The organism is Porphyrobacter sp. AAP60, from assembly GCF_001296025.1.
Taxonomy (GTDB): Bacteria; Pseudomonadota; Alphaproteobacteria; order Sphingomonadales; family Sphingomonadaceae; genus Erythrobacter.
This window is the reverse complement of the sequence record NZ_LJHV01000002.1, coordinates 504930-561712: the sequence shown is the minus strand read 5'-3', so window position 1 is coordinate 561712 and position 56783 is coordinate 504930. Positions and strand designations below refer to the sequence as shown.

The following is a 56783-nucleotide window of genomic DNA, read 5'->3' as shown; positions in this document are numbered from 1 at the left end:
CAGATGCGCTCTCCGGCTTGTCGCTCGACGCTGCGGCCTTCGGCGGGGTGAAGTTCTCCACGTCTTCCTTGACGATCCGGCCATTGGGGCCGCTGCCCTTCACTTGCGCCAGATCGATGCCCTTGTCCGCCGCGATCCGCTTGGCCAGCGGCGAGGCAATAATGCGTTCGCCCGACGCTGTAGGGGCGGGCGCTGGAGTCGGAGTAGGCGCAGGTGCCGCAGCGGGCGAACCGCCGCTCTTGGCAATAGCCGCCTCGACATCTTCCTTGGTGATTTTTCCCTTGGGGCCGGTGCCGGTGAGGCTTGCGAGATCGACGCCGGACTGTTCAGCCAGCTTGCGCGCGGTCGGGGTTGCGGCAGGCCCATCGGTCGCAGGCGCTGCGGCAGGTGCGCTCTTTGAAGGGGCAGTGTCCGCTTCCTTGGCCGCAGCCGGAGTTGGCGCAGGCGCCGCTTCCTCGCCTTCAACCGTCAGCCGCGCAATCACTGCGCCTACCTTGACGTTTTCAGCCCCCGCTTCGACGAGGATTTCGCTGATCACGCCTTCGTCAACCGCTTCGAATTCCATTGTCGCCTTGTCAGTCTCGATCTCGGCCATGATGTCGCCGGAAGAAACCGTATCTCCCACCTTCACCAGCCAGCGCGCCAGCGTGCCTTCTTCCATGGTCGGTGAAAGGGCGGGCATCTTGATGTCCAAGGCCATGATCCGCTGAAACTCCTGTAATCGATCCTTGCGGCGTTCTCTGGCCAATTCCCTAGCGTCGGGCAAGTGCCAGAATGGGGTGGATTGGCGGGGGACTTGCCAATCCATACGAATGCATTGATACCCGCGCACGCAACGGGGCCGTGAAACATGCGCACATTTCTTGTCATTATCGACGAAAGTGAAGAGGCCACAGCCGCCCTGCGTTACGCCGCGCGCCGGGCCGTTGCTGTTGGCGGTGCAGTGCATCTGCTTGCACTGGTTCCACAGCAGAACTTCAGCGCATTCGGTGCGGTGCAGGCGACGATCGAGGCCGAGGCGCATGACAGGGCCGAAATGCTCGCTCACGGAGTCGCCGGCAATCTGCTCGCGGAAAGCGGGATCATGCCGACCATTTCTGTTGCCATTGGCCAAGGGCAGAAAATCGTCGGCGAATTTCTTGCCGAGCATCCGGAAGTTGCCGCACTGGTGCTGGGAGCAGCGAAAGGCACAGCGCCCGGCCCGCTGGTGACACATTTCTCGGCAGCAGCCGGATCCCTCCCCTGCCCGCTCTACATCATCCCCGGCGATTACGACGAGGCCAAGAGCGACCACCAAGTCTGAAATGCGGCCGGGCCGCTATTTCTTGCGGCCCTGATGGCGGATGTTGCCCGGCCGCCCGCGCTTGCCCACGACAAATTTGCCCGCCTTTTTCGGAGGACCGCCTGCGCTGCGGCGCCGATCATCCTGCCTTGTGCCGCGTGGTTCGATTGCGCCCGCGTCCGCTTCGGGCAGCACAAACTTGAGAGCGCCGGTCAACGGATTGGCCTCGCCCAGTTTCAGCTTCAGCCGGTCACCGCTGGCATAGCTTGTGCCGCTATCCACTCCGACCAGTGCCTGTGCTGCTTCGTCATGCCGGAAATATTCGTTACCAAGCGTGGAAATCGGCACCAGCCCATCCCCGCCCAGCCCTACGATAGTGGCAAAAAATCCGAAGCTCTGCACACCCGTGATGCGGGTATCGAACACCTCGCCCACGCGGGCCGAAAGCCATGCGGCAACGTAACGATCTATGGTGTCGCGTTCAGCCTCCATTGCACGGCGTTCAGTCTGGCTGATGGCGTCACTAACCTGCTGGAGGGAGGCGCGGTCGCGATCTGACAGGCCGCTTGTCGGGGGCAAGGATCCCGGCGGGGCGGGCTGTTCCAGCTTGTAGGCATCGACCAGGGCGCGATGCACCAGAAGATCGGAATAACGGCGGATCGGCGAGGTGAAGTGAGCGTAGGAGCCGAGGCTCAGGCCGAAATGCCCCGCATTGGCCGGGCCGTAATAGGCCTGCGTCTGGCTGCGTAGGACTGCCTCCATCACCAGCGCCTTTTCCGCCTCGTCTGTGACATCCTTCAGCATCCGGTTGAACAGGCCCGGCGTCACCACCTGACCCAGCGCCAGCTTCTTGCCCATGGTCGCAAGGTAATCGCGCAAGGCGATCAGCTTCTCGCGGCTTGGCGGTTCGTGGATGCGATAGACAACGGGGGCGGTCTTGGCCTCCAGCGCTTTGGCCGCCGCGACATTGGCCGCAATCATGAAATCCTCCACCACGCGGTGTGCATCCAACCGTTCGCGGATCGCGATCTCCGCGATTTCGCCCTTTTCGTTGAGCACCACACGGCGTTCCGGCAGTTCGAGCGCCAGCGGATCACGCGCATCTCGGGCGGTGGAGAGCGCCTTCCATGCATCCCAGAGATGCGCCAGATATTCTGGCGGGCTGCCACTATCGACCGCTTTTTGCGCATCTTCGTAGGCGATGTTGTGCGCGATCCGTACCAGTGCACGGGTAAATCGGAAGCTCGACACCTTGCCATCTGCGTTGATGTGCATGTGGCAGGCCATCGCCGCGCGGTCTTCGCCTTCTTTCAGCGAGCAGACATCGGCTGACAGGATTTCGGGCAGCATCGGCACCACGCGGTCGGGGAAATAGACCGAATTGCCGCGCTTCCTCGCTTCGCGGTCGAGCGCGCTGCCGGGGCGGACGTAGAAGCTGACGTCGGCGATTGCCACCAGGGCGTTGAACCCGCCCTGCCCGTCCGGCTCGGCCCAGATTGCATCATCGTGATCGCGCGCATCGGCAGGATCAATGGCAACAATCGGCAGATGCCGCAGGTCTTCGCGGGTCTTTTCGGAGAGCTTGAGTTTGGCAGCGCGGGGCGCTTCTTCCAACACCTCTTCGGGGAAGACATCGGGGATGCCGTGTTTGGCGATGGCAATCAGGCTGAAACTTCGCGGAGCGAGCGGGTCGCCGATCACTTCGATGACCTTCACGCCGGCACGCTCTGAGCGACCAACGCGTTCCGCGATCACCAGCTGGCCTGCTTCGGCCTCGCCGCGGTCAGCGATGGGTGTCGACTGACGCACGCGCTTGTCCACCGGGGCGAGCCAGGCCTTGCCGGCCTTGTCGATCTCGACCACGCCCATCAGTCCTTCGGTCCGCGAAGGGAGTTTCTTCATGACGTGCGCACGCCAGCCCTCTTCGTGTTCTTCGGTTCGCGCCAGCACACGGTCGCCCCGTTTCAAGGCAGGCGGGCGCTTCATGCCAGGCTTGGGACGCGGTTCGCGGATGGTGAGGCGCGGCGCGTTGCCGGGGGCTTCCGGATCCCAATTGTCAGGTTCGGCGATCAGGTCGCCATCCTCGATGGCGACGATCTTGAGGGTCGTTACCTTGGGCACGCCGCCCATGCGGTGAAACGCGGATTTCTTGCCGTCGATCAGGCCATCTTCAGCCATGTCCTTGAGCAGGGCCTTGAGCTTGATCTTCTCCTGCCCTTTCAGTCCGAAGGCCTTGGCGATCTCGCGCTTGCCAGCAGGTGTGTCGGAGGACTGGATGAAGTCGAGTACCTGTTTGGCAGTCGGCATCCCTTGCGGGAGTTTGGGGGGCTTGGGCATTTCTACCCCTTAACCGTTCGCCCTGAGCTTGTCGAAGGGCTGCACTTCACTTTTTGCTTGGGCCGAAAAAAGGACGGTGCTTAGACACGCTCAGCACGAACGGGATGAGAGCTATTCCTTTTCCACCGGCTCGAACGCGCCGCCGGGGACAGCGCTGGAAACGGGTGAGCAGTAATCGCCTGCGCAGGCCGCCGCACCAAACATCCAATCATCTCCGCGAACTGGCAGAGTTGTCGTCAGAACCTCGTCTTCCGATATTTCGAGGTCTGGCTCGGTGCTACCCAGAACTCGCCCTGGTTCTTCGCGACTGGCCCATTCGGTTGCATCGGTGCGGCGCATAGCAATATCGATCAGGTCTGCACCGGCCGGTACACTTGCGCTCAGCACGGTATCCACCCGCACCGCCGCATTCACCGTGACCTCGGGTGGCATCGGCGCACGCGCAAGCGCATCGAGCGCGCGCACGTTCAGCTTTGTCACACCTGCTAGGTAAGCGAAGTCCATCTCCTCGATGGTGTCGCCGTAAAACACGCCGTTTTCGGTGCGCAGGTCCTGATGCTGGTGGTCATAATCCTCAACCCCCACGGAGAACCGGATCGCTGGATAGCCCTTCTGGAGGAACGGCACCTGATCCCCGCCGCGCCCCATACGGTCGGTGCGCCAGATTTGGCGGACCTGCATTTCGTCCGGATGCTTCACCGCCAGCCCCGCGACCCAGCGCGAAAGATTGCGCCCCGGGGAATCGTTTTCGCCGCCGAACCGCGTGGCGGCGGCGCGCAGCCGCTCGGTCAGGTCGGCGCGCGGGCCTTCGGAGAACACGCGCACCACCTTGGGCTCGCAATACCCATCTTTGCCGCAGGAATTGCCGACGATGTCGTTATTGAGCACGGCCTTGACGGTGAAGCCCTGCGCTGCGGCCCAATCAGCAAGGATGCGCCCGCCGTGGAGCCCCTGCTCCTCGCCGGATAGCAGGGCATAGATGATGGTGGTGGGGTATTGTGTTCCTGACAGCGCGCGCGCCGCTTCGATCACCAGTGCGGTGCCGCTGCCATCATCGTTAGCCCCGGGCGCGTCGCTGGTAAAATCGAGAGCGTCGGACACGCGGCTGTCGATATGGCCTTGCACGATCACGACCTCGTTGGGTCGTTCAGTGCCGCGCTGGATCGCGACCGCATTGCGCACCAGCGTAGGCGTGGGAATGCGGGGCGCAGCGGTTACCGTGTCGCTGACAGGCAGCACCTCAAGGCAGTGGCCGCATTTGGCGCCGATGCGCTTGAACTCCGCCAGCCCCCAATCGACCGCCGCGCCGATGCCACGCTCGGGATCATCCTGCGCCGAAAGCGTATGGCGGGTGCCGAAGCTGACCAGCTTTTCCACATCGCTGCGCAAGCGCTCTTCGGAAACGCTTTCGGCGGGATGGGTTTGCGCTGCGAGCGGGGCGGTGATGAAAGCGGCGAGCAGTAAGGTGCGTTTGATCATGCGCCCTGTCTGCCCGCCCCCCGCCGATCAGGCAAGCCTAGTAGGCGCGCGCCACCAGAATACGCTCGGTCGCAGGCGCGCCGGTGAAAATGCAAGCGCCCGTGGCAGGCTCTACGCCGCGCGGCACGTTACGGATGGTGAGCTTAAGCGCTTTCAGCTTTTCCACTACGGCATCAAGCGCCGCTCCGGTTGGTTTGGCCCACTCCACCTCGACCCAGCCGGGGTACTTCCCGCCCTTTTCAAAGTGATCGGCCACAGCGGGCCATTCGGTCACGCCGCGGGTGATATTGGCATCGCGGCGATTGCGGGCTTCTTCGTACAGAGCGCTCTGGATCGCTTCGACCAGGGCGCCAGCCTCGGGGACGAAGTCAGTCTGCGCGGGATAGGTAAAGGCGGGTTTGCCGTTTGCAGTGTTCCACAACTGGTCACGCCGCAAAAGAGCGATCTTGCCTTCGGCCATGTCTCGCGGACCGACTTCGATGATGATGGGCGCGCCCTTGCGCACCCAGTCCCAGCGCTTTGCCGCAGCCTTGCCCGGCTTGGTATCGAGCAGCACGCGCACCTTCTCACCCAGCGCAATCTGGCCCGCCAGCGCGACGCGCAGTTCCGCGCAATAGGCAATAAGCTCGCCGTCCTCTGGTGCTTCACGCAGCATCGGGATGATGACGATCTGCTGCGGTGCGATCGCAGGCGGCACGCGCAGCCCGTCGTCATCGCCATGGGTCATGATCACCCCGCCAATGAGCCGCGTCGAAACGCCCCAACTGGTGGTGTGGCAGAACTGCTGCGCGCCTTCACGATCCTGGAACTGGATGCCCGCCGCATGGGCGAAATTGGTGCCGAGATAATGCGAAGTGCCCGCCTGCAGCGCCTTGCCATCCTGCATCATCGCCTCGATCGACCACGTCTCGACCGCTCCAGGGAAGCGCTCGTTTTCAGGCTTTTCGCCCGCAATCACCGGAAGCGCCAGATCATCCTCGGCACAGGCGCGATACATTTCGAGCGCGCGGTGCGTTTCCTCCAGTGCCTGTTCGCGATTTTCGTGCGCGGTGTGCCCTTCCTGCCAAAGGAATTCACTGGTGCGCAGGAACATTCGCGTGCGCATTTCCCAGCGCACGACATTGGCCCACTGGTTGGTCAACATCGGCAGATCGCGCCACGACTGGATCCAGCGCGCCATGGCATCACCGATGATCGTTTCCGACGTAGGGCGCACCACCAGCGGTTCTTCGAGTTTGGCGGCAGGATCGGGGATCAGCCCGCCCTTTCCGTCCGAAATCAGGCGGTGGTGGGTGACGACCGCCATTTCCTTGGCAAAGCCTTCAACGTGCTCTGCCTCGCGAGTGAAGTTGGCGAGCGGGATGAACAGCGGGAAATAGCAGTTCTGCACGCCCGCCGCCTTGATCCGGTCGTCCATCAATCGCTGGATGCGCTCCCAGATGCCATAGCCCCATGGCTTGATGACCATGCATCCGCGCACTCCCGATTCCTCGGCGAGGTCGGCGGCACTGATGACTTCCTGATACCATTTGGCAAAGTCGTCTTCGCGCTTGACGGTGAGCGCATGGCGGATCTGGGACACGGGGATTGCTTCCTGCTCGATACGGCGCGGCCAAATTGCCGCAATGGCCGCCGCGCTTCGCCTTATTTGCTGAGATCGTCCAGCTTCTTTTGCATCGCGGCCATCTGCTCGCGCAGCAAAGCGATCTCGTCACGCGTTTCGCTGACGGGCGCGGAGGGCCTTTCCTTGGGCTTCGCGACGCCGGGCATGAAGGCTTCTGCCGCAGCGCGCATCATCGCCATATTGGTTTCATGCAGCGCTGACAGCGGATTGGCTGTCATGCCCTTTTCAAAGGCTTCGCGGATCTTCGACTGGTTCTGACGGAAATTGTCCATGCTGGCTTCAAGATAGGAAGGCATGAGCGATTGCATCGAATTGCCGTACATCCCGATCAACTGGCGCAAGAAACTGACCGGCAGCATCTGCCCGCCATTGGATTCTTCATCCATGATGATCTGCGTCAGGATCGAATGGGTGATGTCATCCCCGCTCTTGGCATCGAGCACCTGGAACTCGACGTTGTCGCGGACCATTTTCGCCAGATCTTCCAAGGTGATATAACTGGACGAGGCAGTGTTATAAAGACGCCGGTTGGCGTATTTCTTGATGGTGATAGCATCGCCTGCTTCACCCGTCGCTGCTTTCGCCCTGCCGACCATTGTTTTTTGATCCCGATATAGTGTCCCAGAACATGGCCTTAGCACCTGCACAAGCTGCGGTGCAATATGGCGGGGCAGAAAGGTCAGTTGCAGCGCAGTCGTTTGCCGATGGAAGTCAGCATTTCGTAGGCTGACAGGCCATTTTGCGGTGCAGCAGCATTGATGTCCCACGGCACGGTCAGCCAGTCGCCTGCGGCAAGATCGGGTGCCGCTGCCAGATCGACGACCACCATATCCATCGACACTTTGCCGAGGATCGGCAATCTGCGGCCATTGTGAAAACAGGCATTGCCGGGGCCGCGCATGCGCAGGAAGCCATCGGCATAACCTACCGAAACCGTGCCAACCTTCATCGAAGTGGACGCGGTGAAGGTGCCGTTGTAGCCGACGCTTTCGCCTGCTTCGAGTGTCCGGGTCTGGAGTATCGCCGCCTCGACCTGCGCCACGGGGCGGATCATATCGGATAGTTCGCCGCGCGGCACTCCGCCGTAAAGCGCGATGCCGGGACGTGTAAGATCAAAGGCGTAATCCTTGCCCAAGGCAATTCCGGCGCTGTTGGCGAGGCTCGCGCGGCGATGGGCGATAGTGCCGCGTGCCGCCCGAAATGCGTCCAGCTGGCGCGGGTTCATCGGGCTATCTTCATCAGCGCTGGCAAGGTGACTCATCAGAATGTCGATATCGAGCGATGAAATTATTTCCTGATTTGCGTCACTCGGCGCAATGCCCAGACGGTTGATCCCGGTGTCGATCATCAGGTGACACGGCCCGCCCCCGCCGGCTTGCCACAGCGCAGCTTGTTCGAGCGAATTGATCACCGGCACCGCTCCGGTGGCGCGGGCATAGGCACATTCGGCTTCGTTCAAAACGCCATGCAAGACAGCAACTTGTGCAGGTGGGACGTGAGCGCTGACCGCCGCAACCTCGCTCCAATGCGCGACGAAGAACGTCTCGCATCCCGCATCCCGCAGCACCGGCACGCAAGCGTCGATACCGAGGCCATAGCAATCAGCCTTGACCGCTGCGCCCGCTTTGGCACCACCCGAAACGGCATCAAGCGCCACCCAATTAGCAGCAAGGGCACCCCTGTCGGCAGTCAAGCGAAGGCTGGAGGGGGGCAAGACCAGGCTGGAATCAGCCATCTGCGAAATCTTTCGGCGGCCCGCCCGGAATGCCCCACCAGGCCACCAGCAGGCCGAAGGCCACCACGGCCCATGTGTACCACAGCCCGGCATAGATATCGCCGGTGCGCGCCACGATCACCCCTGCGATCAGCGGCAGGAAGCCACCCAGATAACCGGCGCCGATGTGGTAGGGAATGGACATCGAGGAATAGCGGATACGTGGCGGGAACATTTCGCTGAGCAGAGCCGCGACCGATCCATAGGTCAGCGCAGACAGCACGCCCAACGCCAGAAGTACTGCGACAATCCCGATGACGTTCGCCAGCGGCGGTTGCTGCTTGGCGAAATCGAACCCGTACTGCCCCAAGGCCGCGCGAATGCCGTCCCGCCGCGCCGCACCATCTCCAAACCACGCCGGGTCGATCGTGATTGCATTGCCGCCCGCGCTCAGTGCCAACGCATCACCCGGGGTCAGCGTGTATGGCACGCCGGAGGCGGTCAGCGTTTCCAGCACTTTGCCGCAAGGGGTCTGATCGCGCTGGAACAGTTCGGCGAAGGGATCGGTGCGGCATTCCGGCCCGCTGACCACAATCGGCGTACGTTCTGCCGCCTCGGCCAGTTGCGGGTTGGCAAAACTGCCCATCAGCCAGAACAGCGGGAACAGCAGCGCGAGTGTCAGCGCAGCGCCGATGATGATCGGCAGCTTGCGCCCGACCCTGTCAGACCATTTGCCGACAAAGATATAGAAACTCATCACGATCAAGCCAGACACAAGCAGGATCAGCTCCACCGTCAGATCATCGACATGCATCGGCCCGCGCAGGAAGCTCATCCCGGAAAAGAACGCCGTGTACCAGATCGTGGTCAGGATGCCGGTGATGCCGAACAGCGCCACGAACAGCCGCTTGGGATTGCCGGGGTAGGTCATGCTTTCGACAAAGGGATTGCCCGAGGTTTCCCCTGCCGCCTTCATCGCCTGGAACACCGGACTTTCCGACAGTTTCAGCCGCATCCAAAGCGAAATGCCGAGCAGGATGATCGACAGCAGAAACGGCACCCGCCAGCCCCACGCCTCGAACGCGTCTTGCGGGATCAGGAAACGGCAAGCCAGCACCACGATGATCGACAGCACAAATCCGCCCGCCACGCTCGCCTGAATGAAGCTGGTGTAGAACCCCCGCTTTTCGGGCGGTGCATGTTCGGCAACATAGATTGCCGCGCCGCCATATTCGCCGCCGAGCGCCAGCCCTTGCAGCACACGCAGCGCGATCACGATAATCGGCGCGGCCATGCCGATGCTGTCCACCGTGGGGATCAGGCCGACGCCTGCCGTGGCGATCCCCATCAGGGTTACCGTGACAAGGAAGGTGTATTTGCGCCCCAGCCTGTCCCCCAAAAAACCGAACAGCACTGCGCCCAGCGGGCGAAAGGCAAAGCCGACCGCAAAGGTTGACCACACCAGGAGCAGCCCCAGCGTTTCATTGTCGGTGGCGTAAAAGGCATCTTTGAGGATGTAGGCGAGCGTGCCGTAGATGAAGAAATCATACCATTCGAAGATGGTGCCAGCGCTGGATGCACCGATCACCAGCCGGATTTCCTTATCGCTCGGCTCGCGATCCGCGAGCGCCTGCGCTTCAGCCATGTCCCGTTTATCCCCTATGCCCCAGCGGGCGACCTCTTGGCTTTGTCCCTAGCGTCAGGCCGCGCCGGTTGAAAGCGCCTCGCACGCGGCATTCCACGGCAACATCAGTGCGCCGTGGCGGCCGGGGTGATCGCGCGCCGGGGCGAGTGCCTCGATCCCGGGCCAGTGCGGCAGTTCGCCCTCCCCCGCCAGCCACGCCGAAAGTCCGCTGGCGGTCTGCCGCACCTGCCCCGGTGCGGTGCCCGTGACCCCCTGCGCCAACAAGGCCGCAGAAGCCTGCCCGATGGCGCAGGCGCTCACCCGCATTCCGGTGCGCGCGATCAACCCGTGTTCGTCCAACGCAAGGCCCAGCGTGATCACGCTGCCGCAGGTTCTTGACCGCGCTTCGGCCCGCAGCGGCAAATCTTCGGCAAAGGGAAATCGCGACAGATCCGCCGCCAGCGCCAGCAAGGCGGACGAATAAAGTTTGGTTGAAGCTGGCGCTGCCACGGGCAATCAGCCCCCGGCTCTGGCCGCAGCGGCCTCCTGCGCTTCGGAATCGCGGCGCAATTGTTCACGCCGCACGGCAATCTTTGGCACCAGTTGGCGCGAAGCAGCATCGGCGGCCGTATAGGTGCGCGCGGTTGTGATCCACGTCGGCCGGCCCTTGTAGCCCCAGCTGTCATCAAAGCCCATCACCAGCACAGTGAATCCGAATGCCGCGATCAGCGCGCCCTTGATGGCGCCGAATCCGAAGCCGAGCACCCGGTCGATCGGGCCAAGGATTGCGCCATCAGATGCAGCGCTGGCATTGCCTGTGATAACCTTCATCGCCGCATAGGGGATCAAAAGCAGCATCGCGAAGGCCAGTAGCGATGAGGTTGGCTCTGCGGTGTAGACCCCGTTCAGTCCTTCAAGCAGCAACGGATGGAGGAAATGCACGCTGAACGCAGCGAGCACCCAGGATGCAAGCGAGAGCACCTCCTGCACAAGCCCGCGCATGAAGCCGCCAATCGCCGCAACGGCGACGATGATGAGAATGAGGACATCGAGGATTGCCATGGGAGCGGTGATTATGCGTTGCCAATCACCTGGTCAACGAGGTTCGCAAGTGCAGCAAGCCCGCGATAATCCGCATCGGGCGATCCGGCGGCGGCACCTGCCGGGCCATAGCAGCGCGTAAAGCCCAGTTTGGCCGCTTCGCGCAGGCGCAACGGGGCGTGGGCGACGGGGCGAATCTCCCCGGCCAGACTGATTTCGCCGAACCACGCCGCCTTGTCCGGCAAGGGTTTGTCAGCCAGCGCGGATACCAGCGCGGCGGCCACCGCTAGGTCTGCTGCCGGATCGGTCAGCCGATAACCGCCGGCGATATTCAGATACACCTCGGCCGAGGAAAAGTTCAGTCCGCAGCGCGATTCGAGCACGGCGAGCAGCATTGCCAGCCGCCCGCTATCCCACCCCACCACCGCGCGGCGCGGGGTTGCGCCCGATTGCAGCCGCACGATCAGCGCCTGAATCTCGACCAGCACCGGGCGCGTGCCTTCCAGTGCGGGGAAGACCGCGCTGCCAGCCAGCGGCATATCGCGGCCCGAAAGGAACAGCAGCGACGGGTTGGCAACTTCCTCAAGCCCCTCTGTCGCCATGGCGAATACACCAATTTCATCCACCGCGCCAAAGCGGTTCTTGAGAGCGCGCAGGATGCGGTACTGGTGGCTGCGTTCACCTTCGAAGCTCATCACCACGTCGACCATGTGTTCCAGCACACGCGGGCCGGCGATCGTGCCGTCTTTGGTGACATGGCCAACCAGCACCACCGCGCAACCTGTTTCCTTGGCATAACGGATCAGTTCCAGCGCGCAGCCGCGTACCTGACTGACCGTGCCGGGCGCGCCTTCGATTGTATCGGAATGCATCGTCTGGATCGAATCGATCACCAGCAGCGCGGGCGGATCTCCGTCGCCCAGCGTCGTAAGGATATCGCGCACCGACGTTTCCGAAGCGAGCCGGATCGGCGCATCGGCCACCCCCATGCGGCTTGCGCGCAGGCGCACCTGCCCCGCTGCCTCTTCTCCGCTGACATAGACGACATCATTGCCGCCCCGCGCGATGGTGGCGGCGCATTGCAGCAGCAGAGTGGATTTGCCGATGCCGGGATCGCCGCCCAGCAGCACCGCGCTGCCGGGAACCAGCCCGCCGCCAAGTGCGCGGTCAAATTCTGCCATGCCGGTCGATTTCCTGACCGGCAGTTTGGTCGGCGCATTCAGCGGCTCGAACGCCACCGCCCTGCCCCCGCGCGAAAGATCATGCTTTTGGGAAAATACCGTGGCAGGCACATCCTCCACCAGCGTGTTCCATTGCCCGCAATCGGCGCATTGCCCCTGCCAGCGCGGCGAGACCGAGCCGCATTCCTGACACACATATCGCCGCTTCGTTTTCGCCATGGCGCGATTCTGTAACGAGAACAGAAGTCGAACGCAATTGCATTCCCCGATGATTGCGGGCTAGGGTCCGGTCATGCGCCAAAAGGAATTGCGCCTTGCTCTGGTATGTTACGGCGGGGTCAGCCTTGCGGTCTATATGCACGGCATCACCAAGGAGGTGTGGCACCTTGCCCGTGCCAGCCGCGCCTTCCATCACCCCTCTGCCACACCGCTGGACAGGGTGGCCGCCGCTTACCGTGATTTCCTCGGACTGATCGAACAGGATGCCGGTTTGCGCCTGCGGGTGTTGCCCGATATCCTGACCGGTGCGAGCGCAGGCGGGATCAACGCGATCTTCCTTGCGCAGGCGATCCATGCCGGACACAGCCTTGAACCACTGACAGATCTGTGGCTGGCCAATGCCGATGTCAGCGAGCTGACCGATCCCGATGCCGAGCCTGCATGGCGGTTTGGCAAGCTGTGGGCACAGCCGATTGCCGAATGGTTCCTCAGCCGTCCGGGCAATGCAGTGAGCGCCACGGTATCCCCTGAAACCCGCGAAGAGGTGCGCCGCAAGGTTTCTCGCCTGATCCGCGGGCGGTGGTTCAGCCCGCCGTTTTCGGGCAGCCGCTTTTCCGGAATGCTTTTCGAGGCGCTGGAGAGGATGGAGGCCGAGGGTGACGGAGTGCCCCTGCTGCCACCGGGCTATCCAGTCGATCTGGTGGTGACCGCCACCGATTTTCGCGGCCATCCCGAAACGCTGCGCTTGAATTCCCCCCCGCAGGTGGAGGAGACCGAACACCGCCTGCCGATCACCTTCCGCGCGCGGGTCGGCGATGATCCGGGAAAGGGGCTGGCTGACCGGCTCGAACTGGTGCTGGCCGCGCGTGCCACGGCCAGCTTTCCCGGTGCCTTCCCGCCGCTGACCCTGGCCGAGATTGACCAGCTCGCGGAGGACGAAGGGCACCATTGGGCCAGTCGCGGCGCATTCCTGAACCGGGTCATGCCTGCCCATGTCGAACGCGGCACGCTTGACCGGGTTGCGCTGATCGATGGCGCGGTACTGGTCAACGCGCCGTTTGGCGCCGCCCTGTCGGCGCTCCATGGCCGTCCTGCCCAGCGCGAGGTTGACCGCCGCTTCGTCTACATCGATCCGCGCCCCGATGGCGGCGGCCCTGCCCCCGGCAATCGCACCCGCGACGTCGGCTTCATCGGCGCAATCTTCGGCTCGCTTTCAACCATCCCGCGTGAACAACCGATCCGCGATGATCTGGAACGCATCGCCCAGCAATCGCGCGATGCTGCGCGGCTGAAACGGATCGTGATCGAATTGCAGCCCGATATCGAACAGGCGGTGGAAAAGCTGTTCGGCTATACCTTCCTGCTTGATCGGCCCACGCCAAAACGGCTTGCCGGATGGCGGGCGAAGGCGCAGCAGGCTGCAGCAGAGCGGGCAGGCTATGCCTTCGGTGCATATGCGCTGACCAAGCTGGACGGTATTCTCGATAAACTGGCGGGCCTGACACTGAAGGCTGCGGGCAAGGCGCAGGCGGATCACGCCGCAGTGGTCCACGCTTTGCGCACCGAGCTGGAGGCGCGCGGGCTTGACCGGCTGACCGATGCACATGGCGGCGCGAATATCGGGGCTATCGCCTTTTTCCGTGCGCACGATACCGGCTTTCGTATCCGCCGCCTCGAATTGCTCGCCCGCAAACTGGCGCGCGATTGGGAGATGGACCCCGATATTTCCGATGATGCGCTCGATCGTGCGCGTGACCGGCTTTATGGCATCCTTGCGCTGTATTACCGTGCGGATGAAGCCGTGCTGCAATCACCGCGCTTCGCCGAACTTGCGGCCAATGCCGTGAAAGCGCCGGGCGCAGTGCTGGATTTCCTTGCGGCTGAACGCTTGCTTCCCGCCACCGATCTTGCCGCCGAACAATTGTTGATAGACGCGCTGGAGGATATGCCCAAGATCCTCAAGCGGCGCATGCTGCTGACCTATCTCGGCTTTCCGTTTTACGATGTCGCCACATTGACCTTGTCACGGCGCGATGGCCTGAGCGAGTTCAACCCGGTCAAGATTGATCGCATCTCGCCCGATGATGCACTCTCGATCCGCGAAGGTGGCACAGCAGCCACGCTGCGGGGAATCGAGTTCTACAATTTCGGAGCATTCTTCAGCCGCGATTACCGAGAAAACGATTACCTGTGGGGCCGGCTGCACGGGGCGGAACGGATGATCGATCTGGTCGCCTCAACCGTCAGCGCAGGGATTTCCCCCGATATGGTACGCGCTGCCAAACGGGCGGTGTTCCTCGCTATCATCGACGAGGAAGTCGAACAGGCGCGGTGCAAAAGGGCGCTGCTGGAAACCATCCGAAGCGAAATCGAACAGCGTTTGTCATGAGACACGGCCTTTAGGCTGCCTTATCGTCGCCCCGCATTTCAGGGGAGTATTGTCGATGTCCAGATGGCTTGCTGCTTTCGCGATGGCCGTTTTCTCACCGCTGGCGGTATCCGCCCCGGCACAGGCGCAGGCCGATGCGCCTGCTCCCAGTCAATTGATGCAGGACATCGAAGCCTATCTCAAAGGGCCGGGACTCAATCGCAGGCGTTACAGCGCCGATAATGGCGATCCACGCGCGATGGTCGATGTGTCCGATGCGCTGGAGAAGAAATTTGGCGGACGTGCTGGCGGCTCGGCGGCGATATTGCCGATCCAGTTGCGGTATCTCATGGGGGCCATTGAAAAGGCGCATGGCCCGGCGTTTCATCGCCTCGGCGAGATCGTGCGTCTCGGGCGGACTCCCGAGGGCGGCCCGATGGAAGCGCTGGGCTTTTTCGAGCAAGGAGCAAAGCTGGGCGACCGCGACAGCGTGCTGGCCTATTTCAAGATGGCACGCGATATCCGCGTGTGTTCAGACTGCACGCGCGGACGAATCAAAGACAGCCTTGAACTGACACGTGCTTACACCCCGGCCGAACAGAAAATCATTGATGGGAGCACGATCTTTTCGAGTGAAAATCTCAAGGCTCGCGGCGCGGCGGAAGATCGCGCCATCTTTAAATATACGGCGGAAAAGAAGGCTATGGTGCAGCAGGCGCTCACCTTTCTTGCCAGCGAGCCGGTGAAAGACGATTGGCTTGTCCAGTCGGCGCTCGCAAATGCGCACATCTACGGGGTGAAGGGGATCAAATATCCCAGACTCAGGCTCGGCTTCTTCGAACCGAGCGACGAGCCGCAATTCTTGCTCCCAGAACCTGAAAAGGCGGTGCCCATCCTTAACCGCTTTGCCCAGAAGGGGGAGAGGGACGCGCTCGATTTCCTCAGCAAGCTTCACCTTACCGGGCAGTTCAAAGGGTTCCCGAAGGACCGCGAACTTTTTATCAAATACACCAGCCAGCTTGGCGCGACAGGACATATCGAGGGCGCTTATCGGCTCGGCAATATCATGGTTACCGGCAAACCGTTCGGCACCGATTTCGATATGGCGGCAAAATATCTGTATCAGGCCCATGAGGCCGGATCAGCGAAGGCGACCCTTGATCTGGGCATGATGTTCTTCAGCGGTCGCGGCGTCGAAAAAGACGAGGCCACGGCATTGCGATTGCTAGAAGAAGCCGGAAGCCGCGGATCGAGCAAGGCTGCAGACATTCTGGCCGAATACTGGGAAAAAGGCCTTGGCGGCACTCGCAATCCGATGCGCGCCAGCATTTGGACAAAGAAGGCTGCGGAGAACCGCGAAAAAGAGAAAAAGGGGGCCGAGTTGATGGCCAATCTGAACCAGCTTGGTCAGTAAGGTGATAGAGTCCGGGAAAACTGCTGCACTGGCGCTGCCAAAGGGTGTTTCGGAAAATCGTTGATGGTCAGGGAGAAGGTAGCACGAAGCTTGCCCTCAGCCCCCAAACACGTCTTTCAGCTTATCTATAAATCCGCGGCTTTCAGGGCATTCATCACCGGTTTCGGTAGCTTTGAACTCCTCGAGGATTTCCTTCTGACGGCGCGACAGCTTGGTCGGGGTCTCCACCGCGATTTCGACCACCATATCGCCGCGGCCGCGCCCTTGCAGCACGGGCATACCCGCACCGCGTATGCGAAGCTGCTTGCCGGACTGGATACCGGCCGGAATGTCGAGCCGGTTGGTCGATCCATCCAGATCAGGGATCTCCACACAGCCGCCCAGGGCTGCTGTCGTGAAGCTGACCGGAATGCGGGTCGCCAGCGTGGTGCCTTCGCGTTCGAACACACGGTGCTGCGCCACATGCAGGAAAATATACAGATCGCCCGGAGGCGCGCCGCGCTGACCTGCCTCGCCCTTGCCCGATAGCCGGATGCGGGTGCCGGTATCGACGCCTGCGGGGATATCGACTTTCAGCGTCTGCGCTTTGTCCAGCCGGCCTTCGCCGCGGCAATCCCTGCACGGGTCTTCGATAACGCTGCCGCGTCCGTTACAGGTGGGGCACGGGCGTTCGATAACAAACAGGCCCTGCTTGGCGCGCACGCTGCCCATGCCTTTGCACAGGTTGCAGGTGCGCTCACTGGTGCCCGGCTTTGCACCGCTGCCATCGCAGGTATCGCAGGCCTGGCTGACCTCGATTTCGATTTCGGTCGATTTGCCGTGGAACGCCTCTTCCAGCGTTACCTGCATATCGTAACGCAGGTCTGCGCCGCGCCGGTTCTGCTGGCGCTGACCGCCGCCGCCGCCAAAGGCGCCGCCGAAGATCGTTTCGAAGATATCGCCGATATCGGCAAAGTCGCCGCGCGCCCCGCCGCCGAACGGGCCGCCGCCGCCGCCATTCATGCCTTGGGTGAAGGCGTCATGACCAAAGCGATCATAGGCTGCGCGCTTTTGCGGGTCCTTGAGGCAATCATAAGCCTCGTTGATCGCCTTGAACTTCGCCTCGCAGGTGGCATCACCCGGATTGCGATCCGGGTGAAACTTCATCGCGAGCTTGCGATACGCGCTCTTGAGCGCGGCAGCATCGGCATCGCGCGGACATTCGAGCGTCTGATAATAATCGGATTGAGCGCTGGGCATACCTGAGACCTATTCCCCGTGACCAGTCGCGGGCGATGCGCCGGAACAAAGTGCCGGTCGCATCGCCTGCGGGCTGGGTTGCATCGGGGCCTTAGCCCTTCTTGTCTTCGTCCACTTCGGAGAACTCGGCATCGACGACTTCTTCGTCGGCTGCCGTCTCGCCAGCAGGTTCGCCTTCAGCATCGGGCCCTGCAGCCTGCTGCTGTTCGTAGATCTGCTGGCCCATCTTCATGGCCGACTGGGTGAGCGCCTGCGCCTTGGCGTTGATGTCATCTGCATCGCCGCCTTCCAGCGCAGTCTTCACAGCAGCGATCGCTTCCTCGACTTCGGTCTTGGTCGCGGCATCGATCTTGTCGCCGTGTTCTTCGATCTGCTTTTCGGTTGCGTGGACAAGGCTGTCGGCCTGATTGCGCGCTTCTGCCGCGGCACGACGCTTCTTGTCTTCTTCAGCGAACTTTTCGGCATCCTTTACCATCTGGTCGATGTCATTGTCGCTGAGACCGCCCGAAGCTTGGATCTTGATCGTCTGCTCCTTGCCGGTGCCCTTGTCCTTCGCCGCCACGGACACGATGCCGTTGGCGTCGATATCGAAGGTCACTTCGATCTGCGGCACGCCGCGCGGTGCGGGCGGGATGCCGATGAGGTCGAAATTGCCGAGGATCTTGTTATCCGCCGCCATCTCGCGTTCGCCCTGATAGACCTTGATCGTCACCGCGTTCTGATTGTCTTCGGCGGTCGAATAGGTCTGGGTCTTCTTGGTCGGGATGGTGGTGTTGCGATCAATCATGCGGGTGAACACGCCGCCCAGCGTTTCAATGCCGAGCGAAAGCGGGGTCACGTCGAGCAGCAGCACGTCCTTGACGTCGCCCTGCAATACGCCTGCCTGAATGGCCGCGCCCATGGCGACGACTTCATCGGGGTTCACGCCGGTGTGGGGCTTGGCACCGAAGAACTGTTCCACCACTTCGCGCACACGCGGCATACGGGTCATGCCGCCGACGAGGATGACTTCGTCAACCTGATCCTTGGAAATACCCGCATCGGCCAGTGCCTTCTTGCACGGATCGAGCGTGCGCTGGATCAGCCCATCGACCATCTTTTCCAAATCGGCGCGGGTGATCGTTTCCACCAGGTGCAACGGGGTGGTGCTGCCCCCTTCCATGCGCGCGGTGATGAAGGGCAGGTTGATCTCGGTCGAAGCCGCGCTCGAAAGCTCGATCTTGGCCTTTTCCGCCGCTTCCTTCAGGCGTTGCAGAGCAAGCTTGTCGGTCTTCAGATCCATGCTTTCCTTCTTCTTGAAGGAATCGGCCAGAAACTCGACAATCGCGTTGTCGAAGTCTTCACCGCCAAGGAAGGTATCCCCGTTGGTGGATTTCACTTCGAACACGCCGTCGCCGATTTCGAGGATCGAGACGTCAAACGTGCCGCCGCCAAGGTCATAGACGGCGATGGTCTTCCCGTCATCCTTGTCCATGCCATAGGCGAGCGCGGCCGCCGTCGGTTCATTGATGATGCGCAACACTTCAAGGCCGGCGATCTGGCCTGCATCCTTGGTGGCCTGACGCTGGGCGTCGTTGAAGTAGGCGGGAACGGTGATCACGGCCTGCGTCACGGTTTCGCCAAGATAGCTTTCGGCGGTTTCCTTCATCTTCTGCAGAATGAAGGCGGAAACCTGCGACGGGCTGTATTCTTCCTCACCGGCTTTGACCCATGCATCACCATTCTTGCCCTTGGTGATGGTGTAGGGGACAAGGCCCATGTCCTTCTTGGTCAGCGGGTCTTCAAACCGGCGGCCGATCAGGCGCTTGATCGCGAACAGGGTGTTGTCGGGGTTGGTCACGGCCTGACGTTTGGCGGGCTGGCCGATCAGGCGCTGGCCATCCTTGGTGAAGGCGACGATCGACGGCGTGGTGCGCGCGCCTTCGGAATTTTCAATAACCTTGGGCTTGCCCCCATCCATGACAGCAACGCAGGAGTTGGTGGTGCCAAGGTCGATACCGATTACTTTACCCATAGTTTTCCCATCCATCTGGACAATTGTTGGACACCGCGCATCGCGCTTCCCGCTTGGAGGCAAAGCGCTTGGGCGGCTCGATTGTGGGCGGGATATAGGTGCGGTTTCGCTTGGCACAAGAGACGCAGCGGCCTAGTTTTGCGGACATTCCAATCGGAGACATTTCAACGTGAACATCTTCAAATCCGCTGCACTACCCCTGATCGCCCCCCTGGTCGCAAGCGCCAGCCTGCTCGGGCTCGCCGCCTGTTCGGGTGATGCAGACGCGCCGACCGAAGCCGCCACGCCTACGCTGGCGGAAGGGATCACGGTCAGCAATGCCCGCCTCGTGCTGGCACCCGTCGCAGGCAACCCGGCGGCTGTTTATTTCGATCTTTCCTACGCAGGTGACGCGGCCGTGACGCTCGCCAGCGTGACGGTGGACGGCGCAGGCATGTCGATGATCCATCAGACAATGGAGAAGGACGGCGCCATGACGATGATGGATGCAGAACCCGTCACGCTCGTCACCGGCACTCCGGTACAGTTTGCACCCGGCGGGTTGCATGTGATGGCGATGCAACCGTCCGATGCGTGGAAACCGGGCGAAACCGTTTCGATCACTCTGACCCTTTCGGATGGCACGACCGAAAGTTTTGACGCGGTTGTACGCGCCGCAGGGGAAGAACGCTGAACGTTCCGCTGACCGGGCTGGATGGTACGGGGGTCGAAGTGCCCCTCGCGCCCGCCTGCCCGGTTGGCGGCGAGCGCGCGCTGACGCCGGGCGAGGTTACCCTTGCCCGGTCGGTTTTTGGCGATGCGATTGATTACGATCCTGTGCGGATCAGGCGCAGGAAGTTCTTTCCGCTGCACCCACGCGGTGTGACCATGGCGCCGCGCGGACACCTGCATTTCCACCCTGCTGCCGCGCATTATTGCGATGATTTCGCCTCGGCAAAGCTCTCCCTGCAAGCCCATTTCATTCACGAAATGGTGCATGTGTGGCAGGCGCAAACACGCGGGGAATGGTATCTGGTGCTTATGCGCCACCCGTGGTGCCGCTATGACTATGCCTTGAAGCCCGGCTGGCCGCTGCATCGCTACGGGATTGAACAGCAGGCCGAGATCGTGCGCCACGCATTCCTGTTGCGAAACGGGGCAAAAGTGGCGGGCGCTCCGGGCCTATCGGCTTACGAGCCGATCCTGCCTTTCACGCCCGCCTGATATTCAGGACTTAGCGGCAGCGCACGCGGCGCTCGCGGCCGCGGTTATCGACGCGGTAGCAATTGCCGTTCTTCTTGATGAGCGAACCACCTGCACCGCCGACGGCGGCACCCACGGCTGCGCCAGTGGCAACATCGCCGCCAGCCACGGCAGTACCTGCCGCGCCTGCAAGCGCACCGCCCAATGCACCTTCACCGGCATAATTGCCCGCGCATGCGCTCAGACCAAGCCCGCAGGCAGCACCGAGGACGATCGTTTTCAGCGAAGTTTTCATGGGACTCTCCTTGGATGTGACGTAATATCAACAACAAGGAGAGCGCGATCAATGTTCCGCAGCCTGTCGCGTCTCAGGCAGCGCTCGGCGTATCCGGAAGACTAGTCCGCCGCCTTGGCCACCGCGACCATTGCGGCGCGCAGCAGACGGTCCTTGATCATCCATCCGGCCTGCATTTCCGATACCACCGTGCCGGGTTCATGGTCAGCCGTCGGCACTTCGAGCATCGCCTGATGCTGGTTCGGGTCGAGCGGCAGGCCCACCGCAGCGATGCGCGTGATGCCGTGGCTCGCGAAGACCTTTTCCAGCTCGCGCTGGGTTGCTTCAAGGCCGATCACAAGGCCTTTCATGCTTTCATCGCCGCGCAGGCTCTCGGGGATCGCCTGCACCGCGCGTGTCAGGTTATCCGCCACACTCAGGATGTCGCGGGCAAACCCGGTCGCGGCATAGGCGCGCGCCTCATCCTTCTCGCGCTCCAACCGGCGGCGCACATTCTGCGTTTCGGCCTGCGCATAGAGCACTTCCTGCTTGGCGGTGTCCAGATCGCGGCGTAGCGATTCGAGCGCTTCGGCCATGGCATCATCGCCCGGCGTGTCGCCATCATCACGCATGTCTTCGGGCACACCCTTCAATTCGTCTTCAGCCGCCTGATCGAGCGGCTTTTCGTCATTCATCATGTTGTCTTGGCTTTCCATTCAAGCGATGAGCTTGCCCAGCGAACGGGCCGTCAAATCTACCATGGGGACAACCCGCGCGTAATTCAACCGTGTGGGCCCAATCACCCCGAGTACGCCGACGACCCGCCCTTCGCGATCACGATAGGGCGAGGCGATCACGGACGAGCCGGACAGCGCGAACAGCCGGTTCTCACTGCCGATGAAAATTCGCGCCGCATCGGCCTCGCGGGCCGAATCCAGCAGCTGCGCCACCGATTGCTTGTTCTCAAGATCCTCGAGCAGCATCCGCACCCGCTCGATATCGCCAAGCGCGCTTTCATCCAGCAAGTTTGCCGCGCCGCGCACGATCAGCACCGGGCGGGCGGCGGCATCCTGGCTCCATACAGCAAGCCCGCGTTCGACCAGATCGCGGGAGGCATCGTCCAGCTGCGATTGGCCTGCGTTGATTTCAGCCCGCATCGCCTGCGCGGCCTCTGCCAGCGATCGCCCCGCGAGGCGCGCGGTGATGTAATTGCTCGCCTGATCCAGCGCGCTGGCGCTGATCGCGCCGCCGAGGGTCAAGATGCGGTTTTCCACCCCGCCATCCTCGCCCACAAGCACCGCGAGGGCCCGCCCCTGCCCCAGATCGACCAGATTGAACTGCGCCAATCGTTGTTCCCGCGGGGCGACCAGCACCATGCCTGCCGCGCCCGAAAGATCGGAGAGAATCGCGCTCGCCTGTTTCAGCGCCGCTTCGACCGGCCCGGCCTCGGCCAGCCGCGCTTCGATAGTGGCCTGTTCCTGCATCGTCGGTTCGGCCACCCGCATCATGCCATCGACAAAGATGCGCAGGCCTGCATCGGTCGGCAGCCGTCCCGCACTAGTATGCGGCGCGGCGAGAAGGCCCAGGCTTTCAAGATCGGCCAACACCGAACGGATCGACGCAGGCGACAGGTTGAGCGTTCCATCCGCCGCCAGTGTCTTCGATCCGACGGGTTGCCCGCTATCGATATATCCCTCCACCACCCGGCGAAAGATTTCGCGGGCGCGTGAGGTCAGTTCGGTGACGGGAAGCGAGGACATGGAAGATTGCTAAACCCTATCTTCAACTTTCTCAAATTCCGTTCGTGCTGAGCTTGTCGAAGCACTGCACTTTCTTCTAGCGCAGTTTCAAGACGAAGCAGGACAGCCCTTCGACAAGCTCAGGGCGAACGGATCAGGAGAATTTGAAATGCGCCCTTCAGGACGCGCGCCAGACGAGATGCGCGCAATCACCATCGAAACCGGCTTTACCCGCCATGCAGAAGGATCGGTGCTGATCGGCTTCGGCGATACCAAGGTACTGTGCACCGCCAGCGTCGAAAAGGGCGTGCCGCCGTGGATGCGGGGTAAGGGCGAAGGCTGGGTGACGGGCGAATATTCGATGCTCCCCCGCGCCACCCACACCCGCGGCCAGCGCGAAGCGGCCAAGGGCAAGCAATCGGGCCGCACGCAGGAAATCCAGCGGCTTATCGGGCGTTCTTTGCGCGCCGTGGTAGATTTGCAGAAGTTAGGTGAGCGGCAAATCACGCTCGATTGCGACGTGATTCAGGCCGATGGCGGAACGCGCACCGCTGCGATTTCGGGCGCGTGGATTGCACTGCGGCTCGCCATCAACAGTCTGATGGCATCAGGCGATATCAAGCACGATCCGATCACCGCGCAGGTCGCGGGCATTTCCTGCGGCATCTTCAAGGGCACCCCGGTGCTCGATCTCGATTATGACGAGGACTCCAACGCGGAGGCTGATGGCAATTTCGTGCTGCTGTCAGGCGGCAAGATCGCCGAAGTGCAGGCGACTGCCGAAGGCGCGACCTATGACGAGGAAGCCCTGCTGCGCCTCCTGCGCCTCGCCCGGATGGGCTGCGACCGCATCTTTGCCGCGCAATTGGACGCGGTAAAATGACACGCCGCCTCGGCTCCGGTTCGCTGGTGATCGCCACGCATAACGCGGGCAAGCTGAAGGAAATCAGCGCGCTGCTCGATCCATACGGGCTCAAGTGTCTGTCCGCCGGATCGCTGGGCCTGCCGGAGCCGGCCGAGACCGGCACCACCTTCGCCCAGAACGCGCTATTGAAGGCGCGGGCGGCGGCCGAGGCTTCCGGACTGGCGGCGCTGGCCGACGACAGCGGCCTCAGCGTCGCTGCGCTTGATGGCCGTCCGGGCGTTTACACTGCCGACTGGGCCGAGCGGCAGTGGTTTGAAGGCGCACCGGGGCGTGACTGGTACATGGCGATGGGCAAGGTCGAAGGGTTGCTCGCGGAAAAGGGGCCGGATGCTGACCGCAGCGCCGCCTTCCACTGCGTGTTGGCACTGGCCTGGCCGGACGGCGAATACGCGATCTACGAAGGGCGCTGCGACGGCACGCTGACATGGCCGCCGCGCGGCACGCTCGGCTTTGGCTATGATCCGGTATTCGTGCCGACGGGCTGCAATCAGACCTTTGCGGAAATCCCGCCGGAGGAAAAGCACGCCATCAGCCACCGCGCCGATGCCTTTGCCAAACTGGTTGCCGAGCAGTTCGGCTGATCGCTCAACGGCGTGTCAGGCGGTCTGCCGGATCAAGCCGGGTGCCCATGACATTGCCAGCGGGCCAGTATCGGCACACCAGCACCTCATCATTGCGGTTCAGCGCCGTGGCGCAGCCGACTTCCTGCGTGCTGGGCCAGATGATCTGGGTGTAATGCCCGACATCGCTCCACCGTCCGGTGCGCGAGACATCGGGAAAAGTGCCGGGCCGAAAATCGCGTTTCTCCGCCACGAACAGCGCGATCATCTGCCACGGCGAATAACGATCCCGTGATCCGCGCCACAGGTTTTCGCCCTGCCCCTTGCGCACATCATGCGGGGCATGGCCAAAAGTGCGGCGCTGTGCCAGATGAATTGCCCAATCCTCGGCATCGCGCGCCAGCGCCGGGTTCCATTGCAGCGGAGCAAGGCCCACTTCCTCGCGGGCGATATTATGCGCGGCGAGCCAGACCCTTTCGGGTTCGGGCGGCGCGAGATAATCTTGCGGCACAGCCGGGGCGGCTGCCATAAGCAGCATCAGGCCAAGGAAGCGCGCCGCAATCGACGTGGGGTAGGAACTCGGCATGATCCCAATCTATGGTGCAACGATTAAGCGAGGCTGAAAATCTACTGTGGCGCGTGCGCTTTATATCCACTGGCCCTTCTGCGCGAAGAAATGCCCCTATTGCGATTTCAACTCGCATGTCCGGGACGGTGTCGACGTGGCCGCATGGCAGGCTGCGATGCTGGCCGATATGCGGGCCGAGGCGGCGGTCGCGGGCGGAGCCCCCCTCACCTCGATTTTCTTCGGCGGCGGCACGCCATCGCTGATGCCGCCCGCGCTGGTGGCGGCATTGCTGAAAGAGGCCGAAGCCCTGTGGGGCTTTGCGCCCGAAATCGAGATCACGCTGGAGGCCAACCCGTCGTCGGTTGAAGCTGCCAACTTCGCAGCGCTTGCCGGTGCCGGGATCAACCGCGTTTCGCTGGGTATCCAGTCGCTGGACGATGCCGAGCTGCGGTTTCTGGGGCGGCTGCACGGGGCGAACGAGGCTTTGGAAGCACTCGATACCGCGCAGGCCCACTTCAAGCGCGTCAGTTTCGACATGATCTACGCCCTGCCCGGCCACACGCCGGAAATGTGGCATGATCGGCTGACCCGCGCGCTCGGCTTCGGCACCGGACACCTTTCGCTGTATCAGCTGACGATCGAACCCGGCACGCGCTTTGCCAGCGATGTGCGGCGCGGGCGGCTCGTCCCGCTCGATGATGACGATGCTGCCCAACTTTTCGGCATCACCCAGGAACTGACCCTGGCGGCAGGATTGCCTGCCTATGAAACGAGCAACCACGCCAGAGCAGGCGAGGAAAGCCGCCACAATCTCGTCTATTGGCGTTATCAGGAATATGCCGGGATCGGCCCCGGCGCACACGGGCGGCGCGGCGGCGTCGCCACAGTGCGGCACAAGAAGCCGGAGAACTTCCTCAGCGCCGTCGCGCGGCAGGGCGACGGGATTGCCGAGGCCAGCGTGCTGCCGGTTTCCGATCAGGCGGCAGAGGCGCTGCTGATGGGCCTGCGGCTGACCGAGGGGGTTGATCTGGGGTTGCTGGGATCGCGGTTCGGCCTGTCACGCGCCGGACTGATCGAAGAAGCGGCGCTTGCCCGGCTGACCGCTCTTGGCCTCATGTGGGCCGATGGCAGCCGGATCGGGGTTGCGCCGCCGGGCCGACCGCTGCTCGATGCGCTGCTGGCCGAAGTGGTGGCCGATACGCTGGTCGCCGCATGACCGCGCATGACTTGATCGCGGAATGGCGCGCCCACCTTGCCGATAATCGCCGCCGCTCGCCCCATACCGTGCGCGCCTATGTTGCCGCTGCCCAAAGATTGTGCATTGCCAACGGGCTTGAGGACTGGGGGGCTGTCGCCCGCTCCGAAGCGCATCACCTGCGCACTTTCCTTGCCGAGCGCCGCAGTGAAGGTTTGGGCAATGCCAGCACTGCGCGCGAACTTTCGGCCCTGAAAGCCTTCATCGCCTTTGCCCGACAGCAAAGCGGCGATCCTGATCCTGCCCCGCCCCGGCTGCGCGGGCCAAGGTTGAAGAAAGGCCTGCCGCGCCCGGTCACGCCTGACGAGGCGGAGAACCTGACCGTGCTGGTCGATGGGCTTGCCGCCAAGGACTGGATCGGCGCGCGCGACCGGGCGGTGCTGCTGCTGCTGTATGGATCGGGCCTGCGCATAGCCGAGGCATTGTCGCTGACCGGGCGCGATGCCGATACGGGGGACGTGCTGCAAGTCACCGGCAAGGGCGGCAAGCAGCGCATGGTGCCGGTGCTGCCGATCACCCGCGCAGCTGTGGCGGAATATGTGCGGCTGTGCCCGTGGCCCTTGCCCGCGAACGAACCGCTGTTCCGCGGCGAAAAAGGCGGGCCACTGTCACCCGGCATGGTGCAGCGGGCGATGGCACAGGCGCGGCGTGCGCTTGGTCTGCCCGATACCGCCACTCCGCACGCGCTACGCCATTCTTTCGCCACCCACCTTCTCAGCGCGGGTGCGGATTTGCGGTCTTTACAGGAATTGCTCGGCCATGCGTCACTGGGGTCGACACAGATCTATACCCGCGTCGATGCGGCCAGCCTGCTGGAGAATTACCGCAAGGCGCACCCGAGGGGCTAGTTACCGTTATCCTCGGCCTCGTGCGCCTTTACCGGCTTCCACGTGACGAAGCGGTAAATGTAAACCGCCACGCCTGCGAGCACGAGCGCCACAATGCCATAGCCCGCCAGCGTCTCGTATTCCTCGATCACCCCGGCCAGCGCCCGCCCGCCGATGATCAGCAAACCGTTCCAGATCAGTGATCCGAGGAAGGTGAACAGCGAAAACCGCCAGAACCCCATCCGCGCAAGGCCGGCGGGCAGCGAGACTATAGTGCGCAGCAGCGGCGAAAATCGCAGGGTGAACACGATCCAGTCACCATATTTGCGGAAGATATCGCGCGCCTTGGTGAATTCGTCCCATTCAAAGGTCAGGATACGGCCCCAGCGGTCGATCATGCGTTTGAGCTGTTCCTCGCTCCAGCGAACGCCAACCCAGTACCAGAACAAATTGCCGACCAGCGTGCCCAAGGTGGCGACCAGCAGCACCACATAGCCATTCATCTTGCCCTGTTCGACCAGCACCCCGGCCGCGCCGACGATCACCTCCGACGGGATCGGCGGAAACACGTTTTCCAGGATCATCAGCACGAAAATGCCGAAATAGCCGCCCTTGTCGAGCAGTTCGAGGAGGAGTTCGGTCATCGGGTCTCAGTCAGGTTGCAAGCAGGGTCAGGTGCAGGCGGGTCAGGCGGCGGCGCGGCGTTCAGCCAGACGCAATTCGATCGCGTCCCAGACCATCCCCGCCGTATCAGTGTTGTTGAACCGGTCAATCGCCACGATGCCGGTGGGAGAGGTGACGTTGATTTCGGTAAGCCACTTACCACCGATCACGTCGATGCCCACAAAGGTCAGGCCGAGCCGTTTCAGATCCGGGCCGAGTGCCGCACAGATTTCTGCCTCGCGCTCTGTCAGTTCGGTTGCCTGCGCGCTGCCGCCCATGGCGAGGTTGCTGCGGAACTCGCCTTCCCCCGGCACGCGGTTGATCGCGCCAGCCACCGCGCCATCGATCAGCACGATGCGTTTGTCGCCCTGCGCCACTTCGGGAAGGAAGGGCTGCACCATGTGCGGTTCGGGCCAGGTCTGGTTGAACACTTCAAACAGGGCGGTCAGGTTTTCGGCGTTTTCCGCGATGCGAAAGATCGCCTTGCCGCCGTTGCCGTGGATCGGTTTGACCACGATCGCCCCGTGTTTCGCCATGAAGCGGCGCACCTCGTCCACCGATCGTGTCACCAGCGTTGGCGGCATGAAGCGGCGGTAATCGAGCACCATCACCTTTTCAGGGCTGTTGCGGACATTGGCGGGATCATTGACCACCAGCGTTTCATGCCCGATCCGTTCGAGCATGTGGGTGGCGGTGATGTAACCCATGTGGAACGGCGGATCCTGCCGCATCAGCACGACATCAACATCCCTGCCGAGATCGAGCCGCACCTGCTCCCCGCGCTTGAAATGATCGCCCTCCACACGCTGAACCGTTACCGGAAAGGCGTGGGCGAACAGTCGGTCATCCTCGTCCAGCGTCAGGCTTTCGACGTGGTATTCATACAGCGTGTAGCCGCGCGCCTGTGCTGACAGCATCAGCGCAAACGAGCTGTCGCCCGCGATGTTGATGCCATCGATTGGGTCCATCTGGACTGCGATTTTTAGCGACATTTGCTGAAATCCGTTCGTGCTGAGCTTGTCGAAGCATTGTCCTGCTTCGATCCGGAGGTCAAAAAAGAAAAGGCAACCCTTCGACAAGCTCAGGGTGAACGGGTGTGCCTTACGAAAAAGGCATCCACGCATTCTCGATGTGGTCAGGCTTGCGCCCAGGTGCAAGCAGGATCACGTCGATCCGGATATCCTCGCCCTGCGTCGCATATTCATGGGCGACGATTTCCGCTGCCCTGGCCACCCGCGTCAGCCGCCGTTCGTCGATGGCATCGGCCAATGCGGCAGCGCGAGCGCGCCATTTAACTTCGACAAAGACGACAAGCCCGGGTTTGCGAATAATCAGATCGATCTCGCCCGCCTTGGTCTTGACCCGCTCGGCCACGATCTGCCAGCCCTGGCCTGCCAGCCACATCGCGGCCTCGGCCTCGCCCTCGCGTCCGCGGCGGTCTGCCTCCTGCCGCAGCGGGGTGGACCGTTCGCGCATTATTCGCCCTTCAGCGCCAGAGCGCGGGCATAAAGCGCTGCCCGGTCGAGCCCGGTTGCCTTGGCGACAATCCCCGCAGCCTTGCCCGGCCCGGCATCGGCCAGCGCGGCGCGCAGCAGGGCGTCAGGATCGGCAACAGGCGCTTCGGCCTCGGCAGGCGGGCCGATGATCAGTACGATCTCGCCCTTGGGCGGGTGGGCGGCGTAATGATCGGCCAGCGCGGCGGCGCTACCGCTGCGGCATTCCTCGTGCAGCTTGGTAAGTTCGCGGGCCACCGCCACCTCGCGCTCCGGCCACAGATCGGCAATGGCGCGCAAAGACCGTTCGATCCGGGGCGCGGTTTCGTAAAACACCAGCGTCGCCGCCACTCCTGCCACGCCCTCAAGAGCATCGCGCCGGGCCTTGTCCTTGACCGGAAGAAATCCGGCGAACAGGAACCTGTCGCTCGGCAGGCCTGCGATGGCGAGCGCCGACACGGTGGCGCAGGCACCCGGAATGCTGGTGACGGTGATACCCGCCGCCCGCGCCTCGCGCACCAGACGATAACCGGGGTCGGAAATCAGCGGAGTGCCCGCATCGCTGACCAAAGCGACTGCCGAATGCCGTGCTACATCAATCACTCGGCCACGCACTTCAGGAGGGGCGTGATCGTCAAGCCGTTGCAGCCGCGCCTTGATCCCCAGATGTTTCAGCAGCTTGCCGGTCACCCGTGTATCTTCGCAAGCCACCAGCGCCGCGCCGCCCAGCACCGCAATTGCACGCAAGGTGATGTCGCCGAGATTGCCAATCGGGGTAGCCACGATATAGAGTCCGGGCTCGGGCGTCCCTGCGGGGATGGATGGAAACTCCGTGTGCATGGCTGGAGGATGCCATGACGCACGAGCGAAGGGTCGGCAAGGATGAACCGCATGATGAAGCCCGATTGGGCTATTACGCTCGCACGGATGTTCGGCGCAGTGCGTCCGCGTCATCTGGCAATGGCTGGTGCTGCAGCACTGGTTGCGGGGTGCCAGATTGTGCCCAAGACCGATGTCGGTTCCGCATCCCGCCCGGGGCCTGCGCCCGAGCCTTCTGCGACCGCGCTGCCCACCGATACCGGCCGCCACCGCGTTGCCCTGCTGGTGCCGATGAGCGGGGATACTGCGGCGGTCGGGCAGGCCATTGCCAACGCCACCACCATGGCGCTGCTGGATACCAACGCAGATAACATCCGCATCACCACCTATGACACCACGGCCGGCGTATCTGCCGCTGCGCGCAACGCGATCAGCGATGGCAACAAACTGATCCTCGGCCCGCTCACTGCCGATGCCGTGCCTGCCGTTCAGGCAGCGGCGCGCCCGGCCGGGGTCGCGGTGATTGCCTTTTCCAACGACACCGCCGTTGCCGGACCGGATGTGTTCGTGATCGGCCACATTCCCGAACAATCGATCCGCCGCAGCATCCAGTATGCGCGCGGACGCGGTGCAAATCGCTTTGCCGCTCTGCTGCCCCAGGGCGACTATGGCGAGCGTGCCGCATCCGCGCTCGACAACGCGCTGCGCGATTTCGGCGGCGCTCTGGTGCAGCGCGAAAGCTACGCGCGCGGCAACACCTCGATCGTCAGCGCTGCGGGACGGCTGCGGGCAGCGGGCGGGTATGATACCGTGCTGATCGCTGATAGCGCGCGGCTCAGCATCGAAGCTGCCGACGAATTGCAGCGTGGCACGCGCACCCGTATCCTTGGCACCGAGTTGTGGAGTGGCGATACTGCCCTCACCCGCGCCAAATCGCTTGATGGCGCATTGTTCGCAGCCGTTTCCGACCAACGCTACAAACGCTTTGCGGAAAGCTACGAAGCCCGCTTTGGCGCGCAGCCTTACCGGGTTGCCACGCTGGGCTATGATGCGGTGCTGCTGACCTTGCGGGTGGCGCGGGAATGGAAGGTGGGATCAGCCTTCCCCAAAAACCAGCTTTACGACAAGGGCGGGTTTCTGGGCGTTGATGGCCCGTTCCGCTTTGGCCGCAGCGGCGTGGCCGAACGCGCGCTGGAGGTGCGCGAAGTGCGGGGCGGAGACGTGATTGCGGTGGATCCGGCGCCAACCGGCTTTACCCGCTAAGCAAAACCACGCCGGTTGCGTAAAACCACAGGGGGTGGCTTGTGAGGGCGATGGGCGCGGGCCTATAACCCGCGCCATGGCCGATACCACCCCCGACGATCTGTTCGCGAATACCCCAACCTCCAGCGGCGATTACAACTCGTCCTCGATCGAGGTGCTCGAAGGGCTTGAGCCGGTGCGTCGCCGCCCCGGCATGTATATCGGCGGCACCGATGATCGCTCGTTCCACCATCTCGCGGCCGAAGTGCTCGACAACGCGATGGACGAAGCCGTGGCAGGCCATGCCACGCGGATCGAGATGCGGCTTGATGAAGGCAACCGCCTGAGCATTGCCGATAACGGGCGCGGTATCCCGGTGGATGAACACCCCAAGTTTCCCGGCAAGTCGACGCTGGAAGTAATCCTTTCGACGCTCCATTCGGGCGGGAAGTTCTCGGGGAAAGCCTATGCCACCAGCGGCGGCTTGCACGGGGTCGGTATCAGTGTTGTCAACGCGCTGTCTGTCCATACGCGGGTCGAAGTGGCGCGCGACAAGCAGCTTTACGCGCAGGAATTTTCGCGCGGGATCACGCAAGGCAAGATCCAGAACCTTGGCCCCACGCCCAACCGGCGCGGCACCACGGTCAGCTTTGTGCCCGACGAGGAGATTTTCGGCGACCGCAAGTTCAACCCCAAACGCTTGTTCAAACTGGCCCGCTCGAAGGCATACCTGTTCGCAGGGGTGGAAATCCGCTGGAAATGCGCCCCATCGCTGGCGAGCGAGGATGTGCCTGCAGAGGCAACCTTCAAGTTCCCCGGCGGGCTGGCCGATCACCTTGCCGAACAGGTGGGCGCGCGCGAATGCGTTACCGCCCAGCCCTTCACCGGCAGTCAGGAATTTCCGCAGGTCGATGGCATCGGGCAAGGCCGCGTGGAATGGGCGATTGCCTGGCCGCTCTACTCCGATGGTTCGAACAGCTGGTATTGCAACACCGTGCCAACGCCGGATGGCGGGACGCACGAACAGGGCCTGCGCAGCGCGCTGACGCGGGGCTTGCGGGCTTTCGGCGATCTGGTCGGCGCGAAGAAGGCCAAGGACATCACCGCCGATGACGTGATGACCGGCGCGGAAGTGATGCTAAGCGTCTTCATCCGCGATCCGCAGTTCCAGTCGCAAACCAAAGACCGCCTGACTTCGCCCGAAGCTGCGCGCCTCGTCGAAAACGCGGTGCGCGACCATTTCGACCACTTCCTCACCGACAATATGGAGCGCGGGAAGGCCTTGCTGGGCGAGGTGATGGAGCGGATGGACGAGCGTCTGAAGCGCAAGCAGGAACGCGAGATCAAGCGCAAGACCGCCACCAATGCCAAGAAACTGCGCCTGCCCGGCAAGCTGACCGATTGCAGCGGCGAAGGCGGGCGCGAGACCGAATTGTTCATCGTCGAAGGCGACAGCGCCGGCGGCAGTGCCAAACAGGCGCGGGATCGCAAATCGCAGGCGATCCTGCCAATCCGCGGCAAAATCCTCAACGTCGCATCTGCCACCGCCGACAAGATCCGCGCCAATTCCGAAATCGCCGATCTGTCGCTGGCCCTGGGCTGCGGCACACGCAAGGACTGCAACGCCGACAACCTGCGCTATGACCGGATCATCATCATGACCGACGCCGATGTCGACGGCGCGCATATTGCCACGCTGCTGATGACGTTCTTCTTTCAGGAAATGCCCGACATCGTGAAACGCGGGCACCTGTTCCTGGCCCAGCCCCCGCTTTACCGCCTCACCAGCGGCAAGGAGAGCCGTTATGCCCGCGATGATGCGCACCGGGCAGAGTTGGAAGATACGGTGTTCAAGGGCAAGAAGGTCGAAGTCGCGCGCTTCAAGGGCCTCGGCGAAATGAACCCGGGCCAGCTGCGCGAAACCACAATGGCGCCCGAAACCCGCGGCCTGATCCGCATTACGCTGCCGCAGGAATTCGAACAGCGCGCAGGCGTTGCGCGGCTGGTCGATGAATTGATGGGCCGCAACCCCGAACACCGTTTCAACTTCATCCAGAACCGCGCGGGCGAGGTCGATCCCGATCTGATCGATGCCTGACCGGCAATATCCCGACCCGCGCGAAGAAGACATCATGGCGGGCGACCGGCGGCTGTCGCGCCCGGACAGCGCCCTGCCCGATTGGCACATCCCCGATGCGGCTTACCGCCCGATCCCGATTGCATGGTTCGCCGCGGCGTTCCTGCTGCAGATGGCGGCGCTGTTTGCGATTTTCGTAGTGTTGATCGATCAGTCGGCGTGGGTCACGATCGCGCTATCGGCGTTGGGCACTGGTATGCTTGGCAAGTGGACGTGGGAACGCGGCATGAAGGACGCCGGCAGCGGATGGCAGGTGGCAACCGCCCTGATGCTGGCGGTGCAACTCGCTTTCGTGTGTCTGGGAGCGGCGACACGCTTGTAAGAAAATCCGTTGCCGCCAGACTAAGGGGGGCATGACACAGGCGGCAGAAGCTCTTTACCGGCAGGCAGGCGCGCAATTTGCGCCAGCGCTCGCGCGTCTTGCCAGATCGGTCGAGCGTGATCCTGAAAAGGCGCGTGATCTCGAACAGGAGATGCACTGCGCGCTATGGATCAGTCTGGCCCGGTTCGACGGGCGGTGCGCGCTCAAGACGTGGGTCTACCGCGTTGCGCACAATGTTGCCGCCGATCACGTTTCGCGCGCCGTGCGTGGGCCGCAGCGGGTGGCGCTCGATGTAATCGAGACGCTTCCCTCCGCCGGCAATGTCGAGGCAGAGACGGCCGAGGCCCTGGTGCTGGCGCAAGTTGGTGAACTGATCCGCCGCCTGCCGCCGGTCGACATGCAGGTGATCGTGCTGTGGCTCGAAGGCGAGAGCGCGGCGGATATTGCCGACATTACCGGCCTGTCCGCTGGCGCGGTCGCCACGCGGGTGCACCGTATCAAGGCGCTGATCGCCGGCCATTTCCAGAGTGAACCCGCATATGGAGTAACCGCATGACGACCCCTCCCTTACCCCAATGGACCGCGCTAGCGCGCGATGCAGTCTTTACCGATCCGACCGAAATGCTGCTCAAGGCCGACCGCTTTGATCAGACAATCCGCCGCCGCAACTGGCGCGAATATGCCGCGGGGGTGTCCGGTGTGCTGCTTAGCATCGGCATGGCGGCCTTCTTCGCTTGGGTCGGGGATTACGCAATTGTTGGCGCCGTCATGGTGACGGGGATGGGGTTCCTTGTTGTGATGCACAATCTACGCCGACACGCATCGCCCGTCGAACGGCTGCCCGAGGAACCGTGCATCGAGCATCTTCGCCGCCAGTACCGCTATCAGGCAGAAGCGCTGCACAGTGTTGCAAGCTGGTACATCGGCCCACTGGTTCCCGGTTTTCTGGCAATGCAGGCCGCCATTTTCTGGAACGCTGCGCAGGATCGCGGGTGGGAAGAGGCACTGACCGACAAGGGGTGGCCGTTTGCGCTGATCGTCGCCTTCCTTATCGGCGTGATTGCGCTGAACAGGTGGGCCGCCCGCGACCTGCGCCGGAAGCTGGCTGCGCTCGAAACGCTGGATTAACAGCCTCGCAGCACCTAAACTTATTGATGACACGGGAGAAATGCGATGCTTAGAACCTGCGTGCTTGCCCTTTCCGGGGCGGTTCTCGCCCTGCCCGCTGTGCCGCTGATGGCTCAGGAATCCACCGAAACAATGGCACCGACAGCGCAAACCCCGTTGGAAACCCGCAGCCAACAGGTCGTGGCCCTGCTGAATGGCGAGGCGCAGCCCGAAGACCTGTTCACCCAAGGCTTCCGCGAAGCAATTGCCGACGCGCAGCTCAAGGCGTTGGGCGCGAGCTTCACCGCGCAGTTCGGCCCGGCGGTAGAGGTTGCCCTGCTCGCCCCGCGCGAAGGCACTCGCGCCGCGCTGGAAATCCGGTTCGAACGCGGGCTGGCCAAGGGCGGGATCGCGATTGATCCGGCGCAAGATAACCGCATCAATGAATTGCGCTTCACATCAATGGAAGCGCTGGCAGTGGCAGATGACACAGCGCAAAAAATCACCGCCGATCTCGCCGCCCTGCCCGGCAACGTCAACGCATGGTTCGGCCCGCTGGATGGCGGCGCGCCTGCCATCAGCATCGGGGCGGACACTCCGCTGGCGCTGGGATCGACCTTCAAGCTCTATGTCCTCGCCGCGCTGGCAGAGGATGTGAAGGCGGGCCGCCGCAAGTGGACTGACGTCGTGCCGCTGGAGGAGAAGAGCTATCCCAGCGGGCAATTGCAGAATTGGCCCAAGGGTTCGCCGGTCACGCTCCACACGCTCGCCAGCCTGATGATCTCGATCAGCGATAATACCGCGACGGATCAGTTGATCGACGTACTGGGCAGGGATCGTGTCCTAAAGCTGATGCAGGATAGCGGGCACAGCGATCCGGACTCCAACGACCCTTTCCTTACCACCCGCGAGCTCTTCATTCTCAAGGCCAGTGATGGCGAAATGATCGGCGGATGGCGCACGCTGGACAAGGTTGCCAAAGAGGTCGAAATCGCCTCGGCGGAAGCGCTGGACTTTATCACTCCGGTTTCGCTCGATCAGGTCAATGCCGCTTTCGCCCAAGGCCCCAAGGCAATCGACATCGAATGGTTCGCCTCCCCCGCCGATTTGGTCAAGTTGCTTGCCCACATGCGCCGCACGGCCGATCCCAAGGTGTTCGACATCATGGCGATCAACCCTTCGGCGACGCCGGGGATCAAGGCCGGTTGGGACTATATCGGCTACAAGGGCGGCAACGAGCCGGGCGTGCTCAACCTCACCTGGCTGCTCACCGACGCAGGCGGGCGCGATCATATGCTAACCCTGGGCTGGAACAACCCCGATGCCGTGCTCGATAACGGCAAACTGGAAGCCATCGCCCAGCGAATCCTGCTGCTGCCTCGCTGATTTGACAGCGCGTTCCGCGTCCGGGCCCCCTTGCGCCGCGCCAAACGGTTCCTTATCGCTGCGCGTCGAAAACCAGTCTCACAAGGAAACCCGATGTCAGATCAACAGCGTTTCGAAGGCACCAAATCCTATATCGCCACCGAAGACCTCAAGGTTGCGGTCAATGCCGCCGTGATGCTGCGCCGCCCCTTGCTGGTGAAGGGTGAACCCGGCACCGGCAAGACCGTGCTGGCGCATGAAATTTCCAAGGCGCTGGGCGCCCCGCTGATCGAATGGAACATCAAATCCACCACCAAGGCGCATCAGGGCCTATATGAATATGACGCCGTTGCGCGTTTGCGCGATGGCCAGCTGGGTGACGAGCGCGTTCACGACATCAAGAACTACATCAAGCAGGGCAAGCTGTGGGAAGCCTTCACCGCGCCGCAGCTGCCCGTGCTGCTGATCGACGAGATCGACAAGGCCGATATCGAATTCCCGAACGATCTGCTTCAGGAACTCGACCGGATGAGCTTCGACGTTTACGAAACGCAGGAGCGGATCGAGGCCAAGGAACGCCCGATCGTGGTCATCACCTCGAACAATGAAAAGGAACTGCCCGACGCTTTCCTGCGCCGCTGTTTCTTCCACTACATCAAGTTCCCCGATCGTGAGACGATGCAGGAAATCATCGACGTCCACTTTCCCGGCATCCAGAAAGTGCTGGTGAAGAAGGCGATGGATATCTTCTACGATCTGCGCGAAGTGCCGGGCCTGAAAAAGAAGCCCTCGACCAGCGAGCTGCTCGACTGGCTGAAGCTGCTGCTGAACGAGGATATGCCGCTGGAGGTCTTGCAGAACAGCAATCCGGCCAGCGCGATCCCGCCGCTGCACGGCGCGCTGCTGAAGAACGAACAGGACATCATGCTGTTCGAACGGCTCGCCTTCATGGCGCGCCGCAACCCGAGCTGAAGGCCGCTTGTAGCGTCCGTCCTTTTGCGATAGCCCTTGCATATCAGCAATGTGGGGGATCACATGAAGGGGCAGATTCTAACGTTCGACCCGTTGAAGGGCGAAGGCATCATCAGCGGCGAAGATGGCAGCCGCTACGGGTTTCAGGGATCCGGCTGGCGCGGCACGGGGGGCGTGCCACGTGCCGGACTTCAGGTGGATTTTTCACCCGCTGGCGAAACGGCAGAAGAGATTTTCCCGCTGGCCGGCGCCAACCCGCTGGCCGATGCATTTGGCCCCGGCCACAAATCACCGATTGTTGCCGGGTTGCTGGCACTGTTCCTTGGCGGCTTTGGCGTTCACAAGTTCTACCTTGGCTACAATTCGCAAGGCGTGATCCTGTTGGTCGGGACTTTTGTCAGTTATCTGCTCACTCTGGTAATCATCGGGATTATTCCGCTGATGATCATCGGTGTGGTGTGTCTGATCGAGGCGATCATTTACATCACCAAGTCGGAAAGCGATTTCAACGCAATCTATGTGCAGGGTCAGAAACACTGGTTCTGACAGGGCACTCGGCATCGCATGAAGGGCTTTGCAGGCCCGGTTTAGGCCGGGCCAGACCCCGTCTAGACCCTGTCTAGACCCCCTCTAGGTCGTTTTTGAAGCACTTGCGGGCGATGTTTCACGTGAAACATCGCCCTTCATCAGCTTACCGGAAAGCAATCAATCCCGGTACGCTTCAGCGTTAGGCACGTGGCATGAGCATCCGGGCCGGATGCGCGCAAACGGTAATATTGCGTGCCATTCACCACCGCTGGAATGACCGCCATCTGCATCCCCCGCAATTCGGGCCTGCGCGTGGTAAGCGCTTCCCATTGCCCTGTTGCAAGGTCGGGAGAAAGCGTCGCGGCAAGCTGGATGGTCTGCCCGTTCAAGGCAGGCATCGGCGCAGATGATGGCGGGTTTACGGTACCCTGCGGCGCTGCAATTGTCCTTGCCGCTGGCAGTCTGTTGGCGGGTTTCCCGCCTTTCTGCGCAAGGGCTGAACGCTCGCGCTGCAGCAGCGCAGGATCGATCGGCACCAGCGCTTCGGTGCGCCGTGCGAGTGCCAGCGCCTCGGCATCGTTTGCCAGCGGTTCATCGACCACAATCACCGCGGTCGAGGTTGCTCCTGTTATCTTGAACAGCTCACGGGCGAATTCGTCGGGCAACCTGATGCAGCCATGCGAGGCGGGGTAGCCGGGCAAACGCCCTGCATGAATTGCAATCCCGTCCCACGTCAGCCGCTGCATGAACGGCATCGGGGCGTTGCTGTAGAGGTTCGAGCGGTGAAACTTCTTCTTCTGGAGAATGGCGAACACCCCCGCCGGCGTTTCCTTGCCGCGCTTCCCCGTAGAAACCGGACTGGAGCGCCACAAGGCACCGTCGCGGAAGACATGCATCTGCTGTGATTGGAGACTGATGGTTATGAGGACGCCATTTTCGAGAACCTCGCCAATCGTTCTGGTCGGCGGGGCTTCCTCGATCACCGCGGGAACAACTGCGGGATCCTCAGACTGTGCGGGGGCGATCTGCGCCGGATCGGCTGCACCGCGCGCATCGGGGACGCAGGCCGCGGACAGGAGCGCGGCTGCCATCAGCCAGAAACCGTTGAGCCACGAGTGCCGCAACGTGCACCTCCGTTCACCTTAAAGGTTAACGGTTAGTCTGTGGCGGCTTACTCGGCAAGGGTCGGGACAGCAGGCGACCTTCAATCGAAACTGTATGCCAGCTCGAAATCGCCCCAACGCTTCCCGCCCAGCACCAGCGGAACATAGACGTTGCGCACCACCACATAGCTCGCGCCGTCGCCTTCCTGACGGTAGACCGCCATCATGTAAGGCGCATGGCTTGATTTGGCCTTGCGGTCGATCGCTTCGAACATCAGTCGTCCGTTGCGGCAATATTGTGTGTCATGCGCCAGATCACCCGTCGGCGCGCGCGAGCGTTCGGACAGGTGGGTCGGCAGGAAGCCGTTGAGATCGGTGCAGGCCGCCGCCAGCACGCGGGTGTCGCCAGCCTTTGCGCGGTCGAGGAACGGACGCCATTCGGCATGGGCCCAATCGGTCAGCCGGGTGCGGAACAGCTGCGGATTGGTGTTCGGCACCGGCAGGTAATCGGTATCGAACAGCGCGCTCAAAGCCAGCGCACCAGAAGCCAGCGCAGCCTCGGTATGCGCGGCGAGCGCCTTGGCAAACTCCTGCGCCTGCGCGACCATTGCGCTGTCTTCCGGGCTGAGCCCCGCCTGCACGATCCGGTCGAACATCTCGCTGGCGGTAATTTCCAGCTCTTCCATCTTGCGATGCGCGCCGTGCAGCCGGTCTTCATTGCTGCGCGAGGCGGCGTCGTAGCTTGTCAACACGCGCTGCACCTTATCAACGTGGCCGCTGATCGTGCCGGTCGAACGGGCGATGACATCGTTCTGCTTGTCAACTTCCTCCACCAGCGCGCCGACATTCGCGATGGTGCTTTCAATCCGCCCGACCGAAGCGCGGGCTTCGCCGCTGGCCTTGGCGCCGGTTTCGATCCGGCCGATCATCACTTCGGCCTCGCCGCCCAGGGCATCGATGGTCTGGGCGATTTCCTCGGTGGCCTTGCGGGTATCATTGGCGAGGCTTTTGACCTCCGCGGCCACCACGGCGAAGGTCCGCCCGGCATCGCCTGCACGCATCGCTTCGATGGTCGCGTTCAAGGCGAGGATATTGGTGGTTTCCGCGATGTTATCGATATCCTGCGCGCTGCGACGCACCTGCTCCATGGCGGCCGAAAAACTGGTGACGTGCTGGCCAAGGTTATCGACCAGTTCGATCAGCCCGGCAATCTGTCCGAGTGAGGACTGGATCAGCGCCGTGCCTTCGGACAGACGCTCGATCGCGCGTTCTGACAGCAGCCGCGCCTCGTCGCTCGCTTCGGCAACCTTGTTCTGATCGGCTTCGAGCGCGCGAACGGTTTCCGCCAGCGCTTCATGCTCGGATCGAAGATTGCGTGAGGAGGCAATCACAGCCTCCACCACGCCGGCAACATCGGTGCAGCCGACTGTCACCGCGCCGCAGCTTTCAGGGATCATCCCCAAGGCATGGGCATTGGCGGTATTGATGGCGAGCTGGTTCATGCGCGGTTGCGGCCCCTGTTGTGCTTGCGCGAAGCCTAGCGGCGGGATGGTAAGCGAAGGGTTAAAACCCCTCACAAGAAAGGGGACTGGTCAGCGCGAAAGCCGCAGGTTAAGCACGGCCTATGTTCTTCAATTTCATCGACGAGCTTCGTGCAGCCGGAATCGGCGCCAGCTTCAAAGAGCACCTCACTCTGCTGGAGGCGCTGGACCGGGACGTGATCGATCAGACCCCGGAAGCGTTTTACTATCTCTCCCGCGCTACCTTTGTGAAGGATGAAGGCCTGCTCGACCGGTTCGATCAGGTGTTCCACAAGGTCTTTAAAGGCATCATGTCCGATTACGGGCAGAACCCGGTCGATATCCCCGAAGACTGGCTGAAAGCTGTGGCCGAGAAGTTCCTAACCCCTGAGGAGATGGAAAAGATCAAGTCCCTCGGCGATTGGGACGAGATCATGGAGACGCTGAAAAAGCGGCTCGAAGAACAGGAAAAGCGCCATCAGGGCGGCAACAAGTGGGTCGGCACCGGCGGCACCTCGCCGTTCGGCAATTCAGGCTACAACCCCGAAGGCGTGCGCATCGGCGGCGAGAGCAAGCACGGCAAGGCGATCAAGGTCTGGGAAAAACGCGAGTTCAAGAACCTTGATAACACCAAGGAGCTTGGCACCCGCAACATCAAGATGGCGCTGCGCCGCCTGCGCCGTTTCGCCCGCGAAGGTGCGCAGGATCAGCTTGATATCGACGCCACGATCAAGGGCACGGCCAAGCAGGGCTGGCTCGACATCCACATGCGCGCCGAACGCCGCAATGCGGTGAAGCTGCTGCTGTTCCTTGATGTCGGCGGATCGATGGACCCGTTCATCAAGCTGGTGGAAGAGCTGTTCAGCGCCGCGACGTCAGAATTCAAGAACATGGAATTTTTCTACTTCCACAACTGCCTTTACGAAGGCGTGTGGAAGGACAACAAGCGCCGCTGGCAGGAACGCACAAAGACCTGGGACGTGCTCCACAAATACGGCCACGATTACAAGATCGTGTTCGTCGGCGATGCGGCGATGAGCCCTTACGAGGTCACGCACCCCGGCGGCAGCGTCGAGCACATGAACGAGGAAGCGGGCGCGGTTTGGCTGCAGCGCGTGGCAAACACCTACCCTGCGACAGTGTGGCTCAACCCGGTGCCTGAAAAGCAGTGGGGCTATTCGCAGTCGACCAAGATGATCAAGCAACTGGTCAATGACCGCATGTATCCGCTGACGCTGGACGGGCTGGATGATGCGATGCGGGAGCTGTCGCGCAAGCACGGGGCTTGATGCTGGCTTGAGAAGAGGAGTTTGTGATGCGGTTGGTTATTCTTCCTGTTGCTGCATTTGCGCTGACGGGCGCGACGGATGCAGAGGATCGGGCCAAGCACATTCCGGACACTGCTGAGGTGATTGTCCTACCGCTCGACAACCCTTCCTATCTCCGCACTCCGACGCAGGTCAGGCTGATCCAGCGGGCGCAAAACGAAGCTGTGCCGTCAGACGAGGAGTGCCGCGACCGGATCACGCAAGCGCGTGAAGCGGCAGGCAAGCCCCCGCTGCTTGATCGTGAACCGGCCTCGCCCGAAAAGCCCTATCACATTTATGCCGTCGACCGGCGGCAGGATGGCTGCGCGGTCATGGTGATGAAAGGCGATCCCGCCGACATCCGCCCCCTGCCCTCGGCACCCGACGGGCCGATCGTGGTCACACCAGCGGGATCCGAGCGCTAGCGCGGATGGCGGAGCACCGGGCCCGCTGACACGTGATCCTGCCCCGCAACACCCGCTTCGAGACCGTCCGCCTACGGCTCGAGGCCTTCGACCCCGGCACGGGCTGGCGTCTGTGGCTTTACGAATTTCTGCTGTTCGGGTTCAAACAAGGCTGGGCCTGCCTGTTTGGCGGTTTGCTGCTGGCGTTGCTGCTCGGCACGCATCTGTTCTATCCCGACAGCGCTGCCCTCCACCGCTATGACTTCCTGACGCTTGCCGCCATCGCGATCCAAGGGGGGATGCTCGCCTTCCGGCTGGAGACATGGCGCGAGGCGCGGGTGATCCTGATCTTCCACATCGTCGGCACGGTGATGGAGCTGTTCAAGACGCAGGCCGGATCATGGACCTACCCTGAGGAAAGCGTGCTCCACATCGGCGCGGTGCCGCTGTTTTCCGGGTTCATGTATGCCGCAGTCGGCAGCTACATCGCGCGGGTATGGCGAATCTTCGACTTCCGCTTCACCGGCTATCCGCCTGCTTGGGCGACATGGGCCTTGGCGGGCGCGATCTATATCAACTTCTTCACCCACCACTACACCATCGACATCCGCTGGGGACTGTTTGCAGCAACGGCGCTGATCTTCTGGCGCACCCGCGTCCATTTCCGCAACTGGCGCGCGCATCGCTGGATGCCGCTACTTGTCGGCTTCGGCCTCGTCGCGCTGTTCATCTGGTTTGCCGAGAACATCGCCACTTTCGCCAACGCCTGGAACTATCCGGGACAGGAAGCCGAATGGCAGATGGTCAGCATTGCCAAGTATGGCAGCTGGTATCTGCTGATGCTGATCAGCTTTGTCCTCGTGACGCTGGTACAACCGGTACGGTCACCGGATTGAGGTCTTTGCGGTCAAGCTCTTCGTTCAAACGCAACCCGCAGCGCCAGAAGAAGAACGCCGGGACCAGACCCAGACACGCGGCGCCATAAAGGACATAGCGTACGCTTTCAGCGCCATAGATCGGCTGAATCCAGTCCGACAGCATCCCGAAAAACAACGGCCCCAACCCCAGCCCGATCAGATTCTGGAAGAACAGCAGGGTAGCTGCAGCGATCGCCCGTGCCCGCAGCGGAACCAACCCTTGCGCGGCGGAATAGGTGGGGCCGTAGTAGAAGGAATTGAACACGGTCGGCACGAACAGCAGGATCAGTGCCATGGGCCAGCTGGATGCCTGATAGGCCAGCAGCGCCAATGGCACTGCCAACGCCATGCCGATGGCAGGCGCGCTGAGAACATGGCGGCGGTTCTTTGCGCCAAAGCGGTCAGCCAGATAACCGCCGAGCCAGGTGCCAAGGATCCCCCCGACGCCGCCCAGCAGGCCGAACCACAGCCCCACCTGCCCAGGTGTCATGTCGTGGGTGCGCTGGAAGAAGATCGTGGTCCACGTTGTCTTGCCGTAAGCAAGGAATGACGCCGCTGACCCCGCGCACAGCAGCAGGACAAAGGCACGCGAACCCATCACTTCACGCAGCGCCTCTTTCAGCGGCAGCGCGGCAGGTTGGCTCTGCGCGCGCAAAACCGCCTGAGCATCGGCCTGGCGCGGATCTTTCAACACGAACCACACCACCAAGGCGAGCGCGATCCCCGGCAGGCCGACAATCAGAAACGCCTCGCGCCATCCGAACCAGTCGACCAGTGTACCGCCGATGATCATACCCATCAGCGTGCCAACGGGGATGCCGAGCGAATAGAACGCGAGCGCCGAACTGCGCTTTTCCGGCGGCACCAGATCGCTGATCAGCGAGTGCGCGGGCGGCGTACAGCCCGCCTCGCCAACGCCCACACCGATGCGGGCGAGCAGCAACTGCACAAAGTTCTGCGCCAGCCCGCACAGCGCTGTCATCAACGACCAGACAGCCAGCGAAATCGCGATCAGTTTGGGCCTACTCGTCGTCCCGCGATCGGCGAAACGGGCGATGGGGATGCCCAGAACCGTGTAGAACAGCGCGAAGGCCAATCCTGTCATCAACCCGATCTGCGTGTCGGACAGATCAAGATCGCGGGCGATTGGTTCCGCCAGAATGTTGACGATCTGACGATCGATGAAATTGAAGACATAGACAATCAGCAGGATCCACAAGGTCACTCTGACCGAACGGGTGCCTGGTGCGCTTCCTGCGATGGTTGCCATCGATCATCTCTCCTTGTGGTGGCGGTTTGATCGCCATCCATTATCTTCGGTATCGTGTGATAGCGCGCCGTAACGACGTCACGCGTAAAGCAGATGCTCGCGCACTTCGGCAACCCATGCCGCCTCGTCATGTGACGTCATGGCGTCAAGATCCTCAGGTGTCGCGGCACTATCGTCAACCCATTCACGCAACGATGGCCCGCCATTGATGACGTCAATTGCCAGCCGGGTGAGTTCATACTCGTATGGGAAATCGCGCCACAGCGGATAATCAGGGTAGAGCAGCCTGATCGCCTTGAACGCCAGCGCCTGCATCCGCCACGGCTTGAACGCGTGGTGCGTGTAGAATGATCCTTCCGCGTGGATCATCAGCCCATTACAAAGCTTTCCTGCGTGCTTGTGGAAGGTCGGTTCAAACCAGCATTCGCGGATCGCGCAGCCCGCCAACCATTCGGGTGCGAGCTTGTTCATCACCTTCAACACGCCGCCCGCGTCGATATCGGGCGCGCCGAATAGCACTTCCAAGGGCCGCGTCGTCCCGCGACCTTCTGACAACGTGGTACCTTCCAGCATCACGGTGCCAGCATAGCACCGCGCCATGTTCACATTGGCGGCATTGGGCGAAGGGTTGATCCACAGCCGTGACGTCGGCCATCCGAAGCCTTCAGCATCATCGGGACGCCAACCTTCCATCGCCACCACCTTGTACGCGACGTCGAGACCGAAATGGGCAATGAACCAGTGGCCCATTTCCCCCATCGTGAGGCCGTGACGCATCGGCATCGGGGCAGCGCCGACAAAGCTCTCCTGCCCCGGCACCAGCAGCGTGCCTTCCACCGGTCGGCCTGCGGGATTGGGCCGATCAAGCACCCAAACTTCCTTGCCCGCCTTCGCGGCCTCTTCCAGCAGGTAGAGGAGTGTAGTGACGAAGGTGTAGATCCGGCAGCCCAGGTCTTGCAGATCGAACAGGAACACATCCGCGCTCGACATCATCTGTCCCGTCGGGCGGCGCACTTCGCCGTAGAGCGAGAAGATCGGGATGCCGTAACGCGGATCCATCTCGTCTGCGGTTTCGACCATGTTGTCTTGTTTGTCGCCTTTCAACCCATGTTGCGGGCCGAAGGCGCTGTTCACGTTCACGCCGGCCGCGATCAACGCGTCAAGACTGTGGGTGAGGTCGGCCGTCACGCTCGCAGGATGCGCCACGAGGGCGACACGGCGCCCCTTCAACTGGCTGATAAGCTCGGGATCGGCCAGCAGCCGGTCAATTCCTGTCTTCATGCCGGACGGGTTGAAGCACGCTTGCGGCAAAGGCAATGGTATTCGCGCGGCTTGTGTCTATATGTCCCTCATGGATTGGACCACCGCCCTTATCGCTGCCGCTTGGGCTATCATCCTGGGCGGCGCTGGCGGCGTGCTGACCGATATCGGGCAATGGTACCGCGATCTCAGAAAACCACCGTGGCAGCCGCCCGATTGGCTGTTCGGCCCCGCATGGACGATCATTCTGGGCCTAGCAGGCTGGAGTTTCTACATCGGTTTGACGAGCGCACCCACCCCTGAAGCCCGGATGATCGTGTTCGCGCTGTTCGGTGCAAATTTCGTGCTGCACTTCCTGTGGTCACCGCTGTTCTTCAAACTGAAGCGGCCCGATTGGGCTCTGGCTGAAAACGTGCTGTTGTGGCTTTCGGTCACTTCGCTGATGGTGGTGCTGCCGCGCGTTGTGGGTGACAGTTTCGCTGGCTGGCTCAATGTGCCCTATTTCATCTGGGTGAGTTTTGCTTTTGTCTTGAACGGCATGATCGTGAAGCTGAACGCACCTTTCAGCGCTGGAAATGCTAACGCTCGATAATCGCCTGCCGGTTCGCTTCGGAATGGAACTCCGGCGGACCGGGCGGAAAGGCGAGCGCCCAGAATTGCTTGCTGCCATCCTTGTGCTCGATCACCGCATTCAGGGCGACCTGCGCTGGCGATGGCAAGTCAGCGGCAATGCTGGCCTTCAGCACGAGCCCGGTATCGTTCTGCGAGCAGGCAATCGCAATGGAGCCGACGGGTGCGTCACGCATTCCTTCGCGGAACGAATCAAAATCGTAAGCCGCCCATCGACCTGACGGCGACAGGTTGAATTCGCGGTAAAAAGTTCCGCCAATCGGCTGCCAGAAAATTTCGAAACAGGTTGTCTGCCACAGATTGTCCGCCCGTTCCGGCGCAGCATGTGCTGGCAGGACGATAGCCGGAATGTGACCATCAAGCCGGAACTCCGCTTCACAACCATGCGGCGTCGCCTTAATCGTGGCGGTGACAGCGCGGATCGGGCCGAGATCGCAAGTGCGGTGAAGCATGAGCGGTTGCATTGCGCCTTTGTGCTCTTTGGCCCACGTTCCGGCAAGCCACTTCCCGTCGCCCTTCCCCCCTGTTAAGCGCCCAGCCTATGAGCACTTACGAATCTGCCCTTCTCACGCTGCTGGACGAGCGCGGCTACATCCATCAGATGACTGACGCGGCAGGGCTCGATGCCTTGGCTGCAAAGCAGATCGTGCCAGGCTATATCGGTTTTGACGCCACCGCGCCGTCGCTCCACATCGGATCACTGGTGCAGATCATGATGCTGCGGCGCCTGCAGCAGACGGGCCACAAGCCGATTGTGCTGATGGGTGGAGGCACGACGCGGATCGGGGATCCCACCGGACGCGATGAAAGCCGCAAGATGTTGAGCGACGAAACCATCGAAGCAAACATCGCGTCGATCTTCACCGTATTCGATAAATTGCTGACCTTCGGTGATGGGCCGACCGATGCCGTGATGGTCAACAACCACGATTGGCTGGGGCAGCTTGGCTACATCGAGCTTTTGCAGGAAGTGGGCACGCACTTCACCATCAACCGGATGCTGAGTTTCGATTCGGTGCGGCTGCGGCTTGAGCGCGAACAGCCGATGACCTTTCTCGAGTTCAATTACATGATCCTTCAGGGCTATGATTTCCGGCACCTGTCGAAGGATATGGGCGTGCGCCTGCAAATGGGCGGCAGCGATCAATGGGGCAACATCGTCAACGGAATGGAACTCGGCCGCCGGATGGACGGGGCCGATCTGTTCGGCCTCACCACCCCGCTACTCACCACCGCGGATGGGGCAAAGATGGGCAAGACGGCAGCTGGCGCGGTCTGGCTCAATGAAGACCAATTGCCCACCTATGACTTCTGGCAATACTGGCGCAACGTCGATGACCGAGACGTCGGCAAGTTCCTGCGTCTGTTCACCGACTTGAATCTTGACGAAATCGCACGGCTCGAAGCGCTTGAAGGCGCGGAGATCAATGCCGCCAAGACCGTACTTGCCAATGAAGTCACAAAACTGGTGCGCGGCGTTGATGCCGCCACCCGCGCCGAGGCTACGGCGCGCGAGACATTTGCCGGATCGGGCGCTGGTGAAGACTTGCCGATGCTTGCTGTTGGTGACGAAGGTATGCGTATCGCGGCGTTGTTAACCGAAATCGGCCTGACTGCCTCTAATGGAGAGGCCAAGCGCAAGCTGACTGAAGGTGCTGTGAAGCTGGAGGGCGAAACGATCACCGATCCTGCACACCTCGTTCGGCCAGCAGAAGGCCAGACCTTGCGCCTCAGTCTGGGCAAGAAACGTCACGCACTGGTGCAACGCTGATGTTGGGCCGACTTTAAAGCCTTTACCAATTATCAGCCTTTATGCGGCACTACTTCCTTCCCGAATGTTGCTGAGGGAAGGATCGCGATACGTGGCCGGTGGAGCTAATCTCAGTGTTACCGATTTGCGCCGCGCAGCGCGCCACCCGGTCGATTTTCCGGCCATCGTCGAGCATTTCGTGCACGGCGATCTTCACCTGCATGTTTCAAACCTCTCGGCCCACGGCTTCATGGTCGACAATGCCAACCAACTGAGCCGCGGTGACCGGATCATTATCCGCCTTCCGGTTGTGGGCCGGATAGAGGCTTATGTGATCTGGACTCGGGATAATCGCGCAGGTTTCCAGTTTGAACGGATCATCCGGCTCGACGATTTTGGTATGATCATCGATCAGCTGCAACCCAATCCGCGTTTACGTAAACAACGCTGACAGCGCAGATAGTCAAACCTCGTCACTTGCAAGTTTGATCTGCTTGGCAGCCATCGCTCGGCCTGCCATGGCGCTGGCGTGATGGAACCGACCTCCCCCTTACAAATCGGCGATTACCGACGCTACTGGCTCGCCCGCTTCATGGCGGTGTTCGCCACCATGTCGATGGTGGTTCTGCTCGGCTATCAGCTCTACGAAGTGGCCCGCGACGATTACGGGATGAGCGTGGCGCAGGCTTCGTTCCAACTGGGCTTGCTGGGACTGGTGCAATTCATTCCGCTGTTCTTGCTGACTCCGATCGCCGGGTTGGCGGCTGACCGATTCGACCGTCGCCATGTCGCGGCCTTTGCCAACGGGATCGACGGCTGCGTGGCGGTGCTGCTGGCGGTGATGACCTGGCAGGATGCGCTGAACATTCCGATCCTGTTTGCACTTGCCGCCGCCCATGGCGCGGCGCGCGTATTCGTGGGCCCTTCGATGAGTGCGATTGCCCCCAACATAGTGCCGCCGGCACTGCTTCCGCGGGCAATTGCGCTGTCATCCATCGCCTGGCAATCAGCCACCGTCGCCGGGCCCGCGGTTGGCGGCCTGATCTTTGCCAAGTCGGCATGGGTGCCGCATGCAATGTCGGCGGGGCTGTTAATGGCAGCGATGGTGATGATCCTGACCGTCCGCCCGATCAAGGCCAAGCACGAAGGCCCGCCTTTGAAACCATTCAAGCAGATCATCGAGGGCCTGATCTATGTCTGGCGCGAACGGTTTTTGCTGGGATGCATCACGCTCGATTTGTTTGCTGTGCTGCTGGCTGGAGCAACAGCGCTGCTGCCGGTGTTTGCGCGCGACATCCTCTTCGTGGGGCCGGAGGTGCTGGGCCTGATGCGCGCGGCCCCTGCCCTTGGCGCGGCCAGCGTTGCGCTTTGGCTATCGTTCCGCCCGCTCGAGAACGAGGTGGGGATGAAGATGCTGTGGGCCGTCGCGGCGTTTGGTGCAGCGACAATCGCCTTTGCCTTTTCGCGCAATTTTCTTCTGTCGCTGGCGATTCTGGCTGTGATGGGCGGGATCGACATGATCTCGGTGTTTATCCGCTCCTCGCTCGTCCAGTTGTTCACGCCCGATGACAAGCGCGGTCGAGTGTCGGCCATCTCGGGCCTCGCCATTTCTGCGTCCAACGAACTGGGCGAAATGCAATCGGGCCTCGCCGCTGCGGTTCTCGGCGCAACCGGAGCGGTTGTATTCGGCGGCGCGGGTGCGATATTCGTGACATTGATCTGGGCGTGGTATTTTCCCGAACTGCGCCGCGCAAAAAGCTTCGAGCCGCAAGCACTCAAACGAGAGGTATCGACATGAAGGCTGACAACATCCTCGCCACCATCGGTGCGACCCCGCATATCCGCCTGTCGCGGATGTTCCCCGATCACGAAGTATGGGTGAAGTCGGAACGCTCCAATCCCGGCGGCTCGATCAAGGACCGGATCGCCCTTGCTATGGTGGAGGACGCCGAGGAGCGTGGATTGCTCAAGCCCGGCGGCACGATCGTTGAACCGACCAGTGGCAATACCGGTATCGGCCTTGCGATGGTGGCCGCGGTCAAGGGTTACAAGCTGGTGCTGGTCATGCCGGAGTCGATGTCGATCGAACGGCGCCGGCTGATGCTCGCCTATGGTGCGAGCTTCGATCTGACCCCGCGCGAACGCGGTATGAAAGGTGCGATCGAACGCGCACAGGAACTGGTTACGATGACCCCGGGCGCATGGATGCCGAGCCAGTTCGACAATGCCGCCAACCCTGCCATTCACGCGCGCACAACTGCGCAAGAGATCCTCGCCGATTTCGCCGACAAGCCCATCGACGTGATGATCACCGGGGTCGGCACAGGCGGACACCTGACCGGCTGCGCAGAAGAATTGAAGAAGCACTGGCCCGCCTTCAAAGCTTACGGCGTCGAACCAGAAGCTTCACCCGTTATCAATGGCGGCCAGCCCGGCCCGCACCCGATACAGGGCATTGGCGCAGGCTTCATTCCCGGCAATCTGCACACCGCAGCAATTGACGGTGCGATAACGGTTGATGCTGAAACCGCCAAGGATATGGCTCGCCGCGCTGCGCGCGAAGAAGGGATGTTGATCGGTATCTCGTCAGGCGCAACGCTCGCCGCGATTGCCAAAAAGCTGCCCGAGCTTCCCGAAGGCGCGCGCGTGATGGGGTTCAACTACGACACAGGTGAGCGATATTTGTCGGTCCCCGATTTCTTGCCGGTAGAGTAGGCTGTTCTTTAACCCGGGCGCGCTATTGCCTGAGCAAATCTGCGAAATTATCGCAAAGTTGCTCGGGAAGCGTTGCCCATGAAGTTCATCCTGCTCGAATCACGCGGCGGCAATTACCTTGTGGTGGCCGAAAACGTGGCATGGCTGCGCACCGCAGAGAATGGGCAGACCACCGTCGGTATTGTCGGTGGACAGCCGCTGCTGGTAGTTGGTTCGGTTGACGAAGTGGCAGCGAAGATCCTTGGGGCCTCCGCGCAAGAAGAAGCGCCTGTCGCTCAGCCAGTGACAACGGAAGGACTTGTGACTGCACAGCCCGCGCCCCGACCTGAGCCTGAACCCATATCTCCGCCGCCAGCGCCAGCCCCAGAGCCAGCAACCATGGAACCGCCTGCCGTAATTGCACCGAAGAGAGAAGCATCGGAACGCCCGCGCCCGGCCAGGGCGCAACCCATGAGCCTGTCGGATCGCCTCGCCATGGCCGCTGCGCCAAAGGTGAAGGCAGGAACCCAGCGATTCATGGGAATGTCGGAATAGCAGGGCCTGCCAAAAAGCAGGCAATCAAGGGCGCCGGATAACGATCCGGCGCCCTAAGATTCCGTGTGAACGCCTATGATATCAAGCCGCCGTGGCGAAGGCTTCAGCCGGCAGTTTCATCATATATTCGCTGCCCGCCTCAAGCTTGCGGCGCAGTGCCCCGGCATCGGGCAGGAAACGTTCGGCGTAATAGTTGGCCGATACCAGCTTGGCCTCGTAAAACGCCTTATCCTCGGGCTCGTCCGCCAGCTTGGTCAGCGCAACCTTGGCCATCCTGAGCCAGAAAAAGCCGAGCGTTACCACGCCCATGATGTGCATATAGTGATGCGCGCCTGCACCGAGGTGGTTGGGGTTAGCCATCGCGTTCTGCATGAACCACATGGTAGCCGCCTTCTGTTCGCCGAGCGCCTTTTCCAACCGTTCGGCGACGGGCTTCAACTCGGCAACCTGCTTGGCTGCGGCGATTTCCTCGTCGATCATCGCGAAGAACGCCTGAATCGCCTTGCCGCCATTGGCAGCAAGCTTGCGCCCGCACAGGTCCATCGCTTGCACGCCATTGGCGCCTTCGTAGATCATGGCAATGCGGCTATCGCGCACAAACTGCTCCATGCCCCACTCACGAACATAACCGTGGCCGCCATAGACCTGCTGCATATTGTTGGCGATGTCGTAGCCTTTGTCGGTGCCATAGCCTTTGATCACGGGGGTCATGAGACCGATCAGCAAATCGGCCTGCTCCCGCTCTTCTGCGGTCTGGGCCTTATGAGTGAGATCGACCTGCAGCGCGCCCCAAAGGCAAAGTGCCCGCATACTTTCAGTGAAAACCTTGGCATCCATCAACATCCGACGGACATCGGGGTGCACGAAGATCGGATCGGCTTTGGCCTCAGGCTCCGCCGGGCCGGTCAGCGCGCGGCCCTGACGACGATCTAGCGCATAGGTGACCGCATTCTGATAAGCGACTTCGGCCTGGGCATAGCCCTGGATGCCAACACCTAGACGCGCTGCGTTCATCATGATGAACATCGCGGCAAGGCCCTTGTTTTCCTCGCCGACCATATAGCCGGTCGCACCGTCATAGTTAAGCAGGCAGGTGGCGTTGCCGTGAATGCCCATCTTCTTTTCGATGGAACCGCAGGTAACGCCATTGCGCTGTGCAGGCTCGCCATTCTCGTCGAGGACGAACTTGGGCACGATGAACAAAGAAATGCCCTTGGTACTGTCAGGCGCACCCGGGGTCTTTGCGAGGACCAGATGGATGATGTTACTGGTGAGATCGTGCTCTCCGGCCGAAATGAATATCTTGGTGCCGGTGATCGCATAGGAACCATCGCCGTTCGGCACGGCTTTTGTCCGGATCATGCCAAGATCGGTGCCGCAATGCGGTTCGGTCAGGTTCATGGTACCCGACCATTCACCCGAGATCATTTTTGGTAGAAATGCGGCCTTCTGCTCGTCAGAACCCTTGGCAATAATCGCCGAAATCGCGCCGGCAGTAAGGCCGGGGTACATCGCGAAAGCCTGATTGGCGGTGCCGCTGTATTCTTCCAGCACAAAGCCGAGCACGTGCGGCAGGCCTTGTCCGCCAAACTCTTCGGGCTGGGCCAGCGTGCCCCATCCGCTTTCGACATAGGCCTGATATGCCTCCTTGAAGCCCGGAGGTGTGGTTACGCTGCCATCTTCGTGGCGCGTGCAGCCATGTTCGTCGCCTGCCTGGTTAACCGGCGCCAACACCTCGGCGCAAAACTTGCCGGCTTCGTTGATGACGGTGTCGATCATATCGGGCGTAGCGTTTTCAAACCCCGGCAGGTTGCCATAGCTGGCAAGATCGAGAAGTTCGTTGACGATGAAGCGCGTATCGCGGGTGGGCGCGGTATAGGTCGGCATCACTTTATCCCTTTGATGAAATTGGTTTGTCTCAGCGCGTCAGCGCAAATCGAGCTTCTCGATTTCGGCGACAAAATCGGTGAGCTCGTTGATCGAGGAATCAATGTCAGCACGCTGTTCCTGCAGCTTCGCAATATGAGCGCGGCACTTTTCGATTGTGACCCGCCGCTGTTCGACACGGCCGTCATCAAGATCGTAGAGATCGATCATTTCACGAATTTCGGTAAGGCTGAAGCCAACGTTTTTGGCGCGCATGATCCAGGCAAGGCGAGCACGATCGCGCTTGGAATAGACACGGGTCAGGCCAACACGCGCCGGGTTGATCAGCCCTTCATCTTCATAGAACCGGAGAGCGCGAGCAGTGCAGCCAAACTCCGAGGTGAGATCGGAAATAGTAAACTGTTCGCGCGCGTGCTTGTCTGGCCGGTCGAGGTGCGCGCCATTTCTGCGGTGCTCGTGGGGTACATCGGTCGCCACTGGTGCGACGGGCGAGTTTGCTGATGCGGTAGCCATGCCCCATCAAATACCTTCCCTTTACGTGAGCGTCAAGTCTTGACCTTAACGAGAGAGATCCCGCCCCCGCCATATTCAAGCCTCCGGTAAAAGCAGCTTCTCTCCCCCGTGTGGCAAATCGGGCCAGCAGGTCGCGCGCGTATCACCAAGGCATCCTGGTCACAGTCCACCAGCAATTCAACGACCCTCAGAACGTTTCCTGAAGTTTCACCCTTCATCCAGAGGCACTGCCGCGAACGCGACCAGAAGGTGACATTCCCACTTTCTAGCGTGCGATTGATCGCGTCACCGTTCATGTGGGCGACCACCAGCACTTCACCATTGGTTTGATCGACAACTACGGCGGTGATCAAACCGTCACGATCAAACTTGGGCGCAAATATTGCGCCTTTCTCGCGGTCCTCGACCGAAAGGGGCTGATTGGTCACAAAGTACTCCGTGGAAGGATATTGCGGGCACTGGAATGATTGCCATTGATCATGCCAGAAATGCTGCAGCCATGCGATGGATGTTGCATGATCACAACAGCCCCAACCAAAAAATGTTGATTCTACAGGTTCGGTCTTCCGACCTTGGCTTCACCATGAAAGAAGCTGTTGCGGGGCCTCGCAAGAGGTTCTCCACCGGACAACGGCACCGCCTGGTGCCAGTTCAGGGGGTGATCGGGCCGCAGGCTGGCAGCGGGGTGCCAGCGCGACCGATTGAACGATAAGGGATAGGATCCCGGCAGCCAAGTTAGGGGGTGGCTGCCTTCGCCCGTAAGGGTGGATCCACACCGTTTCGTCACGTGGCGCCCAGGGCTCAAAAAGCCCTGGGCGTTATGTTTTCCGGGTCTTCGTGCCAAGCCTCTCGTCCTCGACACGCGCAAAACACGCCACCGCCACACTCGTTGGCTGTGCGCGACGAATCGCGGTGAAGCAGGCACGGCTCGTCGCTCCACTGGTCAGCACATCATCAACAAGGATAATGTCGCGACCGGACATCGTTGTCATTCGTGCGGGATTGATCGCGATGGCACCCATCAAGGCCCGCTCACGCCGGTCACGTCCCAGTCCGCCAAGATTGGGCGTTCGGCGGTGACGCACCAGACCATCGATCAGTACTTCACCCATCCCCAGCTTTCCCAGTTCGCGCGCCAACAGCCCCGCCTGATTGAAACCGCGCTGCCACAAGCGCCATCGGTGTAGCGGGACAGGCACGAGCAGGGGCATTTGCGCCCCCACAGGCACTTCAGGCATCCGTGCTGCTATCAGCCGTGCAAGCAGCCGCGACAACGCAATTCGGCCGCCATGCTTGTAGGCGAGGACCAAGCTGCGAGAGGTTTCGTTGTAAAGCGTGGCCGCATAGACCGGCATTGCAGAATTTTCGGCCAAAGGCTCGGAAAGCACCGCCAGGTTGCTCCAGCATTCGAGGCACAATCCATCTTGCGACGCTATGCCGGCACCGCATGCCGGGCATCGCGGTGGATATACCAGATCGACGATTGGTCTCATGCTTCTGGCAAATTGTGCGACCACGGCCATGGCCTTGTTTCGCATGGCTTGCGCTACGCTGGCAAGCGCGGCAGGGCATTGGCCATGCCGAGCACCCAGGTTCCCACGATTTTTTCCGAACGACGCCGTGTGGCGCGCGCCTTGCGTTCCCGCCAGCGCAGGTTGGCGCATCATGATGCGGCGACATTTCTGCTTGATACAATCGCAGATGATATGATCGAGCGGTTGGGCTTTGTGCGGCATTCCCCCAAGGCATCGCTAGTGATCGGTACATGCCCTGCCCCGCTTGCACACCAGCTGGAGTGCGGTGACGCCCGCCTTTCAATTAGCGCGACAGTTGATCCGTCAGAGCCGCTTTGCGATGGCCCATATGATTTTATCGGTGTACTCGGCCAGCTTGATGCGATCAACGATCTGCCCGGAGCGTTGATCCAGCTGCGTAAGGCGTTGACGCCGAACGGTTTGGTGATCGCCAGCTTCTTTGGGGGGCAAAGCCTGTCGGCGCTGCGTGGAGCAATAATGGCTGCCGAACCTGATCGTCCGGCGGCGCGGTTTCATCCGATGGTTGATCCGCGAGCGGCACCGCAATTGCTCCAGCGTGCCGGCTGGAAAGATCCTGTCGTGGATTCCTACGCGCTTACCGTCCGCTATTCTGCACTGGACCGCCTGGTCCAGGATTTGCGAGACTCCGGGCTCGGCAATGCACTTGCCCGGCCCGCACCGCCGCTTGGAAAGGCCGCTTTGGCGCGCGCCCGGGCCGCATTCATCGCCCGCGCGGATGCCGACGGGAAAGTGTCTGAGACATTCGAGATCATCACCCTAACCGGGAGGCGATCCCTTTCCGGAACCTAGGCCTTAGCCAACGCGGCCTGAGCCGCAGCCAACCGCGCTATCGGCACGCGGTAAGGCGAAGCGCTGACGTAATCGAGACCGACTTTCTCGCAGAAGGCGATGCTGGCCGGATCGCCGCCATGCTCACCGCAAATGCCGAGCTTGATATCAGGCCGGATCGCCCTGCCCCGCTCCGCCGCGATTTCAACCAGTTGGCCAACCCCTTCGATATCGAGGCTGACAAACGGATCGCGCGGGAAGATGCCCTTGTCGACATACACGCTAAGAAACCGTGCTGCGTCGTCTCGTGACACGCCCAGTGTGGTCTGCGTAAGGTCATTGGTGCCGAAGCTGAAGAACGCACCCTCCTCGGCAATTTCACCCGCCATCAGTGCCGCACGCGGCAGTTCGATCATTGTGCCGACGAGGTATTCGACACGCGTGCCCGCCTCGGCAAACACTGCTTCCGCCACCCTGTCGACCAGCGTGCGCAAAATTGCCAGTTCACGCTTGGTCGCGACCAGCGGGATCATGATTTCGGGGAGTGGCGCCTCTCCGGACGATGCCTTGACCGCGCACACGGCTTCGAAGATCGCGCGCGCCTGCATCTCGTAGATTTCGGGATAGGTGATCCCCAATCTGCAGCCCCGATGGCCCAGCATCGGATTGAACTCATGCAATTCGGCTGCACGCCGCTTGAGGTGATCCACCCCAAGGCCGGTCGCATCGGCCAATTCCGCAAAGTCCTCGTCCGCGTGGGGCAGGAATTCGTGCAACGGCGGATCAAGCAGGCGGATTGTGCAAGGCAGACCCGCCATCACCTCGAAGATCGCAGTGAAATCCGCACGCTGTTCGGGCAGGAGCTTCTCCAAGGCACGGCGGCGGCCGGTCTCGTCATCGGCAAGGATCATCTGGCGCACCAGACTTATCCGGCTTGCTTCAAAGAACATGTGTTCGGTGCGACACAGCCCGATGCCTTCCGCGCCGAACTGCCGCGCCATGCGGCAATCCTCGGGCGTTTCGGCATTGGTACGCACGCCCATGCGCCGAAGCTCGTCAGCCCAAACCATCAACGTGCCGAAATCGCCCGCCAACTCCGGTTCGACCGTGGGCACGGTGCCAAGCATCACCTGTC

Annotated in this window: 57 protein-coding genes (2 of these 57 cut by a window edge); 27 read left to right on the top strand and 30 right to left on the bottom strand. The window is 61.9% G+C overall.

Annotated features, from left to right (window positions below):
• A protein-coding gene (locus IP79_RS03245) for a 2-oxo acid dehydrogenase subunit E2 (protein WP_054117781.1) crosses the window boundary here: on the bottom strand, positions 1-700 show its 5' end (the start). 740 nt of this gene lie to the left of the window's left edge; only the first 700 of its 1440 coding nucleotides appear in the window; the start codon lies at positions 698-700; the stop codon falls past the left edge of the window.
• A gap of 150 nt (positions 701-850) precedes the next feature.
• Here IP79_RS03245 and IP79_RS03240 point away from each other — a divergent pair, with 150 nt between their 5' ends.
• Positions 851-1303, top strand: coding sequence for a universal stress protein (locus IP79_RS03240; protein WP_054117780.1), 453 nt, complete (start codon positions 851-853; stop codon positions 1301-1303).
• Positions 1304-1318: 15 nt separating this feature from the next.
• Here IP79_RS03240 and rnr read toward each other — a convergent pair whose 3' ends face one another.
• The 9 genes from rnr to radA form a co-directional block, all read right to left on the bottom strand.
• Positions 1319-3619 carry a ribonuclease R gene (gene rnr / locus IP79_RS03235; protein WP_082336975.1) on the bottom strand — a complete coding sequence of 767 codons (2301 nt, stop codon included), beginning with the start codon at positions 3617-3619 and terminating at the stop codon, positions 1319-1321.
• A gap of 111 nt (positions 3620-3730) precedes the next feature.
• Positions 3731-5098: a M28 family peptidase gene (locus IP79_RS03230; RefSeq protein ID WP_197273718.1), complete on the bottom strand. Its 1368-nt coding sequence runs from the start codon at positions 5096-5098 to the stop codon at positions 3731-3733.
• Between the two features lie 37 nt (positions 5099-5135).
• Positions 5136-6680 (bottom strand): aminoacyl--tRNA ligase-related protein, encoded by a 1545-nt coding sequence (locus IP79_RS03225; protein WP_054117778.1) that lies wholly within the window; start codon positions 6678-6680, stop codon positions 5136-5138.
• Positions 6681-6742: 62 nt separating this feature from the next.
• Positions 6743-7318 (bottom strand): polyhydroxyalkanoate synthesis repressor PhaR, encoded by a 576-nt coding sequence (phaR, locus tag IP79_RS03220; protein WP_054117777.1) that lies wholly within the window; start codon positions 7316-7318, stop codon positions 6743-6745.
• Between the two features lie 83 nt (positions 7319-7401).
• Entirely contained in the window at positions 7402-8457 is a 1056-nt protein-coding gene (gene alr, locus IP79_RS03215; RefSeq protein ID WP_054117776.1) for an alanine racemase, read from the bottom strand.
• Positions 8450-10081, bottom strand: a complete 1632-nt coding sequence (locus IP79_RS03210; RefSeq protein ID WP_054117775.1) for an MFS transporter — start codon at positions 10079-10081, stop codon at positions 8450-8452. The genes alr and IP79_RS03210 overlap by 8 nt, the downstream gene beginning before the upstream one ends.
• Before the next feature lie 54 nt (positions 10082-10135).
• Entirely contained in the window at positions 10136-10570 is a 435-nt protein-coding gene (locus IP79_RS03205) for an iron-sulfur cluster assembly scaffold protein (RefSeq protein ID WP_197273717.1), read from the bottom strand.
• A gap of 6 nt (positions 10571-10576) precedes the next feature.
• Positions 10577-11122 (bottom strand): CvpA family protein, encoded by a 546-nt coding sequence (locus IP79_RS03200; protein WP_054117774.1) that lies wholly within the window; start codon positions 11120-11122, stop codon positions 10577-10579.
• An 11-nt stretch (positions 11123-11133) separates the two neighbouring features.
• Positions 11134-12501, bottom strand: coding sequence for a DNA repair protein RadA (radA, locus tag IP79_RS03195; protein ID WP_054117773.1), 1368 nt, complete (start codon positions 12499-12501; stop codon positions 11134-11136).
• Positions 12502-12574: 73 nt separating this feature from the next.
• Between radA and IP79_RS03190 the strand changes: the two genes are divergently transcribed.
• Positions 12575-14890, top strand: a complete 2316-nt coding sequence (locus IP79_RS03190; RefSeq protein ID WP_054117772.1) for a patatin-like protein — start codon at positions 12575-12577, stop codon at positions 14888-14890.
• Between the two features lie 238 nt (positions 14891-15128).
• The gene (locus IP79_RS03185; protein WP_197273716.1) at positions 15129-16283 is read left to right on the top strand and encodes a tetratricopeptide repeat protein; all 1155 of its coding nucleotides are present in this window, start codon (positions 15129-15131) and stop codon (positions 16281-16283) included.
• Between the two features lie 96 nt (positions 16284-16379).
• Here the strand turns inward: IP79_RS03185 and dnaJ are convergent, their stop codons facing one another.
• Positions 16380-17522 (bottom strand): molecular chaperone DnaJ, encoded by a 1143-nt coding sequence (gene dnaJ / locus IP79_RS03180; protein WP_054117770.1) that lies wholly within the window; start codon positions 17520-17522, stop codon positions 16380-16382.
• 91 nt (positions 17523-17613) lie between these two features.
• Positions 17614-19536, bottom strand: coding sequence for a molecular chaperone DnaK (dnaK, locus tag IP79_RS03175; RefSeq protein ID WP_054117769.1), 1923 nt, complete (start codon positions 19534-19536; stop codon positions 17614-17616).
• A gap of 169 nt (positions 19537-19705) precedes the next feature.
• Between dnaK and IP79_RS03170 the strand changes: the two genes are divergently transcribed.
• Positions 19706-20209 (top strand): copper chaperone PCu(A)C, encoded by a 504-nt coding sequence (locus tag IP79_RS03170; RefSeq protein WP_233994057.1) that lies wholly within the window; start codon positions 19706-19708, stop codon positions 20207-20209.
• Positions 20210-20247: 38 nt separating this feature from the next.
• A complete protein-coding gene (locus tag IP79_RS03165; protein ID WP_054117768.1) occupies positions 20248-20739 on the top strand; it encodes a hypothetical protein in 492 nt (163 codons plus the stop codon).
• Positions 20740-20749: 10 nt separating this feature from the next.
• On the opposite strand, the gene IP79_RS03160 is transcribed toward IP79_RS03165, so the two are convergent.
• The 3 genes from IP79_RS03160 to hrcA form a co-directional block, all read right to left on the bottom strand.
• Complete coding sequence (locus tag IP79_RS03160; RefSeq protein WP_054117767.1) at positions 20750-21013, bottom strand: hypothetical protein; 264 nt, start codon at positions 21011-21013, stop codon at positions 20750-20752.
• A 101-nt stretch (positions 21014-21114) separates the two neighbouring features.
• Positions 21115-21708, bottom strand: a complete 594-nt coding sequence (locus tag IP79_RS03155) for a nucleotide exchange factor GrpE (protein ID WP_054117766.1) — start codon at positions 21706-21708, stop codon at positions 21115-21117.
• Positions 21709-22752: a heat-inducible transcriptional repressor HrcA gene (hrcA, locus tag IP79_RS03150; RefSeq protein ID WP_054117765.1), complete on the bottom strand. Its 1044-nt coding sequence runs from the start codon at positions 22750-22752 to the stop codon at positions 21709-21711.
• 148 nt (positions 22753-22900) lie between these two features.
• On the opposite strand from hrcA, the gene rph reads away from it, so the two are divergent.
• Together rph and rdgB are read left to right on the top strand one after the other, a co-directional pair.
• Entirely contained in the window at positions 22901-23614 is a 714-nt protein-coding gene (rph, locus tag IP79_RS03145) for a ribonuclease PH (protein WP_054117764.1), read from the top strand.
• A complete protein-coding gene (gene rdgB, locus IP79_RS03140; RefSeq protein WP_054117763.1) occupies positions 23611-24237 on the top strand; it encodes an RdgB/HAM1 family non-canonical purine NTP pyrophosphatase in 627 nt (208 codons plus the stop codon). The genes rph and rdgB overlap by 4 nt, the downstream gene beginning before the upstream one ends.
• A gap of 4 nt (positions 24238-24241) precedes the next feature.
• Here the strand turns inward: rdgB and IP79_RS03135 are convergent, their stop codons facing one another.
• Complete coding sequence (locus IP79_RS03135; RefSeq protein ID WP_054117762.1) at positions 24242-24802, bottom strand: CAP domain-containing protein; 561 nt, start codon at positions 24800-24802, stop codon at positions 24242-24244.
• A gap of 46 nt (positions 24803-24848) precedes the next feature.
• On the opposite strand from IP79_RS03135, the gene hemW reads away from it, so the two are divergent.
• Together hemW and IP79_RS03125 are read left to right on the top strand one after the other, a co-directional pair.
• Positions 24849-26000, top strand: a complete 1152-nt coding sequence (gene hemW, locus IP79_RS03130) for a radical SAM family heme chaperone HemW (RefSeq protein WP_054117761.1) — start codon at positions 24849-24851, stop codon at positions 25998-26000.
• The gene (locus tag IP79_RS03125; RefSeq protein ID WP_054117760.1) at positions 25997-26887 is read left to right on the top strand and encodes a tyrosine recombinase XerC; all 891 of its coding nucleotides are present in this window, start codon (positions 25997-25999) and stop codon (positions 26885-26887) included. Before hemW ends, IP79_RS03125 begins: the two co-directional genes overlap by 4 nt.
• Here IP79_RS03125 and IP79_RS03120 read toward each other — a convergent pair.
• The 4 genes from IP79_RS03120 to rsmI all read right to left on the bottom strand — a co-directional run bounded on the left by IP79_RS03120 (position 26884) and on the right by rsmI (position 29862).
• Positions 26884-27510 (bottom strand): DedA family protein, encoded by a 627-nt coding sequence (locus IP79_RS03120; protein WP_054117759.1) that lies wholly within the window; start codon positions 27508-27510, stop codon positions 26884-26886. The two genes, IP79_RS03125 and IP79_RS03120, sit on opposite strands and share 4 nt — an antisense overlap.
• A gap of 42 nt (positions 27511-27552) precedes the next feature.
• Entirely contained in the window at positions 27553-28521 is a 969-nt protein-coding gene (gshB, locus tag IP79_RS03115; protein WP_054118006.1) for a glutathione synthase, read from the bottom strand.
• A gap of 109 nt (positions 28522-28630) precedes the next feature.
• Positions 28631-29005 carry a YraN family protein gene (locus tag IP79_RS03110; protein WP_054117758.1) on the bottom strand — a complete coding sequence of 125 codons (375 nt, stop codon included), beginning with the start codon at positions 29003-29005 and terminating at the stop codon, positions 28631-28633.
• A complete protein-coding gene (rsmI, locus tag IP79_RS03105) occupies positions 29005-29862 on the bottom strand; it encodes a 16S rRNA (cytidine(1402)-2'-O)-methyltransferase (RefSeq protein ID WP_054117757.1) in 858 nt (285 codons plus the stop codon). The genes IP79_RS03110 and rsmI overlap by 1 nt, the downstream gene beginning before the upstream one ends.
• 51 nt (positions 29863-29913) lie before the next feature.
• Between rsmI and IP79_RS03100 the strand changes: the two genes are divergently transcribed.
• From IP79_RS03100 to IP79_RS03065, 8 genes are all read left to right on the top strand, one after another.
• Entirely contained in the window at positions 29914-31104 is a 1191-nt protein-coding gene (locus IP79_RS03100; RefSeq protein WP_233994056.1) for a penicillin-binding protein activator, read from the top strand.
• A 76-nt stretch (positions 31105-31180) separates the two neighbouring features.
• A complete protein-coding gene (gene parE / locus IP79_RS03095; protein WP_054117756.1) occupies positions 31181-33181 on the top strand; it encodes a DNA topoisomerase IV subunit B in 2001 nt (666 codons plus the stop codon).
• Positions 33174-33542, top strand: a complete 369-nt coding sequence (locus IP79_RS03090) for a hypothetical protein (RefSeq protein ID WP_054117755.1) — start codon at positions 33174-33176, stop codon at positions 33540-33542. Before parE ends, IP79_RS03090 begins: the two co-directional genes overlap by 8 nt.
• Positions 33543-33573: 31 nt before the next feature.
• Positions 33574-34098, top strand: coding sequence for an RNA polymerase sigma factor (locus IP79_RS03085; protein WP_054117754.1), 525 nt, complete (start codon positions 33574-33576; stop codon positions 34096-34098).
• Positions 34095-34670 carry a hypothetical protein gene (locus tag IP79_RS03080; RefSeq protein ID WP_054117753.1) on the top strand — a complete coding sequence of 192 codons (576 nt, stop codon included), beginning with the start codon at positions 34095-34097 and terminating at the stop codon, positions 34668-34670. The genes IP79_RS03085 and IP79_RS03080 overlap by 4 nt, the downstream gene beginning before the upstream one ends.
• Positions 34671-34715: 45 nt before the next feature.
• Positions 34716-36035: a serine hydrolase gene (locus tag IP79_RS03075; RefSeq protein ID WP_082336974.1), complete on the top strand. Its 1320-nt coding sequence runs from the start codon at positions 34716-34718 to the stop codon at positions 36033-36035.
• 93 nt (positions 36036-36128) lie between these two features.
• Positions 36129-36986 (top strand): AAA family ATPase, encoded by an 858-nt coding sequence (locus tag IP79_RS03070; protein ID WP_054117751.1) that lies wholly within the window; start codon positions 36129-36131, stop codon positions 36984-36986.
• 63 nt (positions 36987-37049) lie between these two features.
• The gene (locus IP79_RS03065; protein WP_054117750.1) at positions 37050-37532 is read left to right on the top strand and encodes a TM2 domain-containing protein; all 483 of its coding nucleotides are present in this window, start codon (positions 37050-37052) and stop codon (positions 37530-37532) included.
• 140 nt (positions 37533-37672) lie between these two features.
• Here the strand turns inward: IP79_RS03065 and IP79_RS03060 are convergent, their stop codons facing one another.
• Together IP79_RS03060 and IP79_RS03055 are read right to left on the bottom strand one after the other, a co-directional pair.
• The gene (locus IP79_RS03060) at positions 37673-38605 is read right to left on the bottom strand and encodes a L,D-transpeptidase family protein (protein ID WP_054117749.1); all 933 of its coding nucleotides are present in this window, start codon (positions 38603-38605) and stop codon (positions 37673-37675) included.
• Positions 38606-38718: 113 nt separating this feature from the next.
• On the bottom strand, positions 38719-40119 hold the full coding sequence (locus tag IP79_RS03055; RefSeq protein WP_054117748.1) for a methyl-accepting chemotaxis protein: 1401 nt from the start codon (positions 40117-40119) through the stop codon (positions 38719-38721).
• A gap of 122 nt (positions 40120-40241) precedes the next feature.
• Here IP79_RS03055 and IP79_RS03050 point away from each other — a divergent pair, with 122 nt between their 5' ends.
• From IP79_RS03050 to IP79_RS03040, 3 genes are read left to right on the top strand one after another with little or no spacing between them, the layout of a single operon-like run.
• The gene (locus tag IP79_RS03050; protein WP_054117747.1) at positions 40242-41426 is read left to right on the top strand and encodes a vWA domain-containing protein; all 1185 of its coding nucleotides are present in this window, start codon (positions 40242-40244) and stop codon (positions 41424-41426) included.
• Positions 41427-41452: 26 nt separating this feature from the next.
• Entirely contained in the window at positions 41453-41869 is a 417-nt protein-coding gene (locus IP79_RS03045; RefSeq protein WP_054117746.1) for a hypothetical protein, read from the top strand.
• A gap of 32 nt (positions 41870-41901) precedes the next feature.
• Positions 41902-42744, top strand: a complete 843-nt coding sequence (locus IP79_RS03040) for a DUF817 domain-containing protein (RefSeq protein WP_156318049.1) — start codon at positions 41902-41904, stop codon at positions 42742-42744.
• Here IP79_RS03040 and IP79_RS03035 read toward each other — a convergent pair.
• Complete coding sequence (locus IP79_RS03035) at positions 42695-44035, bottom strand: spinster family MFS transporter (protein WP_054117745.1); 1341 nt, start codon at positions 44033-44035, stop codon at positions 42695-42697. The two genes, IP79_RS03040 and IP79_RS03035, sit on opposite strands and share 50 nt — an antisense overlap.
• A 78-nt stretch (positions 44036-44113) precedes the next feature.
• Positions 44114-45316, bottom strand: a complete 1203-nt coding sequence (locus IP79_RS03030) for an exo-beta-N-acetylmuramidase NamZ domain-containing protein (RefSeq protein ID WP_054117744.1) — start codon at positions 45314-45316, stop codon at positions 44114-44116.
• Positions 45317-45377: 61 nt separating this feature from the next.
• Between IP79_RS03030 and IP79_RS03025 the strand changes: the two genes are divergently transcribed.
• The gene (locus IP79_RS03025; protein ID WP_233994055.1) at positions 45378-45887 is read left to right on the top strand and encodes a TspO/MBR family protein; all 510 of its coding nucleotides are present in this window, start codon (positions 45378-45380) and stop codon (positions 45885-45887) included.
• Here the strand turns inward: IP79_RS03025 and IP79_RS03020 are convergent.
• On the bottom strand, positions 45874-46389 hold the full coding sequence (locus IP79_RS03020; protein ID WP_054117742.1) for a DOMON-like domain-containing protein: 516 nt from the start codon (positions 46387-46389) through the stop codon (positions 45874-45876). The two genes, IP79_RS03025 and IP79_RS03020, sit on opposite strands and share 14 nt — an antisense overlap.
• A 77-nt stretch (positions 46390-46466) precedes the next feature.
• Between IP79_RS03020 and tyrS the strand changes: the two genes are divergently transcribed.
• From tyrS to IP79_RS02995, 5 genes are all read left to right on the top strand, one after another.
• Positions 46467-47696, top strand: coding sequence for a tyrosine--tRNA ligase (gene tyrS / locus IP79_RS03015; RefSeq protein ID WP_054117741.1), 1230 nt, complete (start codon positions 46467-46469; stop codon positions 47694-47696).
• 91 nt (positions 47697-47787) lie between these two features.
• The gene (locus IP79_RS03010; RefSeq protein WP_197273715.1) at positions 47788-48126 is read left to right on the top strand and encodes a PilZ domain-containing protein; all 339 of its coding nucleotides are present in this window, start codon (positions 47788-47790) and stop codon (positions 48124-48126) included.
• Positions 48127-48207: 81 nt separating this feature from the next.
• Complete coding sequence (locus IP79_RS03005; RefSeq protein WP_054117739.1) at positions 48208-49473, top strand: MFS transporter; 1266 nt, start codon at positions 48208-48210, stop codon at positions 49471-49473.
• Complete coding sequence (cysK, locus tag IP79_RS03000) at positions 49470-50390, top strand: cysteine synthase A (protein WP_054117738.1); 921 nt, start codon at positions 49470-49472, stop codon at positions 50388-50390. Before IP79_RS03005 ends, cysK begins: the two co-directional genes overlap by 4 nt.
• A 78-nt stretch (positions 50391-50468) precedes the next feature.
• On the top strand, positions 50469-50924 hold the full coding sequence (locus IP79_RS02995; protein WP_054117737.1) for a hypothetical protein: 456 nt from the start codon (positions 50469-50471) through the stop codon (positions 50922-50924).
• Positions 50925-51005: 81 nt separating this feature from the next.
• Here IP79_RS02995 and IP79_RS02990 read toward each other — a convergent pair whose 3' ends face one another.
• The 4 genes from IP79_RS02990 to IP79_RS02975 form a co-directional block, all read right to left on the bottom strand.
• Positions 51006-52811: an acyl-CoA dehydrogenase C-terminal domain-containing protein gene (locus IP79_RS02990; RefSeq protein ID WP_054117736.1), complete on the bottom strand. Its 1806-nt coding sequence runs from the start codon at positions 52809-52811 to the stop codon at positions 51006-51008.
• Positions 52812-52850: 39 nt separating this feature from the next.
• Positions 52851-53324 carry a MerR family transcriptional regulator gene (locus tag IP79_RS02985; RefSeq protein WP_082336973.1) on the bottom strand — a complete coding sequence of 158 codons (474 nt, stop codon included), beginning with the start codon at positions 53322-53324 and terminating at the stop codon, positions 52851-52853.
• 32 nt (positions 53325-53356) lie between these two features.
• The gene (gene hisI, locus IP79_RS02980) at positions 53357-53752 is read right to left on the bottom strand and encodes a phosphoribosyl-AMP cyclohydrolase (RefSeq protein ID WP_054117734.1); all 396 of its coding nucleotides are present in this window, start codon (positions 53750-53752) and stop codon (positions 53357-53359) included.
• Between the two features lie 390 nt (positions 53753-54142).
• The gene (locus IP79_RS02975) at positions 54143-54847 is read right to left on the bottom strand and encodes a ComF family protein (RefSeq protein ID WP_054118003.1); all 705 of its coding nucleotides are present in this window, start codon (positions 54845-54847) and stop codon (positions 54143-54145) included.
• Positions 54848-54901: 54 nt separating this feature from the next.
• On the opposite strand from IP79_RS02975, the gene IP79_RS02970 reads away from it, so the two are divergent.
• Entirely contained in the window at positions 54902-55669 is a 768-nt protein-coding gene (locus IP79_RS02970) for a hypothetical protein (RefSeq protein ID WP_054117733.1), read from the top strand.
• On the opposite strand, the gene ppdK is transcribed toward IP79_RS02970, so the two are convergent.
• Positions 55666-56783 carry the 3' end of a pyruvate, phosphate dikinase gene (gene ppdK / locus IP79_RS02965; protein ID WP_054117732.1) on the bottom strand. It continues 1555 nt past the right edge of the window, so the window shows 1118 of its 2673 coding nt (coding positions 1556-2673); the start codon falls outside the window, past its right edge — the gene reads right to left on this strand; its stop codon occupies positions 55666-55668. The two genes, IP79_RS02970 and ppdK, sit on opposite strands and share 4 nt — an antisense overlap.

Coding starts and splice junctions, on each gene's coding strand:
- rph (WP_054117764.1), top strand. CDS start 22,901: ATGCGCCCTTCAGGACGCGCGCCAGACGAGATGCGCGCAATCACCATC.
- gshB (WP_054118006.1), bottom strand. CDS start 28,521: ATGTCGCTAAAAATCGCAGTCCAGATGGACCCAATCGATGGCATCAAC.
- IP79_RS03185 (WP_197273716.1), top strand. CDS start 15,129: ATGGTCGATGTGTCCGATGCGCTGGAGAAGAAATTTGGCGGACGTGCT.
- dnaK (WP_054117769.1), bottom strand. CDS start 19,536: ATGGGTAAAGTAATCGGTATCGACCTTGGCACCACCAACTCCTGCGTT.
- radA (WP_054117773.1), bottom strand. CDS start 12,501: ATGGCGAAAACGAAGCGGCGATATGTGTGTCAGGAATGCGGCTCGGTC.
- IP79_RS02975 (WP_054118003.1), bottom strand. CDS start 54,847: ATGGCCGTGGTCGCACAATTTGCCAGAAGCATGAGACCAATCGTCGAT.
- hrcA (WP_054117765.1), bottom strand. CDS start 22,752: ATGTCCTCGCTTCCCGTCACCGAACTGACCTCACGCGCCCGCGAAATC.
- IP79_RS03085 (WP_054117754.1), top strand. CDS start 33,574: ATGACACAGGCGGCAGAAGCTCTTTACCGGCAGGCAGGCGCGCAATTT.
- IP79_RS02995 (WP_054117737.1), top strand. CDS start 50,469: ATGAAGTTCATCCTGCTCGAATCACGCGGCGGCAATTACCTTGTGGTG.
- IP79_RS03160 (WP_054117767.1), bottom strand. CDS start 21,013: ATGAAAACTTCGCTGAAAACGATCGTCCTCGGTGCTGCCTGCGGGCTT.
- IP79_RS03005 (WP_054117739.1), top strand. CDS start 48,208: ATGGAACCGACCTCCCCCTTACAAATCGGCGATTACCGACGCTACTGG.
- IP79_RS02990 (WP_054117736.1), bottom strand. CDS start 52,811: ATGCCGACCTATACCGCGCCCACCCGCGATACGCGCTTCATCGTCAAC.
- IP79_RS03100 (WP_233994056.1), top strand. CDS start 29,914: ATGATGAAGCCCGATTGGGCTATTACGCTCGCACGGATGTTCGGCGCA.
- parE (WP_054117756.1), top strand. CDS start 31,181: ATGGCCGATACCACCCCCGACGATCTGTTCGCGAATACCCCAACCTCC.
- IP79_RS03020 (WP_054117742.1), bottom strand. CDS start 46,389: ATGCAACCGCTCATGCTTCACCGCACTTGCGATCTCGGCCCGATCCGC.
- IP79_RS03030 (WP_054117744.1), bottom strand. CDS start 45,316: ATGAAGACAGGAATTGACCGGCTGCTGGCCGATCCCGAGCTTATCAGC.
- phaR (WP_054117777.1), bottom strand. CDS start 7,318: ATGGTCGGCAGGGCGAAAGCAGCGACGGGTGAAGCAGGCGATGCTATC.
- rdgB (WP_054117763.1), top strand. CDS start 23,611: ATGACACGCCGCCTCGGCTCCGGTTCGCTGGTGATCGCCACGCATAAC.
- IP79_RS03210 (WP_054117775.1), bottom strand. CDS start 10,081: ATGGCTGAAGCGCAGGCGCTCGCGGATCGCGAGCCGAGCGATAAGGAA.
- rsmI (WP_054117757.1), bottom strand. CDS start 29,862: ATGCACACGGAGTTTCCATCCATCCCCGCAGGGACGCCCGAGCCCGGA.
- IP79_RS03125 (WP_054117760.1), top strand. CDS start 25,997: ATGACCGCGCATGACTTGATCGCGGAATGGCGCGCCCACCTTGCCGAT.
- IP79_RS03110 (WP_054117758.1), bottom strand. CDS start 29,005: ATGCGCGAACGGTCCACCCCGCTGCGGCAGGAGGCAGACCGCCGCGGA.
- IP79_RS03050 (WP_054117747.1), top strand. CDS start 40,242: ATGTTCTTCAATTTCATCGACGAGCTTCGTGCAGCCGGAATCGGCGCC.
- IP79_RS03190 (WP_054117772.1), top strand. CDS start 12,575: ATGCGCCAAAAGGAATTGCGCCTTGCTCTGGTATGTTACGGCGGGGTC.
- IP79_RS02985 (WP_082336973.1), bottom strand. CDS start 53,324: ATGGCTACCGCATCAGCAAACTCGCCCGTCGCACCAGTGGCGACCGAT.
- IP79_RS03120 (WP_054117759.1), bottom strand. CDS start 27,510: ATGACCGAACTCCTCCTCGAACTGCTCGACAAGGGCGGCTATTTCGGC.
- IP79_RS03075 (WP_082336974.1), top strand. CDS start 34,716: ATGCTTAGAACCTGCGTGCTTGCCCTTTCCGGGGCGGTTCTCGCCCTG.
- IP79_RS03025 (WP_233994055.1), top strand. CDS start 45,378: ATGTCCCTCATGGATTGGACCACCGCCCTTATCGCTGCCGCTTGGGCT.
- IP79_RS03045 (WP_054117746.1), top strand. CDS start 41,453: ATGCGGTTGGTTATTCTTCCTGTTGCTGCATTTGCGCTGACGGGCGCG.
- IP79_RS03070 (WP_054117751.1), top strand. CDS start 36,129: ATGTCAGATCAACAGCGTTTCGAAGGCACCAAATCCTATATCGCCACC.
- IP79_RS03200 (WP_054117774.1), bottom strand. CDS start 11,122: ATGGCAATCCTCGATGTCCTCATTCTCATCATCGTCGCCGTTGCGGCG.
- IP79_RS03080 (WP_054117753.1), top strand. CDS start 34,095: ATGACGACCCCTCCCTTACCCCAATGGACCGCGCTAGCGCGCGATGCA.
- dnaJ (WP_054117770.1), bottom strand. CDS start 17,522: ATGCCCAGCGCTCAATCCGATTATTATCAGACGCTCGAATGTCCGCGC.
- alr (WP_054117776.1), bottom strand. CDS start 8,457: ATGGCTGATTCCAGCCTGGTCTTGCCCCCCTCCAGCCTTCGCTTGACT.
- IP79_RS03155 (WP_054117766.1), bottom strand. CDS start 21,708: ATGGAAAGCCAAGACAACATGATGAATGACGAAAAGCCGCTCGATCAG.
- cysK (WP_054117738.1), top strand. CDS start 49,470: ATGAAGGCTGACAACATCCTCGCCACCATCGGTGCGACCCCGCATATC.
- IP79_RS03135 (WP_054117762.1), bottom strand. CDS start 24,802: ATGCCGAGTTCCTACCCCACGTCGATTGCGGCGCGCTTCCTTGGCCTG.
- tyrS (WP_054117741.1), top strand. CDS start 46,467: ATGAGCACTTACGAATCTGCCCTTCTCACGCTGCTGGACGAGCGCGGC.
- IP79_RS03240 (WP_054117780.1), top strand. CDS start 851: ATGCGCACATTTCTTGTCATTATCGACGAAAGTGAAGAGGCCACAGCC.
- IP79_RS02970 (WP_054117733.1), top strand. CDS start 54,902: ATGCCGAGCACCCAGGTTCCCACGATTTTTTCCGAACGACGCCGTGTG.
- IP79_RS03065 (WP_054117750.1), top strand. CDS start 37,050: ATGAAGGGGCAGATTCTAACGTTCGACCCGTTGAAGGGCGAAGGCATC.
- IP79_RS03055 (WP_054117748.1), bottom strand. CDS start 40,119: ATGAACCAGCTCGCCATCAATACCGCCAATGCCCATGCCTTGGGGATG.
- IP79_RS03035 (WP_054117745.1), bottom strand. CDS start 44,035: ATGGCAACCATCGCAGGAAGCGCACCAGGCACCCGTTCGGTCAGAGTG.
- IP79_RS03090 (WP_054117755.1), top strand. CDS start 33,174: ATGCCTGACCGGCAATATCCCGACCCGCGCGAAGAAGACATCATGGCG.
- IP79_RS03230 (WP_197273718.1), bottom strand. CDS start 5,098: ATGATCAAACGCACCTTACTGCTCGCCGCTTTCATCACCGCCCCGCTC.
- rnr (WP_082336975.1), bottom strand. CDS start 3,619: ATGCCCAAGCCCCCCAAACTCCCGCAAGGGATGCCGACTGCCAAACAG.
- IP79_RS03060 (WP_054117749.1), bottom strand. CDS start 38,605: ATGGCAGCCGCGCTCCTGTCCGCGGCCTGCGTCCCCGATGCGCGCGGT.